This window comes from Vibrio sp. T11.5, assembly GCF_027587155.1.
Taxonomy (GTDB): domain Bacteria; phylum Pseudomonadota; class Gammaproteobacteria; order Enterobacterales; family Vibrionaceae; genus Vibrio; species Vibrio neptunius.
Map to the genome: position 1 here is coordinate 114,101 of NZ_JAPPTP010000008.1, position 57,671 is coordinate 171,771.

57 protein-coding genes and 1 pseudogene (1 of these 58 cut by a window edge) are annotated in these 57,671 nt (G+C 43.2%); 27 read left to right on the plus strand and 31 right to left on the minus strand.

Annotated features, from left to right (window positions below; genetic code table 11):
* Positions 1-216: 216 nt before the first annotated feature.
* Positions 217-774, minus strand: coding sequence for a PhnA domain-containing protein (locus OH455_RS10750; protein WP_269981359.1), 558 nt, complete (start codon positions 772-774; stop codon positions 217-219).
* A gap of 234 nt (positions 775-1,008) precedes the next feature.
* Between OH455_RS10750 and OH455_RS10755 the strand changes: the two genes are divergently transcribed.
* Positions 1,009-2,091 (plus strand): site-2 protease family protein, encoded by a 1,083-nt coding sequence (locus OH455_RS10755; protein WP_269981360.1) that lies wholly within the window; start codon positions 1,009-1,011, stop codon positions 2,089-2,091.
* A 36-nt stretch (positions 2,092-2,127) separates the two neighbouring features.
* On the opposite strand, the gene OH455_RS10760 is transcribed toward OH455_RS10755, so the two are convergent.
* On the minus strand, positions 2,128-2,916 hold the full coding sequence (locus OH455_RS10760; protein WP_269981361.1) for a M48 family metallopeptidase: 789 nt from the start codon (positions 2,914-2,916) through the stop codon (positions 2,128-2,130).
* A gap of 85 nt (positions 2,917-3,001) precedes the next feature.
* Here OH455_RS10760 and OH455_RS10765 point away from each other — a divergent pair, with 85 nt between their 5' ends.
* The 4 genes from OH455_RS10765 (at position 3,002) to OH455_RS10780 (ending at position 5,725) form a co-directional block, all read left to right on the plus strand.
* Positions 3,002-3,451: a hotdog fold thioesterase gene (locus OH455_RS10765; RefSeq protein WP_045976952.1), complete on the plus strand. Its 450-nt coding sequence runs from the start codon at positions 3,002-3,004 to the stop codon at positions 3,449-3,451.
* A 2-nt stretch (positions 3,452-3,453) separates the two neighbouring features.
* Entirely contained in the window at positions 3,454-3,687 is a 234-nt protein-coding gene (locus tag OH455_RS10770; RefSeq protein ID WP_045976953.1) for a DUF3389 domain-containing protein, read from the plus strand.
* Positions 3,688-3,762: 75 nt separating this feature from the next.
* The gene (locus tag OH455_RS10775; protein ID WP_045976954.1) at positions 3,763-5,490 is read left to right on the plus strand and encodes an SgrR family transcriptional regulator; all 1,728 of its coding nucleotides are present in this window, start codon (positions 3,763-3,765) and stop codon (positions 5,488-5,490) included.
* Positions 5,474-5,725: a hypothetical protein gene (locus OH455_RS10780; RefSeq protein ID WP_045976955.1), complete on the plus strand. Its 252-nt coding sequence runs from the start codon at positions 5,474-5,476 to the stop codon at positions 5,723-5,725. Before OH455_RS10775 ends, OH455_RS10780 begins: the two co-directional genes overlap by 17 nt.
* A 451-nt stretch (positions 5,726-6,176) precedes the next feature.
* On the opposite strand, the gene OH455_RS10785 is transcribed toward OH455_RS10780, so the two are convergent.
* Complete coding sequence (locus OH455_RS10785; protein WP_269981362.1) at positions 6,177-8,309, minus strand: TonB-dependent hemoglobin/transferrin/lactoferrin family receptor; 2,133 nt, start codon at positions 8,307-8,309, stop codon at positions 6,177-6,179.
* Positions 8,310-8,566: 257 nt separating this feature from the next.
* On the opposite strand from OH455_RS10785, the gene OH455_RS10790 reads away from it, so the two are divergent.
* Entirely contained in the window at positions 8,567-9,457 is an 891-nt protein-coding gene (locus OH455_RS10790) for a LysR family transcriptional regulator (RefSeq protein ID WP_045976957.1), read from the plus strand.
* A gap of 38 nt (positions 9,458-9,495) precedes the next feature.
* Here the strand turns inward: OH455_RS10790 and OH455_RS10795 are convergent, their stop codons facing one another.
* The gene (locus OH455_RS10795; RefSeq protein ID WP_269981363.1) at positions 9,496-12,177 is read right to left on the minus strand and encodes a bifunctional acetate--CoA ligase family protein/GNAT family N-acetyltransferase; all 2,682 of its coding nucleotides are present in this window, start codon (positions 12,175-12,177) and stop codon (positions 9,496-9,498) included.
* 219 nt (positions 12,178-12,396) lie between these two features.
* Here OH455_RS10795 and OH455_RS10800 point away from each other — a divergent pair, with 219 nt between their 5' ends.
* Together OH455_RS10800 and OH455_RS10805 are read left to right on the plus strand one after the other, a co-directional pair.
* Positions 12,397-12,966, plus strand: coding sequence for an SPOR domain-containing protein (locus OH455_RS10800; protein ID WP_045976959.1), 570 nt, complete (start codon positions 12,397-12,399; stop codon positions 12,964-12,966).
* A gap of 157 nt (positions 12,967-13,123) precedes the next feature.
* Positions 13,124-14,113, plus strand: coding sequence for a D-alanine--D-alanine ligase (locus tag OH455_RS10805; RefSeq protein WP_045976960.1), 990 nt, complete (start codon positions 13,124-13,126; stop codon positions 14,111-14,113).
* On the opposite strand, the gene OH455_RS10810 is transcribed toward OH455_RS10805, so the two are convergent.
* On the minus strand, positions 14,110-15,066 hold the full coding sequence (locus OH455_RS10810) for a tyrosine-type recombinase/integrase (protein WP_269981364.1): 957 nt from the start codon (positions 15,064-15,066) through the stop codon (positions 14,110-14,112). The genes OH455_RS10805 and OH455_RS10810 overlap by 4 nt on opposite strands.
* 98 nt (positions 15,067-15,164) lie before the next feature.
* On the opposite strand from OH455_RS10810, the gene OH455_RS10815 reads away from it, so the two are divergent.
* From OH455_RS10815 to OH455_RS10825, 3 genes and pseudogenes are all read left to right on the plus strand, one after another.
* Positions 15,165-15,536, plus strand: a complete 372-nt coding sequence (locus tag OH455_RS10815; protein WP_045976962.1) for a DUF3319 domain-containing protein — start codon at positions 15,165-15,167, stop codon at positions 15,534-15,536.
* Between the two features lie 6 nt (positions 15,537-15,542).
* Complete coding sequence (yciH, locus tag OH455_RS10820) at positions 15,543-15,854, plus strand: stress response translation initiation inhibitor YciH (protein ID WP_045976963.1); 312 nt, start codon at positions 15,543-15,545, stop codon at positions 15,852-15,854.
* Positions 15,855-16,230: 376 nt separating this feature from the next.
* A pseudogene (locus OH455_RS10825) lies at positions 16,231-16,496 on the plus strand (phage protein); the annotation flags it as partial.
* A gap of 80 nt (positions 16,497-16,576) precedes the next feature.
* On the opposite strand, the gene nadS reads toward OH455_RS10825, so the two are convergent.
* The 7 genes from nadS to OH455_RS10860 form a co-directional block, all read right to left on the minus strand.
* Complete coding sequence (gene nadS / locus OH455_RS10830) at positions 16,577-16,861, minus strand: NadS family protein (RefSeq protein WP_206372328.1); 285 nt, start codon at positions 16,859-16,861, stop codon at positions 16,577-16,579.
* Positions 16,858-17,154 (minus strand): type II toxin-antitoxin system RelE/ParE family toxin, encoded by a 297-nt coding sequence (locus OH455_RS10835; protein ID WP_269981365.1) that lies wholly within the window; start codon positions 17,152-17,154, stop codon positions 16,858-16,860. The genes nadS and OH455_RS10835 overlap by 4 nt, the downstream gene beginning before the upstream one ends.
* Before the next feature lie 30 nt (positions 17,155-17,184).
* Complete coding sequence (locus OH455_RS10840; protein ID WP_269981366.1) at positions 17,185-17,919, minus strand: GGDEF domain-containing protein; 735 nt, start codon at positions 17,917-17,919, stop codon at positions 17,185-17,187.
* A gap of 286 nt (positions 17,920-18,205) precedes the next feature.
* On the minus strand, positions 18,206-19,630 hold the full coding sequence (locus OH455_RS10845) for a glucoamylase family protein (RefSeq protein WP_269981367.1): 1,425 nt from the start codon (positions 19,628-19,630) through the stop codon (positions 18,206-18,208).
* 366 nt (positions 19,631-19,996) lie between these two features.
* A complete protein-coding gene (locus tag OH455_RS10850; protein WP_269981368.1) occupies positions 19,997-20,164 on the minus strand; it encodes a hypothetical protein in 168 nt (55 codons plus the stop codon).
* A 13-nt stretch (positions 20,165-20,177) separates the two neighbouring features.
* Complete coding sequence (locus OH455_RS10855; RefSeq protein ID WP_269981369.1) at positions 20,178-20,735, minus strand: hypothetical protein; 558 nt, start codon at positions 20,733-20,735, stop codon at positions 20,178-20,180.
* A gap of 171 nt (positions 20,736-20,906) precedes the next feature.
* Positions 20,907-21,581 (minus strand): hypothetical protein, encoded by a 675-nt coding sequence (locus tag OH455_RS10860; protein ID WP_269981370.1) that lies wholly within the window; start codon positions 21,579-21,581, stop codon positions 20,907-20,909.
* A 479-nt stretch (positions 21,582-22,060) separates the two neighbouring features.
* Between OH455_RS10860 and OH455_RS10865 the strand changes: the two genes are divergently transcribed.
* Together OH455_RS10865 and OH455_RS10870 are read left to right on the plus strand one after the other, a co-directional pair.
* Positions 22,061-22,366, plus strand: a complete 306-nt coding sequence (locus OH455_RS10865) for a hypothetical protein (RefSeq protein ID WP_269981371.1) — start codon at positions 22,061-22,063, stop codon at positions 22,364-22,366.
* A gap of 176 nt (positions 22,367-22,542) precedes the next feature.
* A complete protein-coding gene (locus tag OH455_RS10870; RefSeq protein WP_269981372.1) occupies positions 22,543-22,995 on the plus strand; it encodes a hypothetical protein in 453 nt (150 codons plus the stop codon).
* A 606-nt stretch (positions 22,996-23,601) separates the two neighbouring features.
* Here the strand turns inward: OH455_RS10870 and OH455_RS10875 are convergent.
* The 9 genes from OH455_RS10875 to OH455_RS10915 all read right to left on the minus strand — a co-directional run bounded on the left by OH455_RS10875 (position 23,602) and on the right by OH455_RS10915 (position 32,077).
* Positions 23,602-23,751, minus strand: a complete 150-nt coding sequence (locus OH455_RS10875; protein WP_084720260.1) for a YoaH family protein — start codon at positions 23,749-23,751, stop codon at positions 23,602-23,604.
* 64 nt (positions 23,752-23,815) lie between these two features.
* Positions 23,816-25,027, minus strand: a complete 1,212-nt coding sequence (locus tag OH455_RS10880) for a conjugal transfer protein TraF (RefSeq protein ID WP_269981373.1) — start codon at positions 25,025-25,027, stop codon at positions 23,816-23,818.
* A 59-nt stretch (positions 25,028-25,086) separates the two neighbouring features.
* Positions 25,087-25,959 carry a DUF2861 family protein gene (locus OH455_RS10885; RefSeq protein WP_045976983.1) on the minus strand — a complete coding sequence of 291 codons (873 nt, stop codon included), beginning with the start codon at positions 25,957-25,959 and terminating at the stop codon, positions 25,087-25,089.
* Positions 25,959-26,618, minus strand: coding sequence for a response regulator transcription factor VxrB (gene vxrB / locus OH455_RS10890; RefSeq protein ID WP_269981374.1), 660 nt, complete (start codon positions 26,616-26,618; stop codon positions 25,959-25,961). The genes OH455_RS10885 and vxrB overlap by 1 nt, the downstream gene beginning before the upstream one ends.
* On the minus strand, positions 26,593-28,092 hold the full coding sequence (gene vxrA, locus OH455_RS10895) for a sensor histidine kinase VxrA (RefSeq protein WP_269981423.1): 1,500 nt from the start codon (positions 28,090-28,092) through the stop codon (positions 26,593-26,595). Before vxrA ends, vxrB begins: the two co-directional genes overlap by 26 nt.
* A gap of 103 nt (positions 28,093-28,195) precedes the next feature.
* The gene (pntB, locus tag OH455_RS10900; RefSeq protein WP_045976985.1) at positions 28,196-29,572 is read right to left on the minus strand and encodes a Re/Si-specific NAD(P)(+) transhydrogenase subunit beta; all 1,377 of its coding nucleotides are present in this window, start codon (positions 29,570-29,572) and stop codon (positions 28,196-28,198) included.
* 12 nt (positions 29,573-29,584) lie between these two features.
* Positions 29,585-31,120: a Re/Si-specific NAD(P)(+) transhydrogenase subunit alpha gene (pntA, locus tag OH455_RS10905; protein ID WP_045976986.1), complete on the minus strand. Its 1,536-nt coding sequence runs from the start codon at positions 31,118-31,120 to the stop codon at positions 29,585-29,587.
* Positions 31,121-31,417: 297 nt separating this feature from the next.
* Positions 31,418-31,693 (minus strand): HlyU family transcriptional regulator, encoded by a 276-nt coding sequence (locus OH455_RS10910; RefSeq protein WP_045976987.1) that lies wholly within the window; start codon positions 31,691-31,693, stop codon positions 31,418-31,420.
* 12 nt (positions 31,694-31,705) lie between these two features.
* Complete coding sequence (locus OH455_RS10915; protein WP_045976988.1) at positions 31,706-32,077, minus strand: late competence development ComFB family protein; 372 nt, start codon at positions 32,075-32,077, stop codon at positions 31,706-31,708.
* Positions 32,078-32,299: 222 nt separating this feature from the next.
* Here OH455_RS10915 and OH455_RS10920 point away from each other — a divergent pair, with 222 nt between their 5' ends.
* The gene (locus OH455_RS10920) at positions 32,300-33,535 is read left to right on the plus strand and encodes a GGDEF domain-containing protein (protein WP_269981375.1); all 1,236 of its coding nucleotides are present in this window, start codon (positions 32,300-32,302) and stop codon (positions 33,533-33,535) included.
* Positions 33,536-33,604: 69 nt separating this feature from the next.
* On the opposite strand, the gene OH455_RS10925 is transcribed toward OH455_RS10920, so the two are convergent.
* Entirely contained in the window at positions 33,605-34,537 is a 933-nt protein-coding gene (locus OH455_RS10925) for a GGDEF domain-containing response regulator (RefSeq protein WP_269981376.1), read from the minus strand.
* Between the two features lie 175 nt (positions 34,538-34,712).
* Here OH455_RS10925 and OH455_RS10930 point away from each other — a divergent pair, with 175 nt between their 5' ends.
* Positions 34,713-35,150 carry a DUF3069 domain-containing protein gene (locus tag OH455_RS10930; RefSeq protein WP_045976991.1) on the plus strand — a complete coding sequence of 146 codons (438 nt, stop codon included), beginning with the start codon at positions 34,713-34,715 and terminating at the stop codon, positions 35,148-35,150.
* A 37-nt stretch (positions 35,151-35,187) separates the two neighbouring features.
* Here OH455_RS10930 and modC read toward each other — a convergent pair whose 3' ends face one another.
* From modC to OH455_RS10950, 4 genes are read right to left on the minus strand one after another with little or no spacing between them, the layout of a single operon-like run.
* Positions 35,188-36,294: a molybdenum ABC transporter ATP-binding protein ModC gene (gene modC, locus OH455_RS10935; RefSeq protein ID WP_269981377.1), complete on the minus strand. Its 1,107-nt coding sequence runs from the start codon at positions 36,292-36,294 to the stop codon at positions 35,188-35,190.
* A complete protein-coding gene (gene modB / locus OH455_RS10940) occupies positions 36,291-36,983 on the minus strand; it encodes a molybdate ABC transporter permease subunit (protein WP_269981378.1) in 693 nt (230 codons plus the stop codon). The genes modC and modB overlap by 4 nt, the downstream gene beginning before the upstream one ends.
* Positions 36,984-36,994: 11 nt before the next feature.
* A complete protein-coding gene (gene modA, locus OH455_RS10945; protein WP_269981379.1) occupies positions 36,995-37,741 on the minus strand; it encodes a molybdate ABC transporter substrate-binding protein in 747 nt (248 codons plus the stop codon).
* A 5-nt stretch (positions 37,742-37,746) separates the two neighbouring features.
* On the minus strand, positions 37,747-39,210 hold the full coding sequence (locus tag OH455_RS10950; protein ID WP_269981380.1) for a cobyric acid synthase: 1,464 nt from the start codon (positions 39,208-39,210) through the stop codon (positions 37,747-37,749).
* 165 nt (positions 39,211-39,375) lie between these two features.
* On the opposite strand from OH455_RS10950, the gene OH455_RS10955 reads away from it, so the two are divergent.
* Together OH455_RS10955 and OH455_RS10960 are read left to right on the plus strand one after the other, a co-directional pair.
* On the plus strand, positions 39,376-39,744 hold the full coding sequence (locus OH455_RS10955; RefSeq protein WP_269981381.1) for a YgiW/YdeI family stress tolerance OB fold protein: 369 nt from the start codon (positions 39,376-39,378) through the stop codon (positions 39,742-39,744).
* A gap of 76 nt (positions 39,745-39,820) precedes the next feature.
* The gene (locus OH455_RS10960; protein WP_420806553.1) at positions 39,821-40,360 is read left to right on the plus strand and encodes a hypothetical protein; all 540 of its coding nucleotides are present in this window, start codon (positions 39,821-39,823) and stop codon (positions 40,358-40,360) included.
* 47 nt (positions 40,361-40,407) lie between these two features.
* On the opposite strand, the gene cra is transcribed toward OH455_RS10960, so the two are convergent.
* Positions 40,408-41,388, minus strand: coding sequence for a catabolite repressor/activator (gene cra / locus OH455_RS10965; RefSeq protein WP_269981382.1), 981 nt, complete (start codon positions 41,386-41,388; stop codon positions 40,408-40,410).
* A gap of 265 nt (positions 41,389-41,653) precedes the next feature.
* Between cra and fruB the strand changes: the two genes are divergently transcribed.
* From fruB to glgC, 5 genes are all read left to right on the plus strand, one after another.
* A complete protein-coding gene (gene fruB / locus OH455_RS10970; RefSeq protein WP_269981383.1) occupies positions 41,654-42,790 on the plus strand; it encodes a fused PTS fructose transporter subunit IIA/HPr protein in 1,137 nt (378 codons plus the stop codon).
* Positions 42,791-42,799: 9 nt separating this feature from the next.
* The gene (pfkB, locus tag OH455_RS10975; protein ID WP_269981384.1) at positions 42,800-43,750 is read left to right on the plus strand and encodes a 1-phosphofructokinase; all 951 of its coding nucleotides are present in this window, start codon (positions 42,800-42,802) and stop codon (positions 43,748-43,750) included.
* A 17-nt stretch (positions 43,751-43,767) separates the two neighbouring features.
* Positions 43,768-45,504, plus strand: coding sequence for a PTS fructose transporter subunit IIBC (gene fruA, locus OH455_RS10980; protein WP_269981385.1), 1,737 nt, complete (start codon positions 43,768-43,770; stop codon positions 45,502-45,504).
* A gap of 240 nt (positions 45,505-45,744) precedes the next feature.
* On the plus strand, positions 45,745-47,619 hold the full coding sequence (locus tag OH455_RS10985; RefSeq protein WP_269981386.1) for a sensor domain-containing diguanylate cyclase: 1,875 nt from the start codon (positions 45,745-45,747) through the stop codon (positions 47,617-47,619).
* Between the two features lie 155 nt (positions 47,620-47,774).
* Positions 47,775-48,992 (plus strand): glucose-1-phosphate adenylyltransferase, encoded by a 1,218-nt coding sequence (gene glgC / locus OH455_RS10990; protein WP_269981387.1) that lies wholly within the window; start codon positions 47,775-47,777, stop codon positions 48,990-48,992.
* Positions 48,993-49,159: 167 nt separating this feature from the next.
* Here the strand turns inward: glgC and OH455_RS10995 are convergent, their stop codons facing one another.
* Positions 49,160-50,047 (minus strand): AraC family transcriptional regulator, encoded by an 888-nt coding sequence (locus OH455_RS10995; protein WP_269981388.1) that lies wholly within the window; start codon positions 50,045-50,047, stop codon positions 49,160-49,162.
* Positions 50,048-50,232: 185 nt separating this feature from the next.
* Between OH455_RS10995 and OH455_RS11000 the strand changes: the two genes are divergently transcribed.
* Positions 50,233-51,381 carry an iron-containing alcohol dehydrogenase gene (locus OH455_RS11000; RefSeq protein ID WP_269981389.1) on the plus strand — a complete coding sequence of 383 codons (1,149 nt, stop codon included), beginning with the start codon at positions 50,233-50,235 and terminating at the stop codon, positions 51,379-51,381.
* A gap of 153 nt (positions 51,382-51,534) precedes the next feature.
* On the opposite strand, the gene OH455_RS11005 is transcribed toward OH455_RS11000, so the two are convergent.
* Both OH455_RS11005 and torS read right to left on the minus strand, forming a co-directional pair.
* The gene (locus tag OH455_RS11005; RefSeq protein ID WP_269981390.1) at positions 51,535-52,059 is read right to left on the minus strand and encodes a GNAT family N-acetyltransferase; all 525 of its coding nucleotides are present in this window, start codon (positions 52,057-52,059) and stop codon (positions 51,535-51,537) included.
* An 8-nt stretch (positions 52,060-52,067) separates the two neighbouring features.
* Positions 52,068-54,941, minus strand: coding sequence for a TMAO reductase system sensor histidine kinase/response regulator TorS (gene torS / locus OH455_RS11010; protein WP_269981391.1), 2,874 nt, complete (start codon positions 54,939-54,941; stop codon positions 52,068-52,070).
* Positions 54,942-55,057: 116 nt separating this feature from the next.
* Here torS and torT point away from each other — a divergent pair, with 116 nt between their 5' ends.
* The 4 genes from torT to OH455_RS11030 all read left to right on the plus strand — a co-directional run bounded on the left by torT (position 55,058) and on the right by OH455_RS11030 (position 57,633).
* Positions 55,058-56,023, plus strand: a complete 966-nt coding sequence (torT, locus tag OH455_RS11015; protein ID WP_269981392.1) for a TMAO reductase system periplasmic protein TorT — start codon at positions 55,058-55,060, stop codon at positions 56,021-56,023.
* Between the two features lie 18 nt (positions 56,024-56,041).
* Positions 56,042-56,497, plus strand: coding sequence for a methylglyoxal synthase (locus OH455_RS11020; RefSeq protein ID WP_045977009.1), 456 nt, complete (start codon positions 56,042-56,044; stop codon positions 56,495-56,497).
* Between the two features lie 61 nt (positions 56,498-56,558).
* Positions 56,559-57,197 (plus strand): bifunctional 4-hydroxy-2-oxoglutarate aldolase/2-dehydro-3-deoxy-phosphogluconate aldolase, encoded by a 639-nt coding sequence (locus tag OH455_RS11025; RefSeq protein ID WP_269981393.1) that lies wholly within the window; start codon positions 56,559-56,561, stop codon positions 57,195-57,197.
* A 238-nt stretch (positions 57,198-57,435) separates the two neighbouring features.
* Positions 57,436-57,633: a hypothetical protein gene (locus OH455_RS11030; RefSeq protein WP_269981394.1), complete on the plus strand. Its 198-nt coding sequence runs from the start codon at positions 57,436-57,438 to the stop codon at positions 57,631-57,633.
* A gap of 9 nt (positions 57,634-57,642) precedes the next feature.
* On the opposite strand, the gene OH455_RS11035 is transcribed toward OH455_RS11030, so the two are convergent.
* Positions 57,643-57,671: the end of an HAD-IA family hydrolase gene (locus OH455_RS11035; protein ID WP_206371803.1), read on the minus strand. The gene runs 619 nt beyond the window's last position; 29 of the gene's 648 nt are visible here — the last part of the coding sequence; its start codon lies off the right edge, out of view — the gene reads right to left on this strand; it ends in the stop codon at positions 57,643-57,645.

A 57,671-nucleotide genomic window follows, 5' to 3' on the forward strand; every position in this document is an offset into this window, starting at 1 on the left:
TCTATTCAAGGACTTGTGCTATTGACTGATAACGAGGTCAACAGGCTTGCTAAACTTTTGTAATCGTCTTTGGGACAATTTCAAAACTGCCTCTTTAAAATGGGGCAATTTTGGGGCAAAAGTAGAGGTAGAATAAGGTTTCTTTTTCCACTTTACCAAAACAACCAAGGCGCTCACTAGAGCGCCTTGGTTATCTCTGTCGAAAGTAACTTGTGATTACTTCTTACGGCAGTATTCCGCGATAACGTACATTGATTGACCGCCATTCGCTTTACCAGAAACAAGCTTAGGATCGTCGCCAATGCTGATACCACGGATAACTGTACCTTGCTTGATGACTTGGTTAGTGCCACGTACTGGCAGGTCTTTGATTACCGTTACGTCGTCACCTTTTTTCAGTTCGACGCCGTTGCAATCAAGTGGTTTGTCATCAGCAGACATGCCAATCATGGCCCAGTTCATTTGCTCTTCTTCCATGTACATCATGTCTAGTGCATCTTGTGCCCAGCTTTCGCTGTTTAAGCGCGTTAACTGGCGCCATGCTGTGACTTGTACACCTGGAACTTGGCTCCACATACTATCGTTCAAACAACGCCAGTGGTTGATGTTCTTAGGCTCGTCAATTTCACCCAGACATGTGTCGCAAACCATAATAGCGTGATCCACAGTCACGTGGCTGTGTGGTGGAACGGCGTAGGCAGTTAGCTGAGATTCAGCACTGCACAATTCACACTTAGATTGGCAACGTTCTAGCATGGTCGCTTCTGAAGACATAATGGGCTCACATATAAATAGGTATTAAATCAAGAGCGCTATTATCCACTTTATCCATCGAAAATAAAGGGGCATTGTCTTTGGCGAGTACGAACAGCCTTGATTTAGCGGTTATTCCAGCAATAGTTAACTGATATTTGTGACGCCGTCACTAAGTTAGTTCCTATTCTTTACCATTTTTATAACAATCGGCATAATGAGCGGCGTTTATATATCAATTTTGTAGGACTGACATTGGAACTGCTTTCTATCGATTTTTTGGGCAAGCCTTTGCGCCTAGAGGGCTCTTTGGCTGGTTGGCAGCAACTCTTCTGGGATAATCAATTAGTTTCCCAGCTTGATGCGGACTCTGAACGTGGTAAAGAGTCATCGCATGAATTCAAACTCCTCAACGGTGAAGAAGAGCTGATATGCCGACTTGAAACATCACTCGATTGGCAACCTTTTTTAATTGAATATAAAGCGATACTCAATGAACAGTTAATTGCTCAAGGTAGCCGCGATACAAAAGATATAGAGCAGCAAACACCGTTTAAGCCACCAGAGCCAGAGAAAAGGTTTAGCCTGATTGGTTTGTTGTCACTTGGCATGAAAGCTTTCAAAAGTGCAAAGCTGATTAAAGTCGTTCTGGCATCAGCGAGTCTAGCGGCATATTCGTGGCTGTTTTCCTTTCAGTTTGCTTTGGCATTGATCGCGTGTCTGGTATTCCATGAGTATGGCCACGTTAAGGCGATGAAGTACTTTGGTATGAAAACCAAAGGCATTTACTTAGTGCCTTTTCTCGGTGGACTGGCGTTAAGCGATGAAAAGATCAATACGCGTTGGCAGGATGTCGTCATCTCCATCATGGGCCCGATGTTTGGCTTTGTGTTGTCACTCATTTTGGTTGGCCTCTATTGGATCACGGGTGAAATGTTCTTTGCGGGGTTGGCCGTTTTTAATGCCTTCCTAAATTTATTTAACCTTTTGCCCATTTTACCGCTCGATGGAGGCCATGTTCTCAAAAGCATCAGCTTCTCTATGAACAGCTTGATGGGAATTGTGCTGTGTACTGCTGCTGCGCTAGGTGGAGTTGCGTTGAGCTATTCATTGGGATTAACGCTGTTTGGCTTCTTGCTTATCATGGGGACATTGGAAATCGTCATCGAGTGGAGAGGACGACACCATAGTCATCTATTACCGCTCGATAGGTATGGTCAGGTTGTTGCTGCTGTTTGGTACGTTGCGCTGGTGGCTGGTCTGATTGGTATCATTTGGTATTTTGCTGGGACAGGTGATCAGCTTTTACAGTTACCACTTATGATCTTAGGGACGTAGAAACAGATTGGAGGAGCATTTCACTCCCCATTGTATTCATGAACAGTTTGGTCGCTTTACATTGTAGTTGGGCAATGTCTTTATCTTGGCTGACAAATCCTTTATGCGAGTGCCGTGTGAAGGGTGTGTAGAGAGCAATTCTGGGGGTTGGCTTCCGCCTGAAGCCTTCGCCATGTTCTGCCATAAGCTAATACTTTGATTCGGGTCAAAACCAGCTTTCGCCATGAGCTCTAAACCAACAATATCGGCTTCAGATTCCTGAGTTCGTCCGTAAGGCAGCAACACCCCGTATTGCAGCCCCAACCCTAAAGCAGCCATTGTCGCACTTTGGTATTGAGCGTACTCGGAAGACCCCAAAACCACGCTGGTAATTTGTAACCCGGCGCTAGTTAATTGAGACTGAGACAGGCGTTCATTGCTATGGTCAGCCAGAACGTGAGCGATTTCATGGCCTATAACAGTGGCCAATTGATCTTCATTCTTTGCGACGTTGAGTAACCCAGTATAAACGCCAATTTTTCCGCCAGGTAGTGCAAAAGCATTGACTTGTTCACTATCAAAAACCACAACTTCCCAGTCTTTAAACTCAGACTGCTGAGGGACTTGTTTAGTGACGGCTTTCGCGACGCACTGGACGTAGGCGTTTATCTTTTTATCTTTACTAATTTTTTGCTGCTGCTTCATTTGCTCAAAAGATTGGGCGCCGAGTGCACTCATGTCTTGATCCGAAAAAAGCAGCAGTTGGTTTCGCCCTGTGGGTGATGAGGTGCAGGCGGCTAATCCTACAACGGTAGCTAAGGCTGTGTATTTCAACCAGTTACGCATGTAATGCTCCGTTTCGATCTTAATAATGTTGCTTATCATACCATTAGGTTACAATGCGTTGTAACGCATTATCACGAGTAATTGTATGACTATTTGGAAACGACCTATTGACCTTGATCGCCTGAATGCGACTTCTGAAAATACTTTGATAGACCACCTAAAGATCATTTATACCAAAGTTGGCGAAGATTTCATTGAAGCCAAAATGCCAGTCTGTCATTTCACACACCAGCCTTTGGGTATGCTGCATGGTGGTGCTTCGGTCGTGCTCGCTGAAACGTTGGGTTCAGTTGCAGCCAATTTCTGCGTCGCTGATGATGCTTACTGCGTTGGGCTAGAGATTAATGCCAACCATATTCGTTCGATGAGAGAAGGTAATGTGATTGGGCGGGCGGAACCGATTCATCTTGGTGTCTCAACGCAAGTGTGGCAAATCAATATTACTGATGAACGAGAACGGCTTGTATGTACCAGTCGTTTGACGATTGCGATTAAGAAGAAACGCAATGCAAAGCAGTCTCTTAAGGTTAACTGATCATGGTTGTTGAATTTAAAAGCGGAAAAATCATTATTACAGCGCATGAAGTTGTGGTGAAAGTAGCTACAGAACACATGATTACATTGCAGGCTCAAGTGGATGCAGTTCAGCTTATTGGTCGAGGTGCTAACGTCATTGCTGCCAATGGCTCGGAGACCAAATGGTCTATCAAGCTTGATAATGAACAACAACTGTTCAAAATCGCAAACCAAATCGGGATCGATATTCAATAACCCTAAAACTTACTTGCTTCTTCGGTATAAATAAGGAAACTTAGTCTGGTCATATATATGTGAGATTTCCTCTTTATGAGTAGCCCCAGACTTCGTGTTCAATTTGAAACCTTATTTGAACACTACAATGGCAAAGATTGTGGTGTTCAACTTGAAGAGATTACCGATATTCTGTTTTGTACTCGACGTAACGCACGCATCGTACTCAATAAAATGGAAGAAGAGGGATGGATCGAATGGCATCCTTCTCCGGGGCGAGGTAAGCTTTCTCAACTGAACTTCAAACGCAGCCGTACTGATGTCAGCGAAAACCTCGCTAGGCGATATCTTGAAGAAGGGAAAATTGGCCAAGCGCTTAAAGTACTGGACCAAGATTCTGCGAAACTTGCGCAAGTAGTTGAAAGTTATCTGGGCGTGCAGCAGCTAGAAGGGCAACAAGTCTTACGATTGCCATACTACCGCCCTCTATCCATGCTCAATCCTGAAAAGCCAGTTCGTCGTTCAGAGCAGCATATTGCTCGTCAAATCTTTAGTGGGCTGACTCGCCTTGATGACAGTGAGAAGCTCTGTCCTGATCTTGCCCACACATGGGAAATGCTCTCTCCTAAGCATTGGCGGTTCTATCTCAGACCGAATGTACGTTTTCACAACGGCGACCTGCTTACAACGGATATGGTCGTTAACTCATTACTTGCACTAAAGAACAAAAACCTGTACTCGCACATAGAGGACGTGGTTAGCCCAGGCCGTTGCGTTGTCGACGTTACGCTTAGAAAAAATAACTACCACTTACCGCTTTTATTGTCCGAATCTGATGCTAAAGTCCTATTGCCAGAGAATTCTAGAGCAGAAGATTACGACATAAACCCTGTTGGAACAGGGCCATACAAAGTGATTCAAAATGATGACAAAAGGCTTGTTTTGCAAGCTTTTGATGGCTATTTCGGTTTCAGACCTTTAATTGACCGCGTAGAAGTCTGGGTCATTGACGATATTCATTCATCAATGGTATTTCCGAGTATGACCAATCCCATCAAGCCTGAAACTGATACCTATAGTGATGACGTTGAACTTGACCCAGGCTGTACCTATTTGTTGCTCAATCGTCGTAGCGGATTAGCGAAATCTGATGAATGGGCGAATTACTTTAGTCACCGTCTTGGATCCCTGAATTTATATCAGGAGCTTCCTCAGGAAAAGATAGTGGAATTAGGTGTGTTACCTGCCCATGGGCTGAAGCCAGGCTGGTATCACCATACTAGGCAAGGGCACTATACGTCGCCGCCTGCCTACCGAAAAGTAACCATTGCATACCACGGACAACACCCAATGTTCCCAACATTGGTAAAGTGTATTGAGTCGCTATTGAAGCAAGATAACTTAGAAGTTGAACTCATTAAGTATGACATCACTTTACCTGATATTGATGATGTGGATGTGTGGGTCAAACCGATGGGCATTGCTAACAATCGCGAGGATGGCTTAGCCGGCTGGCTACTTAACTATAGCGATATTGAGCAGTTGAGTAAGCCTGAAGACTTTAAATATTGGTCTAGCCTTGTCGAGGTCTGGCAAGCAGAAGAAAATAGCCTTTTCCCAGCAAAAGACTTAGGAAAATCTCTAGTAGAGAAAATGCAGATCATTCCTATGTTTCATTGTTGGTTGGGGATCAGTAAAGACCAATGTGGCTCGCTGCAAAACGCAAAATGTAATGCGCTTGGTTGGTTTGATTTTAGTCAGGTTTGGCTGAAACCGGAGAAGCTAAGCGAAGATTTAGAGATGGTTCATGGCAAAACCGAATAAGAAACAACCCAGTAAAACCGTCGATATTTATTGTTCTAAGTGTAAATCTCAGCTCTTCAAATACCGAAAGGGTGGCAAAGGGGCACTGGTTAAGTGTTTTAAAGAGCGTATTGTCGAAGATTACACAAAAATGGCGTGTCATTGTCCTGAATGTGGGCGAGAGTTTGCGAGAGAAGCAATGATTCGAGGTGCTCCCGCATACAAGATTATTGGCGGGAAAGTCACTATGAAGTAGAGCACAGTTAGCATAATCTTTTAACAAAAATAACAGTACTATTGATTGAGAATTCTGTTGAAAATGAGGTGAGGCGCACTGATTTTGATCTTAATCGCTAAAAATCGTAAAAATATCGTTAAGAGCTATCATTGAATTTTAAAAGTGTTAGAATGTCGCTGTTCAAAAATCAGTCCAATCTATCAACTTTGCAAACAATAGGGGTTATCAATGGAGCTAGGTCTTATCATCGCTTTCATCGTCACGTCAGCTGTAATGGTCAAGAAAGAGATGACAAGCTCAAAATAATTACCGTTTCATTCATAACATTTTGGTTATCTTTTTTTGAATGAACGATAAAAGCTCCCAAATTTGGGGGCTTTTTTGTTTTTACCTTGGTTTATCCGTGATTTGAATGTAAAAAAGCCAGTATAAAACTGGCTTTGAATGATAGGCTGTGTATTGCGTTCTGTTAGAACTGGTAATCTACACTCACACCCCAGTTACGACCTGGTTGACTGTAGTAATCCATGTTTGAAACTGAAGTTTTTCCTGTCAGGTCATCATACAAATGATATTTCTTATCCAGTACATTGAATAAGCCTGCACGCAATGTAAGGTCCTTAATAGGGCGGTAGTAACCAGTTAGATCAACCACAGTATAACCATTGGCATCTACGTTGTCTTCTGAAGACCATTCAGTTTTGGCGTCAACCATAGTGACATTCAGTAAACCACCGTAGTGGCGTTCAGGATGATCATACCCCACACCAAATACCGCTGATAATGGCGCTACACTATCAATAGCATTGCCAGTCTTTTTGTCTTCACCTTCTGCATACGCAACCGAAAACTTGCTGTAGGTACCTTGAGGTAAATCGAATGATTTATCCAACAATAATGTACTAGAAAGTTCAGCTCCGTATATTTCAACTTTGTCTAAGTTTTGGTTGGTATATACCGTTTTACTACCGCTGGTACCAGTTTGTATGGTTTCAATAAAGTTATCATACTCGTTGAAGAATGTAGCAAGTTCAAATTGAGCAAATTCGTTATTGCCTCTGAAACCTACCTCATAAGAAATACTGCTTTCCGCTTTAAGATCTGGGTTTGGCTCTACAATTGCGCCTTGATCATAAAGATAATAAAGGTCATAAACAGTCGGTGCCTTAAACCCAGTACTTATTTTTGCAAAAGTTGAGAATTTGTCAGTAAGGTGATAAACGGCACCGAGATTCCCTGTCATCGCTGAATCACTGTTCTTAGAAGCAGTATTGGTATAGCTGTCGGTTTGTTCTGGATCAGATTCAAATGAATCGAATCGAACACCGCCAGTGATCACTAACTTTTCATCAAGGAAAAAGGCGTGATCTTGCAGAAATGCTCCCCATTGAGTCAATTTAGCGTTTGGACTCGTACCTCTAGTACTTGGAGATGAGGTGCCAGAATCCAAGAAAAAGTCGGTGTTAGCTAGTTCAAAATCGTTATGGATATAACTTAGGCCGTAAGTTAGCTGGTGAATTGCTGACTCACTAGACAATACTTTGTCAAATTGGCTGTTGAACTGGATAGACGTATCTTGTGTGTCACGTTTACGTACGCGTCGGTTATATCTGTCAGTTGTATCCCCATTGTCATTAACTGACTGAGAATCTTGGTAAGAGACCGACCAGTCAAGTTCATCAGCAATGGCATGATTCATCAACCACTTATGCTCAAACGTTACACGTGTACGTGTATTATTGTCGTCGTTAAATGCATTACTGTAGTTGAATGGAGGAGTAGAAGATAACTTTTCTAGATCGGTTTCTCTGTAAGTGAAATCATAGTGTTCAAGAGCCAAACCTACGCGATGTTCTTCGCTTAATTGATAATATACTTTAGCAAGTAGGTTCTGAATTTCTTTGTCAGCAGGGTTTGCTGCGCCTCGGTCATCACCTTCGACTTCTGAACCATCACCATGCTTTTTAGTTTCTTTTCCATCGGCATAGGTAAGCATTAAAAGGGTTTCCAACTGATCTTTGCGCATGGCCCAAGTACCCGTTGTTTTGAATGTCTCATCTGCTGACGTATAACCAGTCTTGATACCAAAGCGATGTTCATTGCCATCTGTTGTAAGAATATCATTTGGGTTCTTCGTTCTAAGTAGTACGGTACCGCCTAATGCATCAGAACCATAAAGCGACGATGAAGCTCCTTTATTCACTTCGATAGCTTTAAGCGTATCGACTTCAAATGTATTTTGATGCTTAGCTTGAGTGCCGCCACCGGAGTTATAAGGGACGGGCTGCTGAACATCGTCAACCATGACCTTTACTCGACTCTCTTCCATGCCTCGGATGTTAAAGCCGGAGATACCAAATCGCCCAGTCCCTTGAGCCTGAACACCAGGTTCATACTTAAGTGCATCTTTAACATCTTTGGCCAGCAAGTTGTCAATTTGGTCTTCCGAAATTGTCGCAACGGAAGAAGATACATCATTTTTATTTTGCTCTGTACGAGTTGCGGATACCACGACTTCATCAAATAATGCATACTCTTCTGCATGCGCACTTGGTAGTAGAGCGAGTATAATAGAAGCTGACAATAATGATTTTTTATACATTGTTGTAATTACCTTTAAATCCATAATCGGGCTTATGCTTGAACGGCAAGCACTCTATAGGATCTAAATGATAATTACTATCGTTCGTATTATTGGTGTTTGTTTGATTTTATACCGATTTTCATTCTAATTATAAAAAAATCGTTAAAATACAGATAGATGAACAGTAAGTTAACAATTGTAAAGGTTCCATTTATCTGGTTGTAATGTGATATAAATCACCTTATTTATGGTGTTTATTAATAGGAATAATAATATTGCAAAGTCCAATAACACTAGAAGCGATGCATATCCTAGATGCGATTGATCGCAGAGGAAGCTTCGCGGCAGCGGCTAATGAACTTGATCGTGCACCTTCATCGTTAAGCTATCAGATTCAAAAGCTTGAACAGGATTTAGATATCATGATCTTTGACCGTTCAGGTCACAAAGCCAGTTTTACACAAGCAGGGAAGCTTATTCTTGAAAGAGGGCGAGTGATCTTGTCTGCGACCGAAAAACTAGTTAACGATGCCAGTGTTCTTGCTAACGGTTGGGAACTCGATATGACACTTGCTTATGATGGTATTGTGTCTATTCAGAATTTTTTCTCTCTGGTAGATGCCCTTGGGAATGTGAGCTCCACACGTATTCGATTGCAAGAAGAGATCCTAGCGGGTTGTTGGGAATCACTCGATGAGGGCAGGGCAGATCTGCTAGTTTGTGCTAAACCTGACACCTTACCATTAGACGTAAAGTCCGAGACGATCGGGGCCTTGAAAATGATCTGGGTTGCTGCCCCCAACCACTATGTCCACCAACGAAATGGCCCATTTAACGAAGAAGCTAGAGCTAAATATCGCGTTATTGCGATTTCGGATACCGCAAGAGAGCAACCTGCTATCAGTGTCAACATATTGCAAAAACAACCTAGACTAACAGTTAGTAACTTGTCTGCAAAAATTGATGCGTTGCAATCCGGTTTAGGTATAGGCACCATGCCATTATCCGTCGCGCAGCCTCTTATTGATAAAGGAACACTAGCCAAAATCTCAGACAGTGAAACTTTTGAGATGGACATCATTATGGCTTGGAAAAGAAACCAGATGGGCGAAGCCAAATCTTGGTGCATTAAGTACCTCAAGAAAAACTGGACACTAAAAGAGTGATCGAGTTTGTTCGGGTGGATCAAACACGATCCGCCCGTCTAACCAAGTGGTAACACCATATCGGCGATGCCATCTTCAAAATTGACATCCAGCTTAAAGCCGAGCTTCTGTGCGAGCATTAACATTCCCCTGTTGGTGGGCATTGTCATCCCAGATATTTGCTTGGTTCCTTTCTGGCGACAATATTCTATGATTTTATCCATCAAAATCTTACCTAATCCTTTCCCTTTCAAATCAGAGCGAATCAATATAGCGAATTCAGCATCCGTATTTTCTGAATTGATCAAGGCGCGCGATACACCGATAATAGTGGGGTTTGAATCATAATTAGCCACCGCGACAAACGCCATTTCACGGTCGTAATCAATTTGTGTCAGGTTAGCCAACGCCTCATGATTAAACTCTCCGACATCACTAAAGAAGCGCTTATATAGATCTTCTTTCGATACATTATTTATAAAGTCTGCATGGCCTGGTTCATCTTCGGGAAGAATAGGGCGTAATAAAATAGAATCACCATCTCTTAACTTTATTTTTTGCTCATATTCAACGGGGTAAGGGCGAATTGCTAAGCGTTTCTGAGCATCTCCTTGATATGTCTTAAGCACCAAATCTGCGTCGAGAATCGTAAAACTATCCCCAATCGCGAGTACTGGATGAATATCCAGCTCATGAACCTGAGGGCAATCCACAATCATCTGAGAAATCCTTACTAATAGTTCAGATAGCCCTTTAATATCCATCGGCATCGGCAGTTTTTGAGGACGTATTTTACCACTCTTAATTGCTCTAACGATCAAATAGCGAGCGAGCGTCATATTAAGTGGGGGAAGAGCGGCAGCGGCATCGATTGACTCATCCCATTCTGAGCCTCCTTGGCCGACCAATATAACAGGGCCAAAGATTTCATCCGTTTTTACTTTTATGCGGATCTCTTCACCACCGGCAAGTTTTGCCATGCCTTGAACCAAGAGGCCGTGTACGTGTGCAGAAGGATAAGAAAATTTGGTTCTATCAAGTATTGCCTGCGCAGCACTAGCGACTTCCTGACTATTGCGTAAGTTAAGCATGACACCCTGTACGTCTGACTTGTGCACAATATCGGGAGAGCGAAGTTTAACCGCAACCGGATACCCTATCTGTTCGGCAACATGAACGGCCTCACTGGCATCTGAAGCGATCCAAGTTGGTAAGACATTAAAATTAAAACATTTAAGAAAATGACCAATTTGATGGGTATCCAATGATACTGTATTTATATCCAGTAGCTTGCTGTCAATCCATTTCTTGGCTTCCTTCAATTCTCCAACGTGAACGGGTTCAGCTGTCGTTGGTGTTTCCATCAATTGCTTTTGGTTTCTTCGGTATTCCACTAGATGCATAAAAGCGACAACAGCGCTTTCCGGAGTTCTATACGTCGGTATGCCTGCATGAGTAAATATGTGTCGCGCGGGTCTGGCTGTCATTTCACCAGACCAGTTAGTCAATATGTTGAAGTGCTTGTGTCTGGGGTGGGCTTTGATTGCCTCGACGATCGCGAGCGCCGTTTGTTCAGAGTGGGCGATGGCGGAGGGGCTGTACATAATCAGAATGGCATCAGCACAATCACTATCCATTAAAATGTTAAGTGTATCTATGTAGCGCTGATGCCCTGCATCACCCACTAGATCAATGGGGTTGTTGTAGCTCCAACTAGAAGGCAAGATGTGACTTATTTTATCAATGACGTCATCTGGAAGAACCGCAAGTTTACCGCCACGAGTCAATAAGGTATCCACCGCCATGATGGCCGGGCCACCGCCGTTGGTGATGATGGCAAGTCGTTCGCCACGAAGTGGAACCGAATGCGTGAGTGTTTCTACAGCGGCAAAGAGTTCATGCGAGTTGTTTACTCGTAGCATCCCAGTGCGGCGAATGGCGGAATCATAAATAATATCGAGAGTGTTATCTCCGCCCGTATGAGCTTGAGCCGCCCGTCTACCCGCTGAGGTTTTTCCACCTTTCAAAACGAGAATGCGACGATTACGAGAGGCCGCCCTCGCCGCCGACATAAATCGTCTTGCCTCTTTGATGGTATCTACGTAAAGCAATATGGCTTCAGTGTGAGAGTCCCTACTTAAGTGATCAAGTAAATCTGCAAAATCTATATCATGTGCATTTCCAATTGATATAAAGGCTGAAAAACCAATATTTTTGTCGTTCGCCCAATCTAGGATGGTGGTACACATAGCTGCTGACTGGGAAATAAAAGCAATTTTGCCTTTTTGTGCCGTGATTGGGGAGAATGAGGCGTTGAAATTTACCCACGGTAACATGATTCCAAGGCTGTTTGGCCCCAATATTCGTATGTTGGACTTTTGTGCAATGTCGAGACAAGCGTCTTGGATACTATAGCCTTCGCTGGTTTCCCGATGCATATCGGCAGAAAGAACAATGACGGCTTTGACCTTTTTCTTCGCTAGTTGTCTGAATAGGTCTAGATTTCTGCTGGCGTTGGTACATAGAATAGCGACATCGGGTGTAATTGGCAGTGATTCGATAGTCTTGTAGGCGAGCACACCGCATACCGAACTATAGCGAGGCGTAACTGGCATAATTGCGCCTTCAAATCCCCCTTGAAGAAGGTTTTTCATCACGATATTACCGGCTTGCATCGTTCTGATCGAAGCGCCAACAACAGCGACTGACGTTGGTTTAAATAAGTGGCTCAGACTGTTCATTTTTAAACTCCGATATTCAGCGTTCAGACTAATATTAACCAAGCACTTGAACGAATTCAGAGATAATTAGGTGTTGTTTTAATCAGATCACCTGCCATGACTTCGACTTTGTGTCATGGGTCACAGTGTATTTATATATAATTAAAATGTTGGCTTGATTCTCTCGCTATCTAACGGCATGATTTACAGTAATTTCTACAAAAGGCATTTGAAGAATTCATGAAAAAAATCGCAATAGTTGGCTTATCAGTGGTGCTTTCAGCTTGTGTATCGAGTGATTACGTCACCGACGTATCGTCTGAAAGTTATCGTGAAGATTACAAAACAGCGGCAATAGAAAAGCCGATTGTTTCGGAGCAAGGCGTTACCAACGGCGTCACGGAAGAAGCGGTTAAGACGGTTAGGCCGATGGCTGAGAAGCAAATGACTAAGATGCAATCTCACACGAATGCCAAGCCAGCAGTGGCGATTATTCCACCCACCGCTAAACAGAAAGCGTCGAACCCACGTTATGGCTTCACAATCCAAGTGGTTGCTGTGGGAAGTCAAACTAAGGTTGACCAATTTGCGCGCAAATTACCGCGTGACGGTGAACCTGTTTGGGAGAACTATAAAGTCGTAAATGGCACTAAGTGGTATACTGTTCTCTATGGAGACTACGCCACTCGAGCTGATGCGAAAAAAGCGATTTCGAAGCTTCCTAGTGAGCTACAGGATATGAAACCTTTTGTTAAAAGTATCGATGCGATTAAGAACTCTGAGTTCCCATCATTAAACAAACTTAACTAATTCTAATCAAAAGGGGCATTAGCCCCTTTTTTAATGCATATTTAACGACCAATCAAACCGTCAAACAGTCATAATTCGGTTAAAACGATGAATCCGAGCCGAGATTTGATTATGATTGCTTTACCAATCCCTCTGTTATTTCACGGAAAGATCTTTAATGGCGATTACAACAATTTTACTTCTTTGTGGTGGCGGTGCTGCTGAGCATGAAGTGTCACTCGTATCAGCAGATTTCGTTCAGTCTCAACTTGAACTTACCCCAGAATTTGAGGTTATTCGAGTGGAAATGAAACCCGAAGGTTGGTATCACGGTGACCAATTAGTGTACTTGGATACCAATGCCGGAACACTCAACTCAGAAATGGAAGCAACCAATCTCGACTTTGTGGTGCCTTGTATTCACGGTTTTCCGGGAGAAACGGGGGATATCCAGTCGATGCTTGAATTATCTGGCATTCCTTATCTGGGCTGCGGTTCTGAAGCGAGCACAAACAGCTTCAATAAAATTACGTCAAAGCTTTGGTATGATGCGCTCAATATACCTAATACGCCATACATCTTTTTGTCTGAAAACAACCAACAAGCTTATGATCAGAGCATAGCGGCATTCGAAGAATGGGGAAGTGTATTTGTCAAAGCGGCAAGGCAGGGGTCATCTGTTGGTTGTTACAAAGTGACGCAAAAAGAGCAACTTAGTCAAGCGATAGACGATGCCTTTGGTTATTCAGATCAAGTGTTGGTTGAAAAAGCGGTCAAGCCTCGTGAACTAGAAGTCGCAGCATATGAATATCAAGGTGTACTGCATGTTACGCCACCAGGTGAGATAAAAGCACCTGAAGATTCATTTTACTCGTATGAGGAAAAATACAGTGCAGATAGCCATTCAACAACAGACGTGGAAGCAACTGATTTAACCAAGGACCAACTTATCGTTATACAGCAAGCGGCTGAAAAAGTGTTCAAACAAATGAAACTTCGTCACTTGTCACGTATCGACTTTTTCCTGACTCCTGAAGGGGACGTTTACTTAAATGAGATCAATACCTTCCCAGGAATGACACCTATTTCAATGTTTCCGAAAATGGTTGAGAATCATGGCTTAAAGTTCTCAGAATTCTTGGCTGATTGCGTAAAAAGCTCGCTTTAATCCCAGGGTTTAAAACGTTTAAATATCATCATCTCTGCTTCTGCGGTGACCTTGCTTCCTAAGTACTGATAGGGCATCGCAGGACTTAACCATCGACCATAATGTTGTATATCGATAGTTTTCACCCCTTTACGAGACATTTCTTTCACCGCGCCAACTCTCAATGATTGTCCTGAAAATTTCACATTCAGCTTAAGCTTGTCACTTGCAGCCCTTAGAATTCTATAAATAGACGAATCATTCAATGGCTCAAGACTAATATTATTGTGCTTATCAATCGCGCTGAACAAATACGTGTTTTGTCGTGGGAGGTGTCTCAGCCATCTGGTTAAATACTGGTAAGCATGATCGGAAAGCACATAATGAGAATCACCCACAAAAACACTACACTCAGCCATATCTAGCTTGAGGTCATTTCGGGTCAACTTCTTTAACTCGGAACGTTTTAGCATACACTCGAACATGAGATGATAAATTGCTATATCACGTACCACTCTAATCGAGGATTTGTTGTCGAGTTTCTTTGTTAGTTGCTCAAGATGCTTTCGTTCAAAGGGAACAGCAGAGTGAGCATCACCAGATTTGTCAATTCGTAACTTAGATAATGATTGCTGTACACTAGAGTGGCTTGTAGGGTCCTTCATTGCTAATATTCTATGGATAAGAGATATTGTCACAACGTAACGCCTTAATGTTGAATACTTTCTTTGTATAGACTCTCTTTCTATAAACAATCGGACTGCGGTCGCTGAAGCGGGTAGAGCAGTGACCGATTTCTTGTGGCAATAGCTCGCAAAGAGACTCCAATCTTTTGTTAATGCTAACAGTGAGTTATGTGCATACTGACCATCTGTAAGTGAGTTCATAATGTCAACGTTTACGGCTTGAGTAATCTGTTGAATGAATCGATTTTTTGTATCTAAATCTGTGATTGTCCTAATGTTTTTTCTCATTTGAGCGCACTATAACAATATTATCCTTGTCCAATATACTTGATTAAGGGCGATATACAATTATTATTAATTTAACTCATTACTAAATAAATATGACTATGGCTGCTGCGACATATCGAGGTTTCACCCTCAAGACTGCTGGAAGTTCTACCGATGTATGGCAAGTACAGATAAAAAACCATGTTTTATCTGGAAGCATGCCAGCAGTAAAAAAGAGTATTGATTGGTTTTGTGATACTGCCACAATAATAGACCCCAAGGAGTTTGGCTCGCTGGGAAATAAAAAGCAGGCAGAAAACAATCCATCTCAAGAGAACTTTCACGGTTACACCATAAAAAATGACACTGGCGATCCTAACTCTTGGTACTGTTTCTTCAATGGAAAGCTAATTAAAGGCGGAAAGCTTGCGATCCAGAAGCATATAGAGGCATACTTGCTGGCCAAACAAAAAGCCGAACAGAAGAAGTAGTTATTCATGAGTCTTGTTTATTCGACAGAAGTTGGTCGCATCAAACCTGAAGAAGAAAAAGTCCAGCGACCGAAAGGTGACGGGATCGTTCGTATCCAGCGTCAAACGAAAGGACGCAAAGGTAAAGGTGTGTGTATTGTCTCGGGACTGGATCTGGATGACGCACCACTTAAACTGCTAGCCGCTGAGTTAAAGAAAGTTTGTGGATGTGGCGGTTCCGTCAAAGATGGCAACATTGAAATCCAAGGTGATGCCAGAGATAAGATCAAGGCGCATCTTGAAAAGAAAGGCCATACAGTCAAACTTGCCGGTGGCTGAATCTTAACTAATAAAAGTTAGGTTAATCTTTGATTAAACTAAATGTTTATTAGGTATTTTATGGTAAATAGCATTATGTTTAATGACTAAGCCAATAGAGAGTCGAAGAAAGCACTTGTGCAAGAGTGCTTTCTATTTGCAGTTTTGTATTTAACATAACGTACATAATACGCACTAACATATGAGGTTTTACTCGGTTTATCAACGGCTTGGTTTTTGGTGAAAACAGACATTTCTGAGTTTGATAACATTCTGTATTCGTTCCAAAAACACGCTTTATTAGTCGATAAATAACCGTTTACGTCTTGTCACGCGCTTACTCAGTTTGCTTAAACACGGATGTGGTCCGTTGATGACGCATTTTTTATCGTCAAAACGTTGGGACGGATTTCGCATCCAAGAACAACGTGCGACACTCATTACGCCCGAACGTCGTGAGTTCAGTCCCAAAGAGCTGTTATCCTATGCTCACTGGCGTGACACTGGCGTGATGAACACCGCCAACTTGTTGAGTTACACGGTCACATCGAATATCCGAAGTATTATCCGCCTAAGGAAAATCTGATGCCGTTTTCAGGTGGCGGCCACCGTCGCAAACCCGCGCCTTGGGTGCCGACGAAGTCGAAGTCTAAAATGCGTTGAGAGCCAATCATCACTCCCCGACTCTCGCTCATAAAAAAACAGCCTGGTTGGGCTGGTTTCTCTATTAACAACGTATTGGCTTATGCCAGGGCTCGGATCACGGCTTGAGGATCTTTAGCCAGCACATTGAGCAACACTAAGGCAGGACCTCTCGGCGCTCTGTCACCACGTTCCCAATGACGTAATGTGCCTAAGCTGATCCCAAACGTTGAGGCAAACTCTGCTTGCGTCATGGCCACGCTATGACGGACTGCTTTAACGTCAACAGAGGAAAACTTGTGGACGGTTGCCCCTTTGGTCTCACCCTCAGCAAACTCAATGGCTTCCATAAGACCTTGCTGGATACTTTCAAATGCATTAGTCATGATTGCCTCCGGTAACTGTCTGCGAGTATGGTCGTTAATTTACTGAGCACATTACATTCGGCTTTAGATAGGTTGGCTTTTTCATTTTTACCAAATAATGAAGGCATAAACAGAGGAATATCTTCGCTGTGGTAGTAATAGATCACTTTCACACCTCCACTTTTGCCCCCGCCTTCTTTCGCCCACCTCAGCTTACGAACGCCCCCAGTACCCTGCATAAGGACACCGGCTTTAGGGTGTTCGGCCAGATAACTGATGATGTGTTTGTTCTCATCATCTGATGATTTCATCATGCCGTTTTTCGCTTCTACGTAAAGATAGCTCTATAGATCAAGATCAAACTTAACCTGATTTCTGCCAGCGACTTTTGCTTGATACATAACTTTATCAGCTCGAGCATAGAAGCTATCTTTAGAGTCGCTCTTTCTGTAACTAGTGAGCCCGAGCGAAATAGTAATGCGTATAGAACGGGTTTTGTCTATCGGAACCTCAAGCTGCTCTACTTCATTACGAATCCGTTCAGCCGCATTGACAATATCAAATGGTTGGGCGGTAGAATACAAAATTGCAAATTCTTCACCTCCTACTCGAGCAAGGCAATCATACTTGCGTAGACTTTGTTTGACTTGTAACGCAAGCACTTCCAACACTTTATCACCAGCACTGTGGCCATATGTGTCATTGACTGTCTTGAAATGGTCTATATCAAATATGGCGATATATAAGCTGCTCCGTTTACGCGCATGCTCAGCGATCAATTCATCAAGGCGTTGGCGAAAATATCTAACATTATAGAGATTAGTTAGAGGATCAATGAGAGCACGCTGGTGTGCCTGAGTTTCACGATAGCCTAAATAAGCACCGAAGCTCGGGAACACTACCAAAGTCCCGATAGTTAGATATAAGACGAGTAATAGTTCTTGTGAGACTAAGCTGTTCAACACTACGTGGTTAATATAATCTATAGACAACCAGACTAATGGGCCTATCAGTGCCACTATCACTCCCTGAAGGCTGCGCAAGTAGATTCGATTATTGATATGTCTAAGCCGTTCCATTAGTCGCAAACGTTCCTATCTCACAATAAAGCCCCTAATAAATTACATTTTAGTTATAAAAGTGCGTGCAGGTGGCTTAAAATTAGTTTTTTAACACAGCGATACGTAGACCTGAAGTACTTTACTAACTTAGGTAAGCTGTATAAGCGCTGAGAGCAGTTATGCTCTACGCCACACCCTAGGAGCAATAGGCTAGCTTCTGCTAATTTGGTGTTCTGTTCGTTAACACAGTACAGCTGCACATAACCAAGCGTAACAGTTAGCAACCAAGACAGCTCAAATGCCTCTATAAATCAACTACCTCAGAAGATCGGTGCTGATAGTCTACACTAAAACCTGAACTATAGAGAGATTCCAAGAACCCGTATAAGTTTCTGTCCCTTAAGTAATTCGAGAAATACTTCCTTGTGTCATGATGATATATTGAGTTAACAATTATACCTTGATGATAACCGGTCATCTTTGTTGAGACATCACCATCATAGTACACAGCATCTAACCAACCGTAATCAGTAACAACATCAGGATGGTTATTTTTGATATTTAATATTTTTCTGGTCACATAATCATTATCTAAATCATAGTAAGAAGCTAGTGTATATATAGCACCTGCTCTACTATCCACTAAACGATTATTATATAATTTAGATGACTCTGATGTTAAACTATGCCCATCATTATAGTAAATACCATCACTACCATACATTTCACCGAGAAAACCAACGCCATATTTATCTGAATAACCTTTATGTATACGAATGAAATTTTCATATTTATTATAAAATTCTTTAGACATTAGCTCTTTTTCATCTATCCATAGAGTCGGAACCAATAGTTCGAAAAAGCTGCCATACCAAGAAAGAATTGTCTCATATTGCTCTCCGGAGGATAATGTGTATATTATCGAATTCAACTCCATGTTTGTAAACGCATGTGAAGGAACATAGCCATGGAGGACAGCAAATAAAACGGCGCTTCGACTTTCAGAAACTTTACGATCTAAATAATAGTTTAACCAAGCTTTCGTATTGGTATTATAACCTGCTCGTATCAGCCCTCTAGCAGGGTCAAACAGCCGATTCCAACCCCTAAAACTATCAGTCACAATACTTTCGGCATCATACACAATGGCGATTAACTGCGGATCACGGCTGTCAGATAAAGCTCCAATTAAGGTAGCGAGAGACATAAAAATGTTTCCATTGTCTACTGCAGAGACAATATAGTCAGAATCATAACTGCCGAAAACTTTGAGAGCACCATCATCAAGCTTATAAAACCAGTAAAAAAGCCCTTCCCATTTTGGTGCACTCTTTAATTGTTTCATTACCTTCCTAAGTTTTACTATTGAGCTTTCATCGCCATTTTTAATCTTATTTACTAGGTAGTTGATATACAAACCGATTGCTGAAGAATTCGTTAGTGGTGTTTTCTTTGGCTTTCCATCAATGAACTCTACCGAGTCGAATGGGACACCGTATGCAGAAGAAACGCCCTTGCCTATTTCAAAATACTGTTCATTATTTGAGATGAATTTACGATATTGAAGCTCAATACTAGTGTTCGTTTCTGTTTCTATCGATGGATGATTAATATCATTTAATGGTGGGTTAGAGGAGATATTTTCTCCTTCACTATTACATCCTACAAAAAAATAAAAAGTTAGGAGAGTGAGAAAGTTTTTTTCTAGATTTCTTGATTTAACAGGCATAGTTATCACCTATATTTAATAAATCATCAGTAAGGTGATAATATTTTTATGTTTTTAAATGCTTTGGTAATCTTATTAATTGTTATTTATATTTTAATAAACGGCCCTACGCCTCGGTACCGCTATGCGAGCACGCTATCCTCATTTTTCGTATTCTGGAGTAAGCGCACTAATCAAAAAAGTAAATATTTAAATGTTACAGGTTCTATGATGAGATGACCAAAAGATCGGGATAGGTCGATGTCAGGTCATTGGTAGTATTGGTCAGTCTCACTGTTACCGTTACTGTACGCCCTCTGCATTATTTTACTTGTGGTCCCTACCTTTTTGAGAAAATAAAACCATTCTTGGACACTCCTATTCAGATTAGCCCTCGCTTAAGCGCTCAAATGCTTCGCTTTCTTCTATCGGCACTTTGTAACGCTCATCTTGCAGTAATACACAGGCTGTTTTGAGAAGGACTTGCCTGACTTGGTGCTTCGACGGTCGTTTGGCTTTCACCTTCATGCGTTTCTTTCGAGTATACTTCATCATCTTTGCGTCCCCGCTAGCAAGCATTTTGCACAGATGTGCTGAAGAACAAATCTTGCTGACATTCAAACAACTCTTCAAATGTGGCGTACATGGTACTGGCATCAGCGTCGGTTTTATAAAAACCAAAATCTTCATAATACGGAATCAAGCTTTCAAATGGCTCGACAATATGCACACCAGAATGGTTGGGATAGAGTGACATAAAGTAGACGGAGGCAATGGAGACTAAAGAGACCAATCGGTGTTGGAGTTGTTGCTCATGGACACTGAGGGCCAACTGCTCGAGTAAAATCACATGAAACTGCTCTGTAAGAGCATCGTAAATGCCGAGCACCGCACCTTGGAAATCTTCGTTATTAATTACCTTCAGCCCCATATGAAGTGTGCTTGTAGTTGGACATATCATCGGATAATAGTCTAACCAATTCAAAACACAGGGTTCGTGATTGACGATCTCTTCATAATCATTGTGGTCGAGTGCCGTCACCAATACGCCCATTTGGGCTTTGTCCATGATTTGCTGAAGAAATGATACGGTCTCAAGTACTTCTCTGTTTATCGTTGCTTCCATTATTGCCTCCTTATGTAGGATGCCAAATTAAACCATAGGAGGGCTTCGTTCATTCGACCTATTAATAAGAATTATTTATCCGCTTTTACACAAGAACTATTAATGAACTCTGTCTTATGTTGAGCTATTGTGTTGATTAAAATCCATAGTCTGTCCGCGGTAACTACCATTTCATGATGAGTTAGCTTTGCTGAGCGGGCCAAAGGTTAAGCCTGTCCGTGTTGCCGAACGTAGCTTTGGTTTGTCTGTTTGCGGTGCTGGGCTAGAAGCCAATAAGTCCAGCTCATGGTCAAGTAGCATCTCGAACAGTACGTCTTGTTGACGTTCGTAAAGGCTATCAAATGTGCCGAACATCACTGGCGTATCTTGCTCATACCCGTAGTCCAACACTTTGTATCCATAGAGGCCATAGTTTGATAGAAATGCTTCGGGTGGATCGACGATGTATACACCTGCACTATTTGGATACGTCGAGAGAAAATACAAGGCGATGTAAGTGACCATCGACATTAATCTATCGGTATTTTCGTGGGCTGAACCTTCCGTTCTCGGCTCCAGCAACAGTGGGTGTAATCTCTTGATGCGACTATCATAAACACCAATGAATATACCGAGATCCGACTGTTCTTTGAAACGCTTAACATTAATAAAAAAATTTCGTTTTAAAGAACGGGATACATGATGGCTATTGAGCCATTTCATCATCGAACTATCGTCGAAAGCTATTGACTGGTAGCGCAGTTCATCAAGCGAAGATATTTTCAGTTCTAAATGGGTGCGATCGATCAACTCTTGTAAGAACTGAACATCAATCGATTGGCGTTGTAGTGACGTTGGTTTATTCATGGCTTCACACCTTTTTATTTATTAACGCGTGTGAGAATCTTTATTTATTAACGCGTGTGAGAATCTACATTTTAATAGTATTTAAGGGCCTAATTAAGGAAATTGCGATAGAAAAAATTATTAATTAAAAATAAATAATGAGATACCAATCGGAAAATAATTAGGTAACAAACATATGGATATTGAAATTTATTGGTATTATTTATGTTTTCGGGATGCGTTATCTAAGTATTTGCCCTGTTTCCGTTTACTTTTGAGTTCCGAAATTCGGCATAGTTTAGTGAACAAAATCAGGCGCTGATGTTTTGGAAACAGAAGGTAATGCCCCTTTGAACTAATTTTTCACTCAATGACGATTGATGCCAATGGTATCGCTCTCTGGCACTCACCTGTCTCACATTCAAGAAACGTATCTTTATTTACAATCCCATCATTTAGTTTTACTACACTGCTAATGTTTAAGGGTTAGGAGATATCCCATGGTTGCTGTCTTAGAACTATTGATGTTGACCATTCCGTGGTTGGTTTTTTCATTGGTCAGAAGTGAGCGTCTTTCAGCAACGCTAGCCTGCGGTTTGATTCTGCCGAGCTTTATTATTTTTCTTGTCGGCCTAATTTCAGGGTGGTTGTGTGCCATCGGTGTGATCAATTTAAATTGGCCCGCCTCTACTATATTTGTCGGTAATCAATGGTGGAATCTAGCAACTGGACCTATAGTAATTATGCTTTACTTGTTTGTGATGTCGGAAGTTTGTACGCTCAAGAGGTATGATGGTCGTTACTAACTTTTGACTGGCTGGTGCTAGTAAAGAGTATACACCTTGTGCGACAATGCAATGTGTTTCACTCATTCTTTCCTTCTTACCCAATGAGACCACTTGCCTTAACCTTATCTCTATTGACACTCTCCGGCTGTACTCTCCCTGCGAACATTCAACCGACGCCATTTTTAGAAAACACTATGTTTGAACATGTTATTGGTGAACTCAATCCGGAAAAGAAGCATGTAACGTTTGTGTATAGTCGAGAAGGTGAAAGAGACAGAACGGTAGTCGTCAATGTCGATGTCGATGTCGAACCGATTGAAATGCGTTTTAAACTCTGCGAAAACAACGGAGTTTATGTTGGATTGAGTCAAGTTGAGCTAGCAAAAATTTCACGTACGAAAGTGAATTGTGATTCCTGGCTCGCGATTACTCCTTTGGTTAACGGGAAATATGCTTTGTCTTACGAGCTTAACTTGTTGCTGGGTTTTCGGCCTATGTACGTTGAAGGCCAGCAAGTTTACGTTCCACTGAAGAAAAAGCTTGCCCAATATAAGGCTGTTTATACACCGAACTCGATTGCTCATCCTCTCAAAAGATACGCTAACGACACGATTATTGAATCAACCACCGTTGAGTTTAATTGGTAGTATTTATTTAATCAGATAAATGGCAAGGACAGAGCAGCCAACCAGTTTGATAATCCATCAAAACTGTAGCTCGCACCTTTGCGCGCATGCGTTTATTAGGCCAATACTTACCTGATTTTTTCTTTTCAAATCCACATGGCATGTTACGTTGTAACTCGCCTTGATCGACAATACTTGAACTGGCTCATTGTTTGAGACTCTCACCAACACATCAAGTTCAGCCACTCTCATCGCCTATTGCGGCAAGTTTACGAATTGGCGCACCGATAATGGAATGGGACAGAACAATACATTATCAATTGTTACGGCATAACACCACAGAGTAATACCCTAGCTGACAGTGAGCGCTTACGGACTAGATTATAGAAAGTGTAATTTTATTACACAGCGCACTGAGTAAGGGCTTCTTGTAGTCAAAAGTTCTTCTGTAAGTTGTTGTATTGGCTGGGTATTTAATATTTTGGGAGTGAAGTCAGGTACTTGTGAATAGTGCAGCAAGATATTTTTTGTTGAGAAATATGTAGTGACTACCTACCTACCTATCTTTTGCCGGTGACATAAAAAAAGAGAGCAATCTCTTGCTCTCTTTTTATAAAAATGAATGTTTTACTCTTTAGGCTCGGCCTGCTGTCTGATTTCCTCTGCGACAATTTTTATGGCTTCAGCTGTACTGACTCCCTGTGCCATCAGCTGTTGGATCTTTTCAACGGCTTTCTGTTGGTCTTGATGGGACAGAGGGGGAAAATCATCTAACATAAAAAAGGCTCCTGTTTATTTAGGAGCCGACTATATTACGATTTCTTTACTATCGCCAGCGCTTCTAATAACTTCCTAGGAAGTTAACGTAAGCCCCCATTGAGTTTTCGTTGGTATAGCTCGCGCCGATATCCATTTGAAATAGGTTCAATGGCGATAAGCCAATACCCGCTGTAATGGTGTCGTCCAAATTATCGTAAGCCAGGTTTCTTCGCCACCCTGCCCTCAGCTTAAGTTGACGCATGATATCGATTTCGCCACCGACTCTCACATATTGAGTGTTGTCTTTGAAGTTGGTATATCGCTCGTCTTCATTGATATCGTAATCGACACTCAGTGTGGCGTAGTCTGCAACCAAGCCAAGTCCCACGGTGTATTGTGGTTTCATCTGGTAGGCGTATGAAGTCGCAGAAATTGTGCGTGATTGGCTCGAGTCGATACTTGACGTCAGTGTCTGAGCAGGAAGCGTTTGTGTCATAATATCACGGGACACTAAATTCATGGCGGATACGCCAACGCGTAGAGGACCGCGGAACCAAAGAAAACCAGCGTCCATATTGAACATGGTTTCGCCGGTACCATTATCTCGGACGTCTTTAATGTCGTAGTTGTTTAGATTGGCACTGTAGACATAGGTATAAACGCGTTGAATTTTAGGTGAAACACCAAAAGAAATATGCTGGCCGAGGAAAGTTTGATACTTCGCTAAAGAAATACCTACTTCAGTTACCCCAATTGCAACCGCGTTGACTGCACTCAGTTCTGCGTTTATTGCGTCATTGACATTGGCAATGGGTAAAGCAGACGCGGCTTGGTCCCAGATATCTGTTTGCGCAAATGACTCAGCGTAGGCTTTGCCAAACACATTGGCTGCCACAAAACTATTTGGTATAGCGAATGCAACAACACCTCCAATTTCTAGTTTGGCGATGTCATTATTCAGCTTTTCTAGCAATGGGCCTATTTGATCAGTATTTGAATAATTTCCATTCGTATACTCATTGATCAAATTGCCCGCTTGATCCAACTCATCCACCATGTTGTCTTCATCGCTATAAGCTAAGCCGAATGAAGGAATGAGCATGCCAACATCGTCATTGCGCCGATAAATCGCAGTGATCGCCGGGTTGTAAAAGGGAGCGGTTAAGAAATTTGCAGAAACAACCCCGACGCCACCCATTGCATCGCCACGTGCTTCGACTGCATAAGTGGCTGCGTATGAACTTGAGGAAGCTAACGCAATAGACAACGATAGGATTTTTATTGAATTTTTCATATCGATATAAACTTTCTATTTCCATGTGTTTACATCGACCTATTGTGTCTTAACTTTAGTTATTCCTCTATAGAAACGTCGTATGTTTTACTAATTATTTGGGATTGTTCAACAATTATTGGACCTTGCCATCTTTGGTGGGTCATCGAAATGGCTAAAACGTATCTACCTGGGTCAACAATGTTTGGCTCTAATGTGGTTGGATAATCAGATACGTAGGTAGCTCCCCATACTTTGTTGTATTGGCCATCGACATAGTCATAAAGCGCCGTATCGAGTTTTGGTAGTGGGCAGTGAGAATTCAACAATGCGTTTCTATCGACTCGCCATTGCTCTTTAGATTGCCAGCGAACTGTAACTTTTGCTTTGGGTTCACCAAATACAATCCAAGAGCTCCATGATGTTTGATCTTTTGCGGTGACGTCTAAACGATATAGGCCCATAGGGATTTTACTATTTAGGTTGTAACGCTTAACGTAAGACTTAACCTGATTTTCTCCCTCAGCAAGTGTCACGAAGGAATTGTCAGTAGAAATGCTTTTTTGAACCCAGCGAGTGAGCGAAATATCAGTGATATCCTTGCGTGAGGCAACTTCAACCAAAGCTCGGTAGGAATCTCGGCCCGGGCTTTGGGTTTCGATGGCACGAACCGTGACGCCTTTTACCCAATCAGGAAAGGGTTTTGAATCTAGCCCCTTTCCACAATCAACTTGCAGTGATTGTTGAAACAACTCATTGAGGTGTGGTGATATCGCTTGGCTCTTATCCTGTTGCCACACTTCGACTATCGATGAAAACATCGCAGGCAAGTCGTCATTGAGAAGATAACGGTGCGCTTGAGTCAGCGGCGAATTGCTCTCAAACCAAGGAGGATTGGCAGCAAAGACAGGCGTGCTCATTAGCACGCCTAAAACTAACGCTTTAACTTTCATTAGGCCTTCATTTTGTAGCCAACGCCACGAAGCGTTTCGATTTCCAATCCAGAAAGTTTTTGTCGTAACTGAAGAACATGCGTATCTACGGTACGAGTAGTTGGAAAATGATTATAGCCCCACACATGGTCCAGCAATTCATCGCGCGTAAATACGCGTCCCAAATTGCTTGCTAAGAATAGAAGTAAATCAAATTCAGTCCGAGTTAAAGTAATCGACTCTTCTTTGTAGAAGACTTCACGTGTTGCTTTATCTATCACTAAATGCTGGGTCTTTACCTTACTCTCGTCCTGTGTGTCAGATTCGGGCGCTCTAAGTTGAGCACGAATGCGTGCAAACAGTTCAGCTTCTGCAAATGGTTTTGTTAGATAGTCGTTGGCACCTGCATCCAAGCCTGTGACTTTATCTTTTACAGTGACAAGTGCAGTCAACAAAATGACAGGGACATCTTTGGTCTCTTTCCATCCGACCAAGTGTTCAACTGAATCGCCATCTGGCAATTGTCGGTCCAAAATAACAAGGTCCGCTTTCTTCCAATATTGCTCTACATCAGCAATTGTTTCAGCGTGAAAACACTCATATCCTGCTTGCTCCAGGCTTACTAACAGGCCGTCGGCCAGGTTTTTGTCGTCTTCAACAAGAAGCAGTGTCTGTTTCACAAGGTATCTCCAATATAAACGTTGTTGGTGGACCGATCAGAGTCATTTTACCCCCCATTCTTCCCACCATTGATTCAACGATAGTTAAGCCTAAACCAAGACCAGCTTTGCTAACGAATGGCTTACGTAATTGTCGCCAATCCTTATGAGTTAGCTCACCTTGGTCAATGACCTTAACGGTAATTAAATTATCATCAGTGCTGATATCTAGCACTATCGGCGCAACACCATATTTAGTCGCGTTGCGTATCAGGTTATCAATACAAGTTCCTAACCAATAAACATTCAGCTTAGCTGCTATGTCTTCATTGATCTTTAATTCGATCTTGCCATTAAATTCTTCGTCTACCTTAAACTCCAGCCATTCTTTGACGGAGGGCACCCATTCGGTGGCCAAAGGTTTATTATCCGACTGCAAATAATCTTTGCTCGCTTCCGCCAGCTGACGCAGGCGTCGCGAATCTTCACACAAACGTCGAAATTCGTCATATACGGATTCCGGCAGCTTCTCGAATTCCCGACGAAATCCCTCTACTGTTAGTGATAGACTCGCGATCGGGGTCCTAAGTTCATGTGTAAGTATCTGAAGAATCAACATTCGACTCTTCATCTCTTGTCGTTTTGTATTCCATCGGTAAACAGACCATCCCAAAACGAGCAGGATATTGGCAATCACCAACACGACCATGCTGATTCGCAATACTTGAGAATGATCTTCTATATCCCAACAAAGGTTGCCTCTTTGAACGAAACAGCTATTCGATTCACTTTTTAGCTGAACACTTAACCCTGCATTGTCGGCGTTCTGTTTCCAAACGCTTTCGCTAAAAATTAAGTAGCTATCATTTTGTCGCAACCACAACTCTCCCTGCTCAAGAAACATACTAGAGCCTGAAAGCAAAGCGAGTATGGTTTCTTCATTCATCCTCTGTAAACGGCCAAGCAATGTTGCTCTTGGTGCTAATGGCCGTTCCTTGATATGCATGTACTGTTGCAACTGCCCTTGTCTTTCAGGGTGCAAAGCAACATAACGTTTTGCATAGGTACCACCGCCGGGGTGAATCAATCCACTGCGTGCGAACCACTTTTCACTCAGTTTTGTTCCTTTGCAAACGGCGCGAGTAAAGACGAGTGGTTCAGTAATCAACGGGCTTAACGGCAGCTTGCCAGTGCAGTTTTGTGCCAATTGATATAAACGCTGAATATCTCTCAGCGGATACGATGATGTTTGAGGGAGCATTGAATCTGGTGTAATCAAACGGGTCGGATAATCAGACTGCATGATGCGAATGTCGTAAGATGCGTTGAATTGATCGTGACTAAACGCATCGACAAATTGGTCGATGCGTTCTGGCAGCGAATTAGCGCTGACGCTAAAGCTCAGCGCTGCTGTGCATACTGTGAATATATTGAAAGCCGTTTTAATCAATGCAAAAAATCTATAAATCAGTAGGTTAGATTTAGAGTAAAGCATTATCGCAAAAATATGAATTTCAAATGTAATATTGGTGTCAATAATGCTAGTCATAAAACAAAAGAAGCCAGCAGTTGCTGGCTTCTTAGTTAGTTATGTCATGTTACAGAGCTTTGGAAATGGCGTCTACACTCTCCTTCGCATCACCGAACAGCATTTGCGTATTGTCTTTAAAGAACAATGGGTTTTGCACACCTGCATAGCCAGTGTTCATTGATCGTTTGAATACGACGACGTTTTTCGCATTCCAAACTTCTAGAACCGGCATGCCCGCGATTGGGCTGTTTGGGTCTTCTTGTGCTGCGGGGTTAACAGTATCATTGGCTCCAATAACCAAAACGGTATCGGTTTCTTCAAAATCGTCGTTAATCTCGTCCATTTCTAGAACAATATCGTACGGTACCTTGGCCTCAGCCAGTAGTACGTTCATGTGGCCTGGCAATCGACCCGCCACAGGGTGAATACCAAAGCGTACTTCTATTCCCTTAGCTCTTAACTTTTCAGTAATTTCATGCACAGGGTACTGTGCTTGTGCGACGGCCATACCGTACCCAGGAGTAATGATCACTGATTTTGAGTTCTTTAGCATTTCTGCGATTTCATCGGCTGTAGATTCGCGATGGTCTCCATACTCAACATCTGCACTCACAGAGATTTCTTGACCAAAACCACCGGCGATCACACTGACAAAAGAACGGTTCATTGCTTTACACATTATGTAGGAAAGGATAGCGCCTGAAGAACCGACCAACGCGCCAGTGACAATGAGAAGGTCATTGGCAAGCATGAAACCTGCAGCAGCTGCAGCCCAACCAGAATATGAGTTAAGCATGGATACAACAACCGGCATATCCGCACCACCAATTGACGCGACAAGATGATAGCCAAACGCGAAAGCAATCAGTGTCATCACGATAAGCGCAAACATGCTGCCATCAGCATTGACGAAATGCAGCATCAGCAATGTTGAAACAACCACCGCAGCGAGATTCATCTTGTGCTTGTGAGGCAGGTTTAAAGGTGAAGACGAAACAATACCACGAAGCTTACCAAATGCGACCACTGAACCGGTAAAGGTCACCGCACCAATAAAGACACCGAGGAAGACTTCCACTAAATGAATAACATGTTCGGCATGCGTCGCCGCTTCAGGAGCGTCGAGATAGCTATTGTAACCCACCAATACTGCCGCCATACCAACAAAGCTGTGCAGAATTGCAACAAGCTCTGGCATTTCCGTCATTTCCACTTTCTTGGCGTAATGGATACCGATAGTGCCACCAATAGCCATAGCGATAATGATCCAAATAAAGCCTTGTGACTCAGGGCCGAAGATCGTTGCGATCAAAGCGATCGTCATACCGGCAATACCGTAGTAGTTACCTGATTTTGCTGATTCTTGCTTAGATAAACCAGCAAGGCTCAGAATGAAGAATAATGCAGCAACAATATAAGCTGCTTGTACTAGTCCTGCAGACATTCTCGTTACTCCTTAATCTTTACGGAACATTTCAAGCATACGTTTCGTGACGGTAAAGCCGCCAAATATGTTGATACTTGCTATCAAAACGGCAATAAATGCTAAGAAAGAGACCACGCCATTTCCCTGACCAATCTGTAACAAAGCACCGACGACAATGATGCCTGAAATCGCATTAGTCACTGACATTAAGGGAGTGTGAAGTGCATGTGTCACATTCCAGACAACGTAGTAGCCAACAACACAAGCTAAAACGAAGACTGTGAAGTGAGAGAGAAAAGCGGGAGGAGCAACAGAGGCGATCCAGGCAAAACCGCCTACACCGATTGCCAGTGCCGCAAGTTTCTTGATTGGAGAAACGGGCTGTTCCACTTTTTCTGCAACTTTGACTGGCTCGACCGGCTTTTGCTCTGGTTGAACAGACACTTTAATTGGTGGTGCAGGCCAAGTAACTTCACCTTCTTTAACAACCGTCACACCGCGTAATACGACATCTTCAAAGTCGATATCAATATTTCCGTCTTTTTCTTTACTGAGAAGTTTAAGTAGATTGACCAAGTTGGTGGCATAAAGTTGAGATGATTGAGTCGGGAGACGACCTACCATATCAGTGTAGCCAACAACTTTAACACCATTCGCGGTTGTGATGACTTTATCAGCTTGGGTGTATTCACAGTTGCCACCATTTGCGGCCGCTAAATCGACGATAACACTGCCCGCTTTCATACTATCGACCATGTCTTTTGTAATGAGCTTAGGTGCTGGTCGCCCAGGTATAAGTGCCGTGGTGATGATGATATCAACATCTTTCGCTTGTTCAGCGTACAGCTCTTCCGCTTTTTTGTTAAATTCCTCGGACATTTCTTTCGCGTAGCCATCTCCCGCGCCAGAGTCTTCTTTGAAATCAACTTCTAGGAATTCCGCTCCCATTGATTGAACTTGCTCTTTCACTTCCGGACGAACATCAAAGGCACGCACAATGGCGCCTAAACTCCCTGCCGCGCCGATAGCCGCAAGACCTGCTACCCCTGCTCCAGCAACAAGTACTTTTGCAGGCGGTACCTTACCAGCGGCGGTTATCTGGCCTGTGAAGAATCGACCAAATTCATGAGCTGCTTCTACTACCGCACGATAACCAGCAATATTAGCCATTGAAGACAATGCATCTAACGCTTGAGCCCTTGAGATTCTTGGCACTGAATCCATCGCCATCACGTTAATCTTCTTACTCGACAGTTTTTCCATTAACTCTGGATTTTGAGCTGGCCAAATAAAGCTAACGAGTGTTGTTCCTTCTTGGATAAGGTCAATTTCTTCATCGCTTGGTGCATTGACTTTAAGAATAAGGTCTGACTGCCACACCTCTTCCGTGGTGACAATCTTTGCCCCTGATGATTCAAATGCGGGATCATCGAAACTGGCAAGTTCTCCTGCACTGGATTCGACATTGACATCGAATCCTAATTTCAACAGCTGCTCAACCGACTTGGGCGAGGCTGCCACTCGCGTTTCTCCCGCGAGTATTTCTTTTGGCACACCAATCTGCATAGTTATTCCTTGACTACTGGCTACAATGATTAATTGTTTTTATCTAACGGATTCATTAACTTCAAGCAATTTGTAACAAAAATACAAAATATCATTACATATAACCTTTGGTAATGAAGCACTTCGAGTATTACGTGATAATGAAACGACGCTTTCACTTCAAAATGAGAGGTCGAACCAGTTGGCTTGAATGATTGTTAAATCAGACAAATAGAGGCAAATACACATAATAAAAGAGCCATCAGCATAACGGCTAATGGCTCCCATATTTATGACGTCCATCAACATTGCAAAAGACTAACTAAAAATAGTGTCTCCCATCTGATCAATGAACATTTGTGCTTTTTTTAACATAAACTCATTGGCGTCTGCTTGTGACGCAAGAACGTCTGAGCGTATGAATCTGTGCTCTTTGATTTGCCCTTCTAATTCTTTTGTAATTCGGCCGGCAATTCGATATTGGCCGCCTTCAGGTAGCGATTCTTGATAAATCAAGAAACCTTTGTATTCCACTGGTTCAACTATAGTTTTGGCTTTTTCAACACCACCAAACAAACGAGAAAATAGTCCCACCTAATCACTCCTTTAGGCATCTTGGTTATTTACGATCAGAGGTTTTTCAAACCATTCGAGTTCGGTATCGTCATCGAATCGCGGTTTACTGAACATGATTGGTACTTCATCTTTACGATTTCTGCGTCTATCGTCAACTATCATGGTCAGTGCTGCTTCTACCGCGGTCTCAGAATACTTCTTTAGTACGACTAACCGTTCTTCAGACAATGCAGACAAAAAGTCGATATCATGTCTAATGTATACGGGTCTTAGTTGACTTAATGCCAAACAAGCCAAATCTGCGAGTTGTTCATGATCAAACCTGTCAGTATACTGACTGTCGGCTAAAACCTGTCCTACCAGTGTTTCCATGTAGTTGTGAACATCAACACTAATTTGCATAAACCTTAACTCCTTTAAGATTCTCACTTTTCTTATGAGTATCAGTTAACTATAAAACACAATTCTGTTTTGCGGATGCTTTGCCCTCACTTTTTGGCTAATGTTCATACTAACACTCACTTTTCATTCATTAGTTTAGTAAAAAGCTTGGAAAATCATTAAATCAAAGTATTCTAAGAGTCGTATATTAAGAAGTTAATGAATAAAGCAAAGGCTAAGTAAATGTCGTTTTCTTTGGTAACAACAAATTGGTTTCGTTTAACGTTTCCAGTACTGCTGTTAGCGATGATAGGTTTGGGTATGAATAGCGTCATTGTTCTCACTCAGGCCAATTTTAGCATTACTTCTAACCTCCCTTACTTTTTGTTCTTAAGTGTTATTGGCCTAGGCCATGCCTTTAAACAGTCTCGGATTGCTATGGTCGCAGTCACAATGCTGATTGTATACTGGTACATACAAGAACATTTACAGAGCTCACTTTCAACCGGTTCGACTTTACTTGAGCTCTCCCTGCTCTCCTTTGTCGTCCCTATTGCATGTGCCTTGGTCTATCCCTACAAGGAAAGAAGCGTATTAAGCAAATCCTTTTTGCTGTATATAGTGACGCTGTCACTTATTGCGCTCTGGTGTTATCTGGTTCTCACTTATTTGTATGAGGGCGGTTTCCAAAGCTTTCAAGATACCTATCTATACTCTGAACCCAGTATATCAAGGCTCCCATTGATACTGGTTTTGTACTCTTTGGGGGCAGTTCTACTGAGTGCGATTTTCGTCCTAAAATTGAACCGTATTATCGATGTTGTCGTTTATTCCGCCATCACCCTCAATGCGGCAACTTTTATTTTCTTCCACGTAAAATATGTATCCAGTACTATGTTTACCCTTTCCGGGTTTCTATTGCTAATCTACATGTTTTCAGCAAGTTACGAGCTAGCTTTCAAAGACAGGCTCACGGATATACCTGGCCGTCTAGCCTTGGAGTCTGACTTACGTCATTTAGGGAAACGTTACACCATTGCTATGCTCGATATTGATCACTTCAAATCTTTTAATGATACCTATGGTCATGAAACGGGCGATGATGTACTCAAGCTTGTTGCGAGTAGAATGAAGCAAGTGGGCGGTCGTGCTAAGGTATATCGCTATGGTGGTGAAGAATTTACCGTATTATTTAAAAATAAAAACGTCGATGAAAGTTTGGAACACTTAGAACTCCTACGGGCTTCGATAGAAGATTATGAAATGGTAGTCAGGAATGAGAAATCTAGGCCCAAAAACGACAAAACAGGTGTCAAAAAGCGTAAAAAATCCAGCTCGCATGATCACGTGAACGTCACAATTAGTATAGGGGTGGCAGATCATAGCGACGCAGAAAGCGTCAGCGAAGTGATGAAAAGCGCTGACGAAGCCTTATATAAAGCGAAGCGTGCAGGTAGAAACCGTATAGAAGCAGCGTGAATAACGATGAACAATAGAAAACAGGTTCAGCGATTGCTGAACCTGTTTTGTTTCTCTTGTCTCGAAGCATTATTCAATATAACTAAATCGGTTTCTTCCATCACTCTTTGACTGATACAAACCTTGATCCGCTTTAGAATACAAATCGTCGGATGTCTCTCTTCCGGTCGGTGTGATGCTGCAAACCCCTTGTGACACTGTAACGAAATCGGACACCGAGCTATGGCCGTGTCTAATTGCCAGTTTTTCTAGAGTGGAATGAATACGCATAGCGTGCTTCCGGGCGTGCTCAGCATTTGTATGCCCCAGCACAATCACGAATTCCTCCCCCCCGTAACGCCCAACAATCTCGCCACTACGTGAAAAGAGAGAGGCTAAAGCCTGGGCAATCTCGACTAAGCACTTATCACCTTCTATATGACCGTAGTTATCATTAAACAACTTGAAGTGATCGACATCAATTAAGATTATGCTCAGAGGCAGATTATGACGGCCGTGATTAGCGATCATTTCACGCAGTTTATCATCAATGTAACGGCGGTTTTTCACCTTGGTCAGACCGTCTTCACTGGCCAGTTTTTCCAGCTCTTGATTCGCTTTTGCTAGCTCTGATGTTTTCTGATTGAGTTCACGTCGCATAAAAGCAATGCGCTGCATCGCGATGAGCTTTGAGGCGAGAACCAACTTGTCGACAGGTTTTGTCAGGTAATCATCTCCACCGGCGTCGATTGCATTGGCGATCATTGCAGGCTCATCGTGGCTACTCAAGAAAATAATCGGTATCCACTCCGTGTACATAGAGCGAATGCGTTGAGAGACTTCAAAGCCATCCATCTCAGGCATTGAAATATCAAGTAATATGAGTTCAGGTTCGAAGGTTGGATACAATGCCAACGCTTGTTCCCCTGACGCTGCCATTTCGACAGTATGCCCAAGCTGTTTTAGACGTATAGCCAACTGCATGCGCTCCATTTGCACATCGTCGACCAACAGTATTTTCATGGATGATCCCGATAGTTCCAATTCTGCTACCTTTTTGTCTGTAAACTCGCCGTAAAATCAGCTGGTTATAGAAAAGAATACTCCAAGTACATCAAATCCTCCACTAAGGTTGACATTTAATGAGGATTTTTTAGGATAACTCCGCTTTATACGTATAATTTATGAGATAGTCCTAATGTCTGACGAAAATCAAACAGAACAACCCAAAGTAGATCTTTCTACGGTTTCAGCAGAACTTCGCCAAGTGATCGAATTCGACGAAGTCCCTGAGGCAATGCACTTAATGGTGACATCAATTCATGAAGTGTCTGAAGAAGCGGTTCGAGAAGCTTGGGATGAGTTACCAAAAAGTGCTCAAAATGTTCTCGATAGCTTTGAGCAGTTTCATGCTTTGATCTCGGTGAGTCAGGCGTTCGCAGGCCTTAATGTTATGGAAGAGTTCCCTACCCTTAACCTGCCTAAAGACATGACCGATGAACAGAAAGAAGAATACCGTGCGGAGCTGCTAGACCAAGTTCTTCACAACTGTGTCAAAGATATGGTGAAGCAGATTAAGAAAGCGCGTCGCGACCCCGTCCTTAAACGTGACTTCACTGACGTATTCGTCAAATAAACCACAGTGAATCAGCGCCGCAATATGCGGCGTTTTTTTAATGGCTCAATACCACATCTCTTTGGGTTATACTTACCCCTTTGATTTGTGCATAGACTTCCATCCCTTCTTGGAGTTCTAGCTCGTCCTTAGCCCAAGCGGTGATCGTCGCCCATAAATAGCAGTTTGCGCTGAGTTCTAATTTAACCGATACGCTCTGTCGATTTGTACCTTGAGAATGGTTTTGGATTTGAGCAATCTTCGCTTGGAGAATATTCCGAATTGAACTCTTTTCAGGCTTATCCAAGGCGATCGACACGTCACTCGCTCTTACCTGTAGTCTCACTTTCGCTTCTGGCGCAATTTCTAAACGCTGCACCCAAATACACACATTATCCGCCAATTTCACTTTAGACAGCGCATAGTTTGTGTTGTGGTGAACTACCGTCGCTTCAAACAACGAGCTTTGGTCCGAGAAGGATTGCCATGGCCTCATAGCTCTAGATGACCAAACATCTTCTAGGCTACCTGAAGTTACCACTTTGCCATCATCGATAACAACAATGTGGTTTGCCAAGCGTACGACCTCATTGAGGCTATGCGAAACATAAATGATGGGAGTTTCAATCTCACTGGCAAGCTGCTCTAAAAATGGCAATACTTCGCGCTTGCGTGGAATATCTAGCGATGCCAGTGGCTCATCCATCAAAAGTATATCTGGTTTAGAAAGTAGTGCTCGACCGATTGCTACGCGTTGTTTCTCTCCCCCAGAGAGCTGTATCGGGTATCGTTTAAGAAGAGGTTCTAGAGCCAGTAATTTGATTACCTTGTCAAAATGCTTTTGATCCAATTCACGCACACCATACAAAAGATTACCTTTGACCCGATAGTGCGGGAATAACCTCGATTCCTGAAAAACGTAACCTACGCGGCGTTTATGGGCAGAAACGTTTATTTTTGATTGCGAGCTATAAAGAGGTTTGCCTGAAACAGTAATCTCACCTTCATCAGGTGTTCTCAAGCCTGCAATCACGTCGATAAGTGAAGTTTTACCTGCTCCGGAGCGACCAAAAATAGCGGTAATGCCTTTTTCTGGCACCGACACATCGATGTCAAACTTCTGCTCGCCTAATGTTTGCTTAAACTGAATTCGAATATCACTCATCGCTGTGTCCCCAATCTCTTCGCACAATGACGAGTCAGGACTTCTGAACTAAGTAATGAGGCTAAGGCAATGACAATGGATATGATGCATAAACGCATCGTTTCAAGCTCTGCGCCCGGAGTTTCAATGAAGGTGAACATAGCTAAAGGAATTGTCTGCGTTTCACCTGGAATATTCGACACAAAGCTGATTGTTGCTCCGAACTCCCCGAGGCTACGTGCGAATGAAAGCATCGTCCCTGTGATGATTCCTGGAATTGTCAGCGGTATTGTGATGGTAAAGAATATTTTAAGCGGAGAGGCACCAAGGGTCGCGGCTGCTTGCTCAAGTTTAGGATCCACATTCTCTAAGCTGAGGCGAATTGAGCGAACCATCAAAGGTAAAGCAACGATCACGCACGCAAGTACAGCCCCTTTCCAGCTAAAAGAGAAGACCAATCCGAAATACTCATATAACCATTGGCCAATAAAGCCTTGGCGTCCCATTGAAATGAGGAGTAAATAACCAATAACGACAGGAGGAAGTACTAAAGGAAGGTGAATTAAGCTGTCGAGCCAGCTTTTACCGACAAACTGCTTTTTAGCCAGCAGCCAACCAAACCCGATCCCGATAGGAATCAGCCAACAGATAGTATAAAACGCAACTTTCAGGCTAAGCAGTAGCGCCTGATATTCGTAATCAGAGAGCAATGAAGATAATCCTAGTTAAATCCGTTTTGTTTAAACACTGCCTGAGCTTGGGCGCTTTCCATAAAGGCAGCAAAGTCCTTGGTGGTTTGCTTGTCGTTCAGCTTTGCCATAGGGTACGTAATAGCCGTGTGGCTCGAAGCCGGAAACGTACCAATGACTTTTACTTTATCACTCACCAGCGCGTCCGTCTTATAAACAATCCCAAGTGGCGTTTCGCCACGTTCAACTAAAGTAAGTGCGACTCTTACATTGTTTACGGGGGCGAGTTGATCATTTAAGCCACTCCACAATCCAAGCGACTCAAGGGCTTCTTTGGCATACATTCCTGCAGGCACGGCATTGGTTTGACCAATCGCTAGTCTTTGACCTGATAAGCGCTTTGACCATTGTTCTCGGCTCTCTAACTCCAGTGGTGCTGCATCGGTTTTAGGTGAGATCACGACTAACTGATTATGAGTAATTTTTGTGACAGCGTCACTATTAATCACACCTTGCTGAACTAGATAATCAGTCCATTTAGTATTGGCTGAGATATAGAGATCAGCAGGTGCTCCACTCAATATTTGCCGAGCAAGAGAAGAAGAACCCGCGAATACAGGCGTTACCTTTACGCCTGTTTCTGCTTGGTATTTTTCAGCTAACGTTTTAATCACATTGGTCATAGAAGACGCAGCATAAACGTTAACTGAGGAATGAACTGTCGCAGAGAAAATGAGAGTCAAAAAGGTGCTAAAGAGTCGCTGAGTAAAAAGTTTCATCAATATCAGGTATAAAGTTCCGGCCAGATTAAGTCTAGCTTCATGTGTTGTTCGACAGCATCGGCTATTCGGTTGATTGCATTTTCTTGATTCTGTTGATGGTCGATAGAAGCAATGCTTTCCGCCCCCGCCCACTGACAAATCAATGCTAACGCTTGTGGGGTATCCAAAATACCATGTAAATAAGTCCCAAAGATTTGATTACAGTCACTGATAGCACCATCTGATGAACCAGATTCTAAGGAAACTGGATAGTTGCCATTCCCTAATGTTCTACCGACATGAATTTCATACCCTTTCACTGGTGCAGTTTGATTATTCAGCTCCAACACTCCGGATACGTTTGTCAGTGCTTTTTCTTTGGTTAACTCTGTGGAAACTGGTAAATAATCGAGGCCTTGTGATTCACCAGCAACGCTTTCTACGCCTAAAGGATCGTTAATATGACGTCCTAACATCTGGTACCCGCCACAAATTCCCATCACCTTCCCACCTAATCTTAAATGTCGGGCGATATCTTTATCCCAACCTTGGCTATGTAAATAGTCGAGATCGGCTCTCACAGATTTGGTGCCTGGTAGAATTATCAAATCTGCTTTATCAAGCTTTTCACCTTTACCTACATAGCGAAAGTTAATGTCTGGATTTTGCCTTAGCACATCAAAATCGGTGTGATTGCTGATTCGGGTGAGTACGGGGACGACGACGTTTAGCTTCGCTGACTCACCAGTATTTTGTTGATTATTGATGGCATCCTCTGCTTCAAGGTCAAAGCCGTGAAGATAAGGCAACACCCCCAAAACTGGTTTACCTGTTCTTTCTTCAAGCCAATCCAACCCCGATTGAAGTAATGAAATATCACCGCGGAACCGGTTGATAACAAATCCCACGACTCGTTCTTGCTCTGATTTGGTCAAAAGGTCCAGTGTACCGACTAGATGAGCAAACACACCTCCTCGGTCAATATCAGCGATTATAATAACGGGTACATCAGCCTCTTCAGCAAATCCCATATTGGCAATGTCATTCTCGCGTAAGTTAATTTCCGCTGGACTACCGGCTCCTTCGATCATGACAGATTCAAATTGCTCTTGGAGTATTGAAAAGGACTCAAGCACGGTAGGTAAAGCGATTTGCTTGTAGTTTTGATATCCCACCGCTTCCATGTTAGTGAGAGCTTTGCCTTGCAGGATTACCTGAGCCCCAGTATCCGAATTGGGTTTAAGTAGGACTGGATTCATATGTACCGTAGTGTCAACATTCGCGGCACTTGCTTGTACTGCTTGAGCACGACCAATTTCACCGCCATCTAATGTGACCGCACTGTTGAGCGCCATATTTTGCGGCTTAAACGGCGCCACCTTTATCCCTTTTCTTGCCAATACACGGCATAACGCTGCCACTAATACGCTCTTACCGGCATCGGACGTTGTACCCTGAATCATTAATGCTTTTAATGCTGATTGCATAATCTACTAATTTTGCGAGTCTTTTTGCGCTGTGTCCTAATCATAGCCTCTTTCGTTGAGTTGACTCAATAATGAATCGAACATGAATGTTCTCCTCAGAGGTTATTCAAAATAGCAATGGTGTAATAGCACCATCAACAACGCACTATCTTAAAAGGAAACAACATGAAAAAAGTGATTTTGACGACCGCTGCAGCCCTAGTTCTTTTGCCGACTCTAGTACTTGCGAAAGAAGACCACTCAACGTCAGGGATTCAATTTAATGGTCCCGTTGACCTGACTACCGTCGACACTCTACTTGCGGATAGCAACATGTTTACTGAAAAAAACGTCGTAATCGACGGAAAAATTGTTCGTCAAATTAAAGGCGATACATTCGTATTCTCTGATGGGAAAAGCGAAATTCAAATTGAAATCGACAACAAGGTTCATTTAAACCAAGCGATTGATGCTACGACCAACCTACGTATTTTCGGTGAGTTTGAAGGCGGAAATACTCCAGAAATTGAAGTTGATCGTATTCAACTACTTTAAAGATAAAGTAATTTTACTCCCACTGCGCTAATATTTGGCTTGCTTATTGCAAGCCTTTTTTATAGTCAAAAACTTGATGCTAGTCGGAGTACTACCCTTGAAAAAGATCATCCTAACCAGTGCGCTAATTTGTGCTGGTTTCGCTGGCGCGGCAAATGCGAACAACTTTAATTATAATTTCTTTGAAGTGCGTACAGCGGTGAACCCTGAAATGAGCGGCGTTGAATTCAGCACACTCTTCACTGATAACTCTCATTTTATTCTGAGAGCAGATACGCAGTTTGACAAAGACTACGATTTGGCAGGCGGTATCGGGTTCAATGGACCAATGAGTCAGTTTGCTGACGTCTATGGTCAATTACTTGTCCACCAGACCAAATATACCAAAGAAGCTGGTGGCGAGTCTGATACTGTGGCTGAAGTAAACATAGGTGTACGTATGTGGCTCGCTGATCAGATTGAAGCGACGGGTAGAATTGGCCGTAATGACGACAGTTCAGTCTTTCACGCGGGTGTACGTTTTCACTCAACCGATCAGTTGTCTCTTTCTGCAGAAACTCGCAACAATGGTTTGTATGGCCCACAAGTGACGATGTCTGTTCGTTTCCAATACTGATTAGACGCGCAAAAAAGAGCCCGGCCATTTGAAATGCCGGGCTCTTTTTATTGTCTTACTATGATTTTTCTTGGCACCAGCTCTACACCTGGTTGATATCGCTTAGCCGTTGCATTTAATGCCAACGCAAGTGCGCTATCTGCTATCAGTTCAAATTGTTGAGGTAATGAGTTGATTTTGACTGGTAAGAAGTCCAGCAGGCGATTGTCACCAAAGGTGGATAACTTAACTTGATCCATTACTTCAGGCTTATCCAATAAAACGTCAAGTACACCCTCTAACAAGGTGTATGATGTCGTAATGATTGCTTGAGGCAGATCTCCTTCAGCAATCCAGCCTTCCAACACTTTGCGGCCATCTTCTCTATTAAAGTGTTCGCCATAACCCACTACCGTTTCTAAGTCGCCTTTCTGGGCAACTGAACGAAAGCCAAGCTCACGCTCTCGTGAAATGTTCAGCTCAGGCAGTGCGCCGATTAGTCCAATCTTGGTTACATTGTCACTTATTATGGACGACGTTAGCTCAAATGCCGCGCCAAAATCTTCACTAATGACACAGGAAAAATGTTCATCATCGAGAGGTCGGTCTATCGCAATGACGGGAGTTCCATTGTTCTGTAGCTCGCGATAAAAGTCGCTAGCTTCTGGGATTGCACTGGCAACAAATAACGCATCTACCTTGCGGCTGATTAAGGCTTCAACCACATTTTTTTCAGTATCAGGCTCATCGTCGGAACAGGCGATTAATATTTGATATCCTGCTGCACGAGAGTTTTGTTCAAGCAGTTTCGCCAAACGAGCATAACTGGTGTTTTCCAAATCAGGGATGACCAAACCAAATGAACGGCTTTGCCCGGCCCTCAAAGTGCTTGCAGCAAGATCAGGACGGTAATTATGCTCATCCACAACTTCCATCACCTTCTTCTGTGTTTTCTCACTGATTCTGTACTTTTGCGCCTTGCCGTTGATGACATAACTGGCCGTCGTTTTGGATACTCCAGCCAGTTTGGCTATTTCATCTAGTGTCATATGAACCTACATATTCTGTGCATTGGATCAAAAATCCCAAATCATGATCCTGACAATATTTGCATTATAAACTGAAACGATTCAGCATAAAAGCTGAAAGGATTCAGCAAAATTGAAAGTTTGATAACGATTCGAATTTTGAATAACACAGCAAATGAAAATCTATTGCTTTTTGGTTTGCTGAATTTTTTTAATTATTTGCTGAAACGATTCAGCCATGCATTGACTGCTACTGAATTGGATAAATAAACGAATTGAGGCGCTTATGCTCAAGCTAACAACAAAAGATATTTCGCTGCAGCAATCTTTCTCTGATAAGAAAAGTGCAATTACATTTCTTGCTGAAGCCCTGGCGAGTAAGGGTTTGGTCGAAAATAGCTACGTCGAGGGTATGCTGAACCGAGAAAACCAAAACTCTACTTTCTTAGGCAACGGTATTGCTATCCCTCACGGTACTACCGATACCCGTGCATTGGTTAAAACAACGGGAGTGTCTATTGCCCACTTTCCTGAAGGTGTTGATTGGGATGATGACAACACTGCTTACGTTGCGATTGGAATCGCCGCCAAATCTGATGAGCACCTGGGGATATTGAAACAACTCACAAAAGTACTATCTGCAGATGGCATTGAAGCCAAGCTTAGACAAGCAAAAACTGAAGATGAAATTATTGCGCTTCTTAATGGTGAAACACAATTAGAGATCGACTTTGATCCGTCTCTCATTCAACTCAACTTCCCTGCCAGCGATATGGTTCAGATGTCTGCAGTTGCGGGTGGATTGCTCAAGAATACAGGTTGTGTCGGGAGTGAGTTTGTGGCGAGCTTGGTCACGACTCCCCCAACCCACCTAGGAAAGGGTTTATGGCTTGTCAGCTCCAACCGCGCCGTGCGCCGTAACGGCCTTGCTTTCGTATCAACGGCTAACCACTGCGAATATCAAGGCAAGAGTGTCAAAGCCTTGCTCGCGTTTTCAGCTTGCAACAACAGCCATACACCTCAATTAGAGATCATTAGCCAAATGGTATTCGAAGGAAAGCAAAGCCTTTTGACGGAAGCCACTACAGACCAGCTGGTTGCTTTGTTCAAAACGGGGGAAATGGCAACTAAAGCGTCAACAGATAAAGGAAATAGTGCGATTTTTGTGATTAGAAATGCGCATGGGTTACATGCTAGGCCGGGCGCAATGCTTGTTGCTGAAGCCAAAAAATTCGAATCGACCATCAAAGTTGCCAACCTTGATGGTGATGGTTCTACGGTTAACGCTAAAAGCTTGATGAAGGTGATCGCTTTAGGTGTCAAAAAGGGTCATCAACTTCAGTTTACTGCGGATGGTGCGGATGCACAGCAAGCTCTTGCGTCTATTGGTGCAGCCATCGAAGCTGGTCTGGGTGAGAGCTAAGGAATCATTATGACGAACAAAGTCGTTACCATCACGCTGAATCCGGCACTTGACCTTACAGGCAGTTTATCAACTCTTAAGCAGGGTTCCGTTAGCTTAGTTACTCAGAGTTCACTCCACGCAGCAGGCAAAGGTGTAAACGTTGCTAGAGTGCTATCCGATTTAGGTGCAGAAGTTACAGTGACTGGCTTTCTTGGTAAAGATAATCAGGAAATGTTCTGTCAGCTGTTTGAAGAGATGGGCGCTGATGACCAGTTCATTCGGGTCAGTGGTGCTACACGTATCAACGTGAAACTTGTCGAAGAGAATGGCAGCGTAAGTGACATCAATTTTCCAGGGATCAGCATCGACGAAGTGGCACTGAGTCAATTTGAGGACAAACTAGAAGAACTTGCTGAGAACCACGACTACTTTGTGTTGGCAGGTAGTCTGCCAAAAGGCGTCACTCCACAGCGTTGCGCTTCATGGGTTTCCTTCCTTGAGCAAAAAGGCAAAAAAGTCTTGTTTGATTCGAGCCGAGAGGCACTAAAAGCTGGTATTGAATCCGCTCCTTGGTTGATTAAGCCTAATGATGAAGAGCTTTCTGGCTATGCTGGAAAAACACTAATTTCTGCCCGTGAGTGCCGGCGAGTAGCTGAAGACTTGAGCCAGCGTGGAATAGAAAACGTAGTCGTTTCCATGGGGGCTGAAGGCGTAATGTGGTTAAACCAGAATCAATGGATTCAAGCTCAGCCGCCGAGAATGGACGTCGTCAGCACCGTGGGTGCAGGCGATACGCTGGTCGCCGGTTTATGCTGGGGCCACATGAAATCGATGACGAAAACTGAAATCTTGTCTTTCGCTACGGCACTATCAGCCTTGGCTGTCAGCCAAGTCGGCGTTGGCGTCCAAGATATTAAACAAGTACATACCCTACAAGAACAAATCAAAATCAACCTGCTCTCTGATCAGAAAGCTTAAGGACAAAGGTCGAGATTATGAATATTGCGATTATTACAGCTTGCCCTAGCGGGGTTGCAAACAGCATCATCGCTTCCGGGCTTTTAGAAAAAGCCGCTAATCAACTCAAGTTCAGCGCCAAAATAGAATGCCAGTCCAGCGTATTAGCTGGTTACACACTATCCGCGGAAGATATTGCTAAAGCAGATGTAGTGGTCATTGCAACCAATACTCCTGTCGACACGTCGCGTTTTGTTGGTAAAAAGGTGTATCAAGCCTCTATCAGTGAAGTCACCGAAAACCCGGCGGATTTTCTTCAACACGCGGTTAGCAATGCAACCGAATTAAATGTTGAGAGTGTTCAGTCTGTAGCATCGTCTACAAACGTTTCCGCTAAGAAGATTGTCGCGATTACTGCCTGCCCTACAGGCGTGGCTCACACCTTCATGGCTGCCGAAGCACTAGAAGATGAAGCTAAACGTCAGGGCCACCAAATCAAAGTCGAAACTCGCGGCTCAGTAGGTGCGAAAAACCAACTGACTGAGGCTGACATTTCTGACGCTGATCTGGTTATCATCGCTGCGGATATTGAAGTGCCACTTGATCGCTTCAATGGCAAACCTATGTACCGCACTAAGACGGGGCCTGCACTTAAAAAGACTGAGCAAGAGCTAAACAAAGCCTTCTCTGAAGCCACTATTTACCAGCATACAGGTTCTGGCGAGTCTGCGACTGTTGAAGAGAAAAAAGGTGTCTACAAGCACCTAATGACTGGTGTTTCTCATATGTTGCCTGTTGTCGTGGCCGGCGGTTTGATTATAGCCTTGTCGTTCGTATTTGGTATTGAAGCGTTTAAAGAAGAGGGAACGCTTGCGTCGGGCCTGATGACTATAGGTGGTGGCTCAGCGTTTGCTTTAATGATCCCTGTTCTTGCAGGTTTTATCGCATTTTCTATCGCAGACCGACCTGGTTTGGCGCCAGGTCTTATTGGAGGTATGTTAGCCAGTTCGACTGGTGCTGGCTTCCTTGGCGGTATTGCTGCAGGTTTCATCGCTGGTTACTCGGCAAAGTTGATAGCGGATAAAGTTCGGCTGCCTCAATCAATGGACGCATTAAAGCCGATTCTGATCATACCGTTTATTGCGAGTCTCTTCACTGGTCTGGTGATGATTTACATCGTGGGTGGTCCAGTTTCTGGCATTATGGCCGCAATGACTGATTTCCTCAACACTATGGGCTCTACAAACGCGGTGCTATTGGGTGTTATTCTAGGCGCGATGATGTGTTTTGACCTTGGTGGACCTGTCAACAAGGCTGCTTACACATTTGGTGTTGGCCTACTCGCTTCTCAGACATACGCTCCGATGGCCGCAATTATGGCAGCGGGCATGGTTCCGGCTCTTGGCATGGGGCTAGCGACGTTTATCGCCAGAGACAAGTTTGAACCCAGTGAACGAGAAGCCGGTAAAGCCTCTTTCGTGCTAGGATTATGTTTTATTTCAGAGGGCGCGATTCCATTTGCAGCTAAAGATCCTATGCGTGTTATTCCAGCATGCATGGCAGGTGGTGCATTGACCGGTGCCCTATCGATGCTGTTTGGTGCAAAGTTAATGGCTCCCCATGGCGGATTGTTTGTTCTTTTGATTCCCAATGCCATTTCTCCCGTTCTAATGTACCTTGCCGCGATTGCCGCAGGTACAGTATTGACTGGATTTGGCTATGCCTTTTTGAAAAATCGCAACGGCGAAAGCAAGACAGAAGCAGTGACGGCTTAAGTAAAACGCTTTTACCCCTTCGACTAGACCCTACTCTATGAGTAGGGTTTTTAGGTTTTACCTGTTAGATACTTATACTGTCAAAATGCATCACATTGCTCAGCATCTGAATCAATATCATAGGATATTCAACACCGCTCACAGTAAAGTTGATTAAAGACCATATAATTATTCATAGTATTGTTAGATAAGTTTGTGGTGCCGCCGGGCTAAATGTTCAAGTTAAATTCCCGAATTCTTATGCAATTCGTACTCGTTTTCATCACTTTAGCCTTCGTGCCTACCCTTTACTTTGCCAGTGAGTTGTCGAAAGTTGAGGAACAAGCACGTAAGCAAGTTGATCTGCTTACACAAACCAAACTTGAATACGCGCGTTCTGAATTAAAATCCCATTCTTCGAAAGTTATAGAATCCATTAACGTTCTTTCAACTAATGGGGTTTTTCGCCGTGCGGTTCTTGAGCCAAACAGGATGAATCTCGATACGTTGCAAGATTTTTGGTTACTGGTTGTGCGTACCCAAGGCTACTTTTCTCAACTGCGTTACTTGGATAATAGTGGTCAAGAAGTGGTACGAATCAATCATCACCAGCGAGCGAGCGTAGTGGTTCCTAAGCATTTACTGCAAAACAAATCACATCGAGATTACTTTGAGTTCGCGCAACAGCTTCCTAGCAACACATTGGGGACCTTTGGGATCGATTTGGAGCTAGAAAACAATGATATCGCGAAACCTCTAACGCCTAGCTTACGCATCATTGTGCCGGTTGATATTCAATCTCAACGTCGTGGGTATTTCATTGCCAATTTAAACTTCGAATATTTGTATCAGCGCCTTGCTTACAACAAATTCAACAGCGAACTACCTGATGTATATAATGCACAAGGCTACTACGTCATGTCGGAAAAAATGGACCGCATCATGGGCCATCTTGTGGAAGAGAATGAGCAATATCAGTTGAGTAGAATGTACCCTAAACTGTGGCGTCAGCTTCTACTAAACCAAAATGGGACGATTTTCGAACAAGGCAAATGGCTTTCTTACGTCAAAGCAGAGATCGATACCCTAGATAGGCCCATTCAGTTTATTTTAGTGGCGGAGGTCTCGCAACATGACGCCTCGCAACTATACCTTGATCGTAAACAAGAACTGACGATTCAAGCTCTTTCTATCTATGTGATTATTGTCTTCATCACCTTTAGTTTCATCACTTGGAACTCTAACCACACCAAGAACAGTTTGGAGAGCCAGATTGCACGAGCCGCTATGAATGGCATGTCCGCAATGTTGATTACCGATCGTCATAATCGAATCATTAAGACGAATGAGGAATTTACTCGTGTCAGTGGCTATACCTTTGAAGAAGTGAAAGGGAAACAACCTTCTTTCTTTGCCGCGAACAAACATGAGCAGGAATTCTATATCAATATGTGGAAAACTCTCGAAAAAGAGGGGCTATGGGAAGGTGAAGTCGTCAATAAACGGCGAGACGGTTCACTCATTACTGAGATTTTGCGAATGCAGACTGTGACTGACAATAATGGCGTGATCCAGTTTTATGTCGCGTCATTTGTTGATATTACACATCGTAAAGAGCTCGAAAACAGGCTACGGGAGATGAGTGAAAAGGACTCAATGACCGGTCTATGGAACAGGCGTAAATTCGATCAGGAAATGGCAATGCAATGTTTACGGACCAAACGTTATAGAGACTCAGAGCCAACGTGTTTCGCGATTGTCGATATTGACCACTTTAAACGCGTCAACGATCAATTGGGTCATGATGAAGGTGATAAAATTATTAAGTCTGTTGGCGTTGCTCTAAATTTACATCTTAGAGAAACTGATTTCATCGCACGAATCGGTGGTGAAGAGTTCGCGATTATCATGCCTCATACTCGTCTACAGGAAGCTGAAATCGTCACAAATCGATTACGCACATCGGTGTCACTTGCACATCAGGAACAAATTACTGTCAGCATTGGTGTCACTGAAATGGATGACTCTATCGAAAATACCTACAAACGCGCTGATGTCGCGCTTTACGAGTCTAAATCCCTAGGCCGAAATAGTGTGTCCATTCTCTCTTCAGCAGAAATGAATACGGTTGCCTAATTTTGGTGCAACGCCCTACATTAGTGCGCTCACTTAAAAGGCAAAGCCATCACATTTAGACGTAACGCACACAAATTCAATAAGTTGAATATTGGCTCGAAACTTGTACTAACTTTCGTAGAAGCAACGAAACGCACTGATTCGGGGAGAAAGACATGCAAAACACATTAACGGTAGTTTTAGCTGGCGGAATGGGTTCACGGCTTAGCCCGTTAACTGACGATCGCGCTAAACCCGCTGTGCCCTTTGGCGGTAAGTATCGCATCATCGATTTTACGCTTACCAATTGCCTACACTCTGGTTTAAGAAAGATTCTTGTCTTAACTCAGTATAAATCCCACTCTCTACAGAAGCATTTACGTGATGGCTGGTCTATTTTTAACCCTGAACTTGGCGAGTTCATCTCTGTTGTACCACCACAAATGCGGGGCGGTGGTAAGTGGTATGAAGGCACCGCGGACGCAATCTATCACAACCTGTGGTTGCTATCGCGAAGTGACGCCAAATATGTCGTCGTACTATCGGGAGACCATATATACCGCATGGATTATGCAGCCATGCTTGAAGAACACAAACTAAACAATGCTAAGCTGACAATTGCCTGCATGGATGTGAGCCGAGAAGAAGCCACACAGTTTGGTGTCATGGATATAGACCAAAGCGGCATGATCACCTCGTTCATTGAAAAACCTCAAAACCCTCCAACCATCCCTAGTAAACCTGATCGCAGTCTTGCATCAATGGGAATCTACATTTTTGATATGGACGTCCTTCGCAGTGCGCTGGACGACGACGCGGACTGCTCAGAATCGAGCCATGACTTTGGAAAGGATATTATTCCCAAGCTCATCGATACAAAGGGCGTATACGCTTATGATTTTTGCAATGATAAAGGACGAGTAGCCAAAGATTGTTACTGGCGAGATGTCGGCACATTGGATTCTTTTTATGAAGCTAATATGGATTTACTGGAACCCGTTCCGCCAATGAATCTTTACCAGCCTGATTGGGCAGTAAGGACCTATGAAGCTCAATGCCCCCCTGCTCGTACAGTATCTTCCGCAACAGGAAATGAAGGTATTTTCATCAACTCGATCATTGCTAACGGCGTAATTAATTCAGGTGGGTCAGTACAACACTCTGTTGTTTCCCCTAATGTGCGAATTAATGACAGTGCAACGGTTGTCGACAGTATTCTCTTCGATGATGTTGAGGTAGGCGAAGGCAGTCAACTAGTTAACTGTATTATTGATAAACATGTAAAAATCCCACCAAACACGCAGATTGGCTTAAATAAAATCGAAGATGCCAAGAGGTTCCATGTTTCACCAAAAGGTATTGTGGTAGTCCCTGAAAGTTATCAGTTTTTGTAAAAAAGCCCTCTCATTTTATGTAAGAGGGCTAGAACAAGAGACTGACTAGATCTCCCATAGGGGGTATAACAAGAGCGATTTAGACCGCTCTTGTTACTAGGCTGATTATGGCAACTCTAACTCCCTAAAAAAACAGTAATTCTCTCAAGGAGCCTTTCCTCTTTTTCTTAATTAAGCAGTTTCAAACCTGTCGGTGTCTCATTAAAGTGGCGCTTGAACTCGCGAGAAAACTGAGAAGCACTGTTATAGCCCACTAGCCTAGCCGCATCATTGACCTTTTTCCCTTCGAGTTGAATCAGTTCTTTGGCCTTATTTAAGCGTACTTTCTTAATATACTGGATAGGTGACTCAAGTGTGATCTGACGAAATGCACTATGAAAAGCAGACATACTCATATTGGCTTCTTCCGCTAGGTGCTGTACTGAAAGCGACTCGCTATAGTTTCGATGGACTTTATCCAACGCTTTGGCAACTCGCGCATATTGACCTTCGTGGTGAGCTAAATCAAACAACACGTGCCCTTCGCTGCTAGTTAACGCTCGATAAGCTAATTCCTCTTTTAGCGCTTCTCCTAACAAGGCTAGCTCTAGCGGATTGCATAGTGCCTGTATGATACGTTTACACACATCCAACATTGACGCTTCCATACTTACCGATCTCAAACCACACGTTTGCTGCAATTTCTCTTTGCAAGGTGTAAAGCCCAAAGCTTCAAGTTTGTTCACCAAACGGTGCAGTAGTTGTGAGTCAATATCTATCGTCAGACCCAGTAAAGGTTGACCGTTAGTTGGGATTGCCTCACATTCAAGAGGCATAGGGACGCCCACCACCAGATAGTCGTTAGGCCCGTATTGCACAGGCTCATTGCCAAGGTGAATATTTTTGTTGCCCTGCCCCAAAACAATCACGCCAGATTGGTAAACAAAAGGCTGGCGCTTGTTTCCTTTACTGCTGCGATAAAACCAAACACCGTCTAGTTGCGTTTCCCTCACCCCTTCAAGATCGTTTAATTCATAGATATCAACATACTGTTGCATTAACTGAGCAAGTGTCATGTTATCTCCCACTTTTTCTATCAGCATATACAAAAAGTAGGATTAGGCAACAAAAACGGAGGATTCGATATTTTTAAAACCACTTTTCAATACTAATATGCATTAAAACAGTCCAGTGCTTCGAATGACGAAGTGCTTAATCAGTCTGCCTTATCAGGCGATAAACTGAAGCAAGAGGAATGACAATGCAATTTACTTACGCTAACCCTACCCAAATCCTTTTTGGCCAAGGTCAAATCAGTTCTATCCAGTCATCTATTCAACCGACAGATAAAGTCTTAATCATCTACGGTGGTGGTTCGATAAAACGCAACGGCGTTTATGATCAAGTCTTGGACGCTCTGACAGGCCATGAGTGGGTTGAATTTTCAGGCGTTGAGCCAAACCCAACAAAAGAGACTCTTGATAAAGCCGTTGATATCGTAAAACAACAAGGCATTGATTTTATTCTCGCTGTTGGCGGCGGTTCAGTGATAGATGGTTCTAAGTATGTTGCTGCAGCGTCTAAATACGATGGTGATGGCTGGGATATTCTGACAGGTAGCCACCCTGTGACACAAGCGACGCCAATCGGTGCTGTTTTGACCCTTCCTGCGACAGGTTCAGAGTCAAACATGGGGGCGGTCATTACAAAGGCGGAAACACAAGACAAGCTCGCTTTCCTCAGCCCATTTGTACAGCCAAAGTTTGCCGTGATGGATCCTGATGTAATGAAAACACTACCAGAAAAACAGCTGGTCAACGGTATTGTCGACGCTTGGGTACATGTTTGTGAACAGTACTTAACCACTAACCATGGAGCAATGGTACAAGACGGCTATGCAGAAACTTTACTTCGCACATTGAAGAAACTGGGTGAAGAATTTGATAGTCGTGACGACGATGCGTGGCGCGCAAACCTGATGTGGTCGGCCAACCAAGCGCTAAACGGTTTAATAGGTAGTGGCGTTCCACAAGACTGGGCAACACACATGATCGGTCACGAGCTGACTGCTCTTTGGGGCGTTGACCATGCTCGCTCGCTGGCTATCGTGCAACCTTCGCTATTGCGCAATCAAATGACACACAAACGCGCTAAGTTAGAGCAAATGGGAACCAATGTATTTGGCTTAGAGTCAGGAGCTGACTTGGCGGAGCGAACGGTTGATGCCATTGAAAGCTTCTACCAAACCATGCAAGTGCCTACACGCTTAACTGAACACGGAAGCGATAAGCAAAATGCGATTGATTCCGTAGTGAATCAACTAGAGCTGCATGGTATGAAAGCACTAGGTGAAAATCAGGCGATTACTCTCAAAGAAAGTCGTGAGATACTCACACAGGCTATTGCTTAGCCCACCCAGTTGGTACGCTAAAAAGCAGCAAAACGCTGCTTTTTAGCATTTAGGTAAATACAAAATTTGGCGGCTTTCCCCAGCGTTCTCTTCCAGTTGGATTTGGTGTGCAGTGCGACGCCTATACGCTGCCTCTATATCTACTTATAACAATCAAATGTGAAAGCGATAAATCAAATCATCATAGAGCTTACCGCCTATCTGATAGGCATTTTCTTCCCGCTCCATAAGCTCAAAACCTGCTTTTTCCAAGACTTTACATGATGCAACATTACCATCGGTAACGATCGCATTAATGTTCTTAACCGTTGGAAAAAATTGTTTAATATGTTTTATCAAAGCCAAGAGTGATTCTGTCCCGATACCTTTGCCATGATATTCTGGAAGTAGTAGGTAGCCTATCTCTACAGAATCATCAGATTCGTCTTCAATACACAGCCCAGTCACACCAACGGCTCTCTGATTGATGCTATCAGTAATCACTAAACACAACCAATGGGCACTTCCCCATTGCCAAACAGGAAGTCGTGATTCAAAACGTTGGCGAATGTCATCCAACTCAGGTTGATCAAAGGCGTAACGTATAACATCCTCTTCTTGATGTAAGCGAAGAAATAGAGGCCAGTCAGTTTCTTTAATCTGACGCATCAAAAGTCGGGGGGAGGCTATTTCTATCATAATTATACCTAGTCAACCAGTTCATTTAGTGCCTGTTTTGAATCTTCAATGAGGGCCTGAAGCTTCGTCCGAGCCGCCAAATACTCGGCAATGGGCTGTGTTGAACTTTCAATCCTCAAACACACATCCGATAATGCTAGCAGACCCAAGCTTCCTGCTGAACCCTTCAATTTATGCGCGAGTTGTTTTATTTGATTCGCGTCATCATGCTCAACGGCAGTTTGCATAAGATGCATCGTTTCATCGGCGCCTTCATCGAACAAGTTAATGATTTTTTTCATTTTATCATTCCCTAAAACTCGACTGTCTCGACGAACAATGCTCGGGTCCAGAAACAATGAAGGGGCGCCTTGCGTTTGTTTACCGGCTGTTTGAGTAAGCGATAACAGGCGACCTTTGATACTGTCTTGTATCAGACTACAAAGCCCATCCTTGTCTAATGGCTTGGGTAGATATCCATCGAACCCTGCAGAAAGATAGCTCTCGACCTCTTCGTTATACACATGAGCGGAAACGGCAATCATTGGTGTGACACTGTCACTTCGCAAGTTTTTTAGCTTATCCAACAACTCAATACCATTACAATCCGGTAAGTTAATGTCGAGCAGCGCAATATCAAAGTCACACTCAGAGTACAACTTTTGGGCAGACTCTCCATCCGGGGCAATAACAACCTCGTGTCCCAAACTCTTTAGGAAGCCTTCAGCGACCATGCAGTTAATTGGATTGTCTTCAACTAGCAAAACTTTGGCGGCATGGAGAGCGCGTAAACTCGGCGCTTTTACGGACACTTTTGACCCTTGGCTTAAAGGTATACTAAAACTAAAGCGGCTCCCCTGACCGGGCTCTGAGTCTAGTGTCAGAATCCCTCCCATGGCTTCGACGATACGTTTGCTAATAGCTAGCCCAAGGCCAGTTCCACCTTTAGCCCCAATCCCACCTGATGCCTGAGTGAATGCCTCAAATAAGTTTTCTTGTTCTTGTTCACTGATACCAATGCCTGTGTCTGAAACGTCAAACAAAACATTTCCTCGCACCTCAGGGTCGTTGGTGATACAGATATCAACATACCCTTGATCGGTAAACTTAACGGCGTTTCCTACCAGATTGGTGAGTACCTGACTAATCCGAGTGACATCACCATAGAGGAATTTATGCACATCACTTTCTATGAGAACACTAATGTCGATTTCTTTTTCCGTTGCGCGCCCTACAAAGAGTTGTTTCACGTCGTTAACCATGTCATACAAGCTAAAGTCAACCGCTCTTATCTCTAGGTGCCCCGCTTCGATTTTGGAATAGTCAAGGACATCATTGAGGATAGCCAGTAGTGTCGTACCACTTCGGTTTATCACGTCCACGAAGTGCGCTTGCTGCTTATTCAAATCTGTCTCTTTTAACAGCCTTGCGGTTCCAAGTACGCCATTCATCGGTGTACGAATTTCATGACTCATGGTTGCAAGGAAAGCTGATTTAGCACGACTGGCTTGCTCAGCCTGCCTCCGTGCCTTGGCATGATTTAACACCGCATGATTGAGGCGCTCGTTGGTGTCTTGTAACTGATATGTTCGCTCCGTAACAAGCTCTTCGAGGTGCTCTTTATGTTGTTGCAATTCATGTTTGGCTGTAGCTTCACTTTCGGCAACCACTTGTAGCGCCTGAGCCGTGTTTCTGGCAGTAATAATAGCTTGCCCCATATGGGCAAGTTCGTCACTGCCCTTGACTGCAACATCAACGTTCAACTGACCTTGCGCAATAGAAAGTAATGCAGACGAGTACTCTGCTAAGCGCTTGAGGACCGAAAGATAGACAACTTTCCAAACGATAAAGATAGCAGTCAACATACCGAGTACAGTAATAATGGTCAGGCTGAGTTGAGCGTATTTAAGTGTCGTCTTCAACTCATCAACTGCATCTGTGGTTGCTTGGTTTGAGTGATCCACCAGTTTGTTAACCGTCGTATTCAATGCTGTTAGTTGGGTTAGTGTGTCTTGCATCAGCTGTTGGGCTGATTTTTCATTGGAGTAACGTTGCAATAACACGTCAAAAACCACCTTGCCCTGCTCTAAATTGTCAAGTAATTCGACCATCTGAATAGAGCGCGTAGGATCTTCCACTGATTTGACACGACGCTTCATGATTTCAAGGTTGTCACTGAATTCTTCTCTCACCGTATGAAGTCGGTCAATGTCAGAGATCGTGCGTGTTTCTTCAATATGGTTGAGCATTTTGAATGCTAATAAGTGCAATTCATGTAGGCGCTCGGCTAGGTCTAAATCGACTTCAACTAAGGTGTCCAGAGCCTGATAGGCTTGCTCTGTGCGTTGCTTCTCCAACAAATCATAAATATGAGTGACATTCGCGATGGCAATAGTACTGGTATTTGAAACCTGTGTACGCGTCAAGACCTCTAGTTCAGAGGCTTGCTCTCGAAGTTCCCCCGTCCGCGTACCCAATTCTTTTTCCAGAACCAGTTTCTTCTCTACAACGATACCTAGCTCGACTAAAGTATCGATTACGGTTTGAACGTCAACTTCTAGTGTGCTTAACAGTTTGGAATCAAAAGAGTCTGAACCCAGTTGTTTAATATGTTGAAGTAAACTTTCCAACTGAGAGAACAATTCTTTACCCGACTTTTGGCGCTGAAGTTCGGATTTAGAATTTGAGAGAGTTTGCACAGAAGCAATGATTCGTGAACTCAGTTCAGACACTTGTCTAGCTTCAATCATGGAAGGGATAGCGGAATTCACAACATTCCTTTCTGTCTTCGCAACCGAGGAAAAGCCGAACACACCAATCAACGCGGAAATCAGTACTAGCAGCGCCATTGCGAGAAAAGCAAACAGCAACTTCCGACCAATACTGGCTTTAGCAAGTAACATTAAGTAATTACACTTCTTTGCACTGTGGGAATACGCTATATTTTGCAGTGTTTATGTAACGATTACCAACGATATACATCATGCTTCCAGCTTTCTCCCTAATACGATTGTTTATAATGGCCATTACTGTGTGCTCGTTCATACCGACTTCTTTGTCTGCCGCTGAAGCACCTCTAAGACTGTGCGCGCTTTACCCCCACCTTAAAGACTCTTATTGGCTTTCCGTTAATTATGGCATGGTAGACGAGGCTAAAAAGCTCGGGGTTGATTTGAAAGTATTTGAAGCCGGCGGGTACCCAAATCAGGCTAAACAAAAAGAACAACTTGAAAACTGCAAGCGGTGGAAAGCGGACGCCATTATCTTGGGCACAGTCGCTCCTGATCTGTATATGAACAGTTTGCGCCAATTCGCAGTTGATACTCCTGTTTTTGCCAGTGTTAATGAACTGATTTTGGGTAGTCACTCAAGAAAACAGCTCAAAGGCGAAGTTGGCGTCGATTGGTATTGGATGGGCTATTACACAGGGCAATATTTGAAAGATAAACACCCCCTAGGTTCTGGGACTAAAAATATTGTTTTACTCCCCGGTCCGGATTCTAGCGGTGGAACTAAGCCTGTTATCCGTGGTTTTCTCACTGCTATTGAAGACAGTGATATTCAGATTGTTGAAACCTACTGGGCAGATAATGACAAGGAGCTTCAGCGAAATCTTGTTCAGCAATCTATCGAGCGCGAAGACCTAGACTATATAGTTGGCAGTGCAGTAGCGATTGAAGCGGCGATCAGCGAATTAAGGACAGTAGGAAAAGCGGATCAGATAGGGCTGATATCAACCTACCTCAGTCACGGCGTTTACCGCGGACTGCTGAGAAATCGCGTGGAATTTGCGCCTACTGACAAAATGGTTAAACAAGGTCGATTATCTGTAAAACAAGCGGTAAGCTATCTAAAAGGTCAACCTTACGAGAAAAGTGAAGCTCCGAGCATTGAGGCACTGACACCTGAAAACTTAAAGCCTCAGGTGATTTCGGATTCTTTGTCTCCATCAGAGTATCGACCAACATTTTACGTCAATAATTAGAGATATCAGGGAACTAGAATGCAGAAAACAACTCGTACTATGCCTGCACATAAACATGTTGCTCTTGTCGCGCATGATAACTGTAAACCAGAGCTACTTCGCTGGGTTACTGAGCACAAAGAGAAGCTTCAGCGCCATTTTCTGTACGCGACCGGCACAACAGGCTCTATGCTGAGTAAAGAAACAGGCCTAGCGATAAAGAGCATGATTTCCGGACCGATGGGCGGTGACCAACAGCTTGGTGCTCTGATTTCGGAAGGAAAAATCGATATGCTTATCTTCTTCTGGGATCCACTCAATGCTGTACCGCATGACCCTGATGTAAAGGCCCTACTCCGTATCGCCAGTGTTTGGAACATCCCAGTCGCTACAAACCGCGCAACGGCAAACTTCCTAATCGAGTCTGACTTAATCGAATCTGAAGTCGACATCGAAATCCCAGATTACGAAGCATATTTAGCTGAGCGTACTTAAACATGACAACAATACTCCAAAGAGACATAGGCTCATTAACTCCACTACATAAGGTGTATCCATGTCAATGATTAGCGAACAACTACAAAAGCTTAAAGTCATCCCAGTGATAGCAATAGACAATGCAGAAGATATTGTGCATCTTGGCAAGGTTTTAGTGGAAAATGGGTTGCCCGCAGCAGAAATTACATTCAGATCTGATGCGGCGATCGAAGCAATTCGTTTACTGAGAGAATCTCAGCCAAACATGTTGATTGGGGCTGGAACTGTACTGAATAGAGAACAGGCAATAGCGGCGAAAGAGGCAGGGGCTACTTTCATCGTTTCACCAGGATTAAACCCCAATACAGTCAAAGCGTGCCAACAGATTGGTATTGAAATTATTCCTGGTGTGAACAACCCAAGTACCATCGAAGCCGCCTTAGAGCTCGGTTTAACGACACTCAAGTTTTTCCCTGCTGAAGCATCTGGTGGTGTAAATATGGTCACATCTCTATTGGCACCCTACGCGGATATTCAGCTCATGCCTACTGGTGGAATCAACTCAAAGAATATTAGAGATTACCTTTCTATCCCTCGCGTTCTGGCGTGTGGTGGGACTTGGATGGTTGACAAGCGGTTAATTGAAGAAAAAAACTGGCCAGAGTTGGCGAACCTTACGCGCGAAGCAGTGAAACTGGTAAACAATATCGACAGCTAAATAAAACTCCTCTTAGGTCGAGGAATTGCTCTTGTTTGACACACTTTGAACTCTAGTCCGAGATGGGTATCGGCTTTAATAATTTTATGAGTCGACTCCCATTGTTTATGAAAACTCGTTAAACTGGCTATATTCAAAAGATTATTTAACTAGAATAGCGTTGCACAGGCGTGTTCTAGTTTATTCACAGTAGAAGAGCGTTAGTTATATAATTTGGCCGTTTTCAACTGGATCTTTCATGGAATCGAAACAAAACGAAAAAATACTTTGTTGTCCTTTATGCGGCAGCGAAGAATATCTGTTGTCAGAAACAGGCAGTATGTTGTGTGCTCAATGTGGAACATTTTTCGAAGATATTGAACAAGCGGTTGCCTTGCAACCTATTGTGACGACCAATAAGCTAGATACAACAGTGACGAATCAATACACTCATTGATTTCAATTGCTAAACCAAAGTCTCTAGGTCTTTCAGCG

Bases quoted from the DNA above. Each gene is read 5' to 3' on its own strand.
- modC (WP_269981377.1), bottom strand. From the start codon at position 36,294: ATGAGTGATATTCGAATTCAGTTTAAGCAAACATTAGGCGAGCAGAAG.
- OH455_RS10800 (WP_045976959.1), top strand. From the start codon at position 12,397: ATGAAAAAAATCGCAATAGTTGGCTTATCAGTGGTGCTTTCAGCTTGT.
- fruB (WP_269981383.1), top strand. From the start codon at position 41,654: ATGCTCAAGCTAACAACAAAAGATATTTCGCTGCAGCAATCTTTCTCT.
- glgC (WP_269981387.1), top strand. From the start codon at position 47,775: ATGCAAAACACATTAACGGTAGTTTTAGCTGGCGGAATGGGTTCACGG.
- OH455_RS10985 (WP_269981386.1), top strand. From the start codon at position 45,745: ATGCAATTCGTACTCGTTTTCATCACTTTAGCCTTCGTGCCTACCCTT.
- OH455_RS10875 (WP_084720260.1), bottom strand. From the start codon at position 23,751: ATGTTAGATGATTTTCCCCCTCTGTCCCATCAAGACCAACAGAAAGCC.
- OH455_RS10770 (WP_045976953.1), top strand. From the start codon at position 3,454: ATGGTTGTTGAATTTAAAAGCGGAAAAATCATTATTACAGCGCATGAA.
- OH455_RS10750 (WP_269981359.1), bottom strand. From the start codon at position 774: ATGTCTTCAGAAGCGACCATGCTAGAACGTTGCCAATCTAAGTGTGAA.
- OH455_RS10950 (WP_269981380.1), bottom strand. From the start codon at position 39,210: ATGCAATCAGCATTAAAAGCATTAATGATTCAGGGTACAACGTCCGAT.
- OH455_RS10865 (WP_269981371.1), top strand. From the start codon at position 22,061: ATGGTTGCTGTCTTAGAACTATTGATGTTGACCATTCCGTGGTTGGTT.
- OH455_RS10810 (WP_269981364.1), bottom strand. From the start codon at position 15,066: ATGAGAAAAAACATTAGGACAATCACAGATTTAGATACAAAAAATCGA.
- vxrA (WP_269981423.1), bottom strand. From the start codon at position 28,092: ATGCTTTACTCTAAATCTAACCTACTGATTTATAGATTTTTTGCATTG.
- OH455_RS10855 (WP_269981369.1), bottom strand. From the start codon at position 20,735: ATGGAAGCAACGATAAACAGAGAAGTACTTGAGACCGTATCATTTCTT.
- OH455_RS11000 (WP_269981389.1), top strand. From the start codon at position 50,233: ATGCAATTTACTTACGCTAACCCTACCCAAATCCTTTTTGGCCAAGGT.
- OH455_RS10815 (WP_045976962.1), top strand. From the start codon at position 15,165: ATGGCTGCTGCGACATATCGAGGTTTCACCCTCAAGACTGCTGGAAGT.
- OH455_RS10775 (WP_045976954.1), top strand. From the start codon at position 3,763: ATGAGTAGCCCCAGACTTCGTGTTCAATTTGAAACCTTATTTGAACAC.
- OH455_RS10955 (WP_269981381.1), top strand. From the start codon at position 39,376: ATGAAAAAAGTGATTTTGACGACCGCTGCAGCCCTAGTTCTTTTGCCG.
- OH455_RS11020 (WP_045977009.1), top strand. From the start codon at position 56,042: ATGCAGAAAACAACTCGTACTATGCCTGCACATAAACATGTTGCTCTT.
- OH455_RS11030 (WP_269981394.1), top strand. From the start codon at position 57,436: ATGGAATCGAAACAAAACGAAAAAATACTTTGTTGTCCTTTATGCGGC.
- OH455_RS10920 (WP_269981375.1), top strand. From the start codon at position 32,300: ATGTCGTTTTCTTTGGTAACAACAAATTGGTTTCGTTTAACGTTTCCA.
- pntB (WP_045976985.1), bottom strand. From the start codon at position 29,572: ATGTCTGCAGGACTAGTACAAGCAGCTTATATTGTTGCTGCATTATTC.
- OH455_RS10860 (WP_269981370.1), bottom strand. From the start codon at position 21,581: ATGAATAAACCAACGTCACTACAACGCCAATCGATTGATGTTCAGTTC.
- pfkB (WP_269981384.1), top strand. From the start codon at position 42,800: ATGACGAACAAAGTCGTTACCATCACGCTGAATCCGGCACTTGACCTT.
- OH455_RS10870 (WP_269981372.1), top strand. From the start codon at position 22,543: ATGTTTGAACATGTTATTGGTGAACTCAATCCGGAAAAGAAGCATGTA.
- OH455_RS10995 (WP_269981388.1), bottom strand. From the start codon at position 50,047: ATGACACTTGCTCAGTTAATGCAACAGTATGTTGATATCTATGAATTA.
- nadS (WP_206372328.1), bottom strand. From the start codon at position 16,861: ATGACTAATGCATTTGAAAGTATCCAGCAAGGTCTTATGGAAGCCATT.
- OH455_RS10850 (WP_269981368.1), bottom strand. From the start codon at position 20,164: ATGATGAAGTATACTCGAAAGAAACGCATGAAGGTGAAAGCCAAACGA.
- fruA (WP_269981385.1), top strand. From the start codon at position 43,768: ATGAATATTGCGATTATTACAGCTTGCCCTAGCGGGGTTGCAAACAGC.
- modA (WP_269981379.1), bottom strand. From the start codon at position 37,741: ATGAAACTTTTTACTCAGCGACTCTTTAGCACCTTTTTGACTCTCATT.
- OH455_RS10880 (WP_269981373.1), bottom strand. From the start codon at position 25,027: ATGAAAAATTCAATAAAAATCCTATCGTTGTCTATTGCGTTAGCTTCC.
- OH455_RS10795 (WP_269981363.1), bottom strand. From the start codon at position 12,177: ATGAACAGTCTGAGCCACTTATTTAAACCAACGTCAGTCGCTGTTGTT.
- pntA (WP_045976986.1), bottom strand. From the start codon at position 31,120: ATGCAGATTGGTGTGCCAAAAGAAATACTCGCGGGAGAAACGCGAGTG.
- OH455_RS10845 (WP_269981367.1), bottom strand. From the start codon at position 19,630: ATGCCTGTTAAATCAAGAAATCTAGAAAAAAACTTTCTCACTCTCCTA.
- OH455_RS10760 (WP_269981361.1), bottom strand. From the start codon at position 2,916: ATGCGTAACTGGTTGAAATACACAGCCTTAGCTACCGTTGTAGGATTA.
- OH455_RS10835 (WP_269981365.1), bottom strand. From the start codon at position 17,154: ATGATGAAATCATCAGATGATGAGAACAAACACATCATCAGTTATCTG.
- OH455_RS10765 (WP_045976952.1), top strand. From the start codon at position 3,002: ATGACTATTTGGAAACGACCTATTGACCTTGATCGCCTGAATGCGACT.
- OH455_RS11005 (WP_269981390.1), bottom strand. From the start codon at position 52,059: ATGATAGAAATAGCCTCCCCCCGACTTTTGATGCGTCAGATTAAAGAA.
- OH455_RS10960 (WP_420806553.1), top strand. From the start codon at position 39,821: ATGCTAGTCGGAGTACTACCCTTGAAAAAGATCATCCTAACCAGTGCG.
- OH455_RS10925 (WP_269981376.1), bottom strand. From the start codon at position 34,537: ATGAAAATACTGTTGGTCGACGATGTGCAAATGGAGCGCATGCAGTTG.
- OH455_RS10840 (WP_269981366.1), bottom strand. From the start codon at position 17,919: ATGGAACGGCTTAGACATATCAATAATCGAATCTACTTGCGCAGCCTT.
- cra (WP_269981382.1), bottom strand. From the start codon at position 41,388: ATGACACTAGATGAAATAGCCAAACTGGCTGGAGTATCCAAAACGACG.
- torT (WP_269981392.1), top strand. From the start codon at position 55,058: ATGGCCATTACTGTGTGCTCGTTCATACCGACTTCTTTGTCTGCCGCT.
- OH455_RS11025 (WP_269981393.1), top strand. From the start codon at position 56,559: ATGTCAATGATTAGCGAACAACTACAAAAGCTTAAAGTCATCCCAGTG.
- OH455_RS10780 (WP_045976955.1), top strand. From the start codon at position 5,474: ATGGCAAAACCGAATAAGAAACAACCCAGTAAAACCGTCGATATTTAT.
- OH455_RS10885 (WP_045976983.1), bottom strand. From the start codon at position 25,959: ATGAAAGTTAAAGCGTTAGTTTTAGGCGTGCTAATGAGCACGCCTGTC.
- yciH (WP_045976963.1), top strand. From the start codon at position 15,543: ATGAGTCTTGTTTATTCGACAGAAGTTGGTCGCATCAAACCTGAAGAA.
- OH455_RS10805 (WP_045976960.1), top strand. From the start codon at position 13,124: ATGGCGATTACAACAATTTTACTTCTTTGTGGTGGCGGTGCTGCTGAG.
- OH455_RS10915 (WP_045976988.1), bottom strand. From the start codon at position 32,077: ATGCAAATTAGTGTTGATGTTCACAACTACATGGAAACACTGGTAGGA.
- OH455_RS10930 (WP_045976991.1), top strand. From the start codon at position 34,713: ATGTCTGACGAAAATCAAACAGAACAACCCAAAGTAGATCTTTCTACG.
- torS (WP_269981391.1), bottom strand. From the start codon at position 54,941: ATGTTACTTGCTAAAGCCAGTATTGGTCGGAAGTTGCTGTTTGCTTTT.
- OH455_RS10785 (WP_269981362.1), bottom strand. From the start codon at position 8,309: ATGTATAAAAAATCATTATTGTCAGCTTCTATTATACTCGCTCTACTA.